This window comes from Levilactobacillus andaensis (assembly GCF_016861695.1).
GTDB classification, from domain to species: domain Bacteria; phylum Bacillota; class Bacilli; order Lactobacillales; family Lactobacillaceae; genus Levilactobacillus; species Levilactobacillus andaensis.
In genome coordinates this window covers 344,872-402,542 of sequence record NZ_BOLP01000004.1, presented here as the reverse complement: position 1 = coordinate 402,542, position 57,671 = coordinate 344,872, and the positions used below count along the sequence as shown (strand labels likewise).

51 protein-coding genes, 1 tRNA gene and 2 riboswitches (2 of these 54 only partly in view) are annotated in these 57,671 nt (G+C 50.4%); of the genes, 26 read left to right on the top strand and 26 right to left on the bottom strand.

Going from position 1 to position 57,671, the window contains the following annotated elements; translation table 11 throughout:
- Positions 1-642 carry the 3' portion of a LysR family transcriptional regulator gene (locus JUF10_RS04400; protein ID WP_203641023.1) on the top strand. The gene continues 249 nt to the left of window position 1, outside the view, so 642 of the gene's 891 nt are visible here — the last part of the coding sequence; its start codon lies off the left edge, out of view; it ends in the stop codon at positions 640-642.
- Between the two features lie 138 nt (positions 643-780).
- On the opposite strand, the gene JUF10_RS04395 is transcribed toward JUF10_RS04400, so the two are convergent.
- Complete coding sequence (locus tag JUF10_RS04395) at positions 781-6,693, bottom strand: LPXTG cell wall anchor domain-containing protein (protein ID WP_203641022.1); 5,913 nt, start codon at positions 6,691-6,693, stop codon at positions 781-783.
- Positions 6,694-7,159: 466 nt separating this feature from the next.
- Between JUF10_RS04395 and JUF10_RS04390 the strand changes: the two genes are divergently transcribed.
- The gene (locus JUF10_RS04390; protein ID WP_203641021.1) at positions 7,160-8,161 is read left to right on the top strand and encodes an NADP-dependent oxidoreductase; all 1,002 of its coding nucleotides are present in this window, start codon (positions 7,160-7,162) and stop codon (positions 8,159-8,161) included.
- Between the two features lie 240 nt (positions 8,162-8,401).
- On the opposite strand, the gene JUF10_RS04385 is transcribed toward JUF10_RS04390, so the two are convergent.
- From JUF10_RS04385 to JUF10_RS04365, 5 genes are all read right to left on the bottom strand, one after another.
- Positions 8,402-8,474 (bottom strand) — tRNA-Ala (locus JUF10_RS04385).
- 60 nt (positions 8,475-8,534) lie between these two features.
- Positions 8,535-9,755 carry an ABC transporter permease gene (locus tag JUF10_RS04380; protein WP_203641019.1) on the bottom strand — a complete coding sequence of 407 codons (1,221 nt, stop codon included), beginning with the start codon at positions 9,753-9,755 and terminating at the stop codon, positions 8,535-8,537.
- Positions 9,748-10,644 (bottom strand): ABC transporter ATP-binding protein, encoded by an 897-nt coding sequence (locus tag JUF10_RS04375; RefSeq protein ID WP_203641017.1) that lies wholly within the window; start codon positions 10,642-10,644, stop codon positions 9,748-9,750. The genes JUF10_RS04380 and JUF10_RS04375 overlap by 8 nt, the downstream gene beginning before the upstream one ends.
- A 177-nt stretch (positions 10,645-10,821) precedes the next feature.
- Entirely contained in the window at positions 10,822-12,138 is a 1,317-nt protein-coding gene (locus tag JUF10_RS04370) for a nucleobase:cation symporter-2 family protein (protein WP_203641092.1), read from the bottom strand.
- A gap of 187 nt (positions 12,139-12,325) precedes the next feature.
- A riboswitch (purine riboswitch) is annotated at positions 12,326-12,424 on the bottom strand.
- A 52-nt stretch (positions 12,425-12,476) separates the two neighbouring features.
- A complete protein-coding gene (locus tag JUF10_RS04365; RefSeq protein ID WP_156166934.1) occupies positions 12,477-12,632 on the bottom strand; it encodes a hypothetical protein in 156 nt (51 codons plus the stop codon).
- A gap of 538 nt (positions 12,633-13,170) precedes the next feature.
- On the opposite strand from JUF10_RS04365, the gene JUF10_RS04360 reads away from it, so the two are divergent.
- From JUF10_RS04360 to JUF10_RS04340, 5 genes are all read left to right on the top strand, one after another.
- Positions 13,171-14,148, top strand: coding sequence for an asparaginase (locus JUF10_RS04360; RefSeq protein ID WP_308440210.1), 978 nt, complete (start codon positions 13,171-13,173; stop codon positions 14,146-14,148).
- A gap of 78 nt (positions 14,149-14,226) precedes the next feature.
- Positions 14,227-15,390 (top strand): hypothetical protein, encoded by a 1,164-nt coding sequence (locus JUF10_RS04355; protein WP_203641013.1) that lies wholly within the window; start codon positions 14,227-14,229, stop codon positions 15,388-15,390.
- A 55-nt stretch (positions 15,391-15,445) separates the two neighbouring features.
- Positions 15,446-15,787, top strand: a complete 342-nt coding sequence (locus JUF10_RS04350; RefSeq protein ID WP_203641007.1) for a hypothetical protein — start codon at positions 15,446-15,448, stop codon at positions 15,785-15,787.
- Between the two features lie 11 nt (positions 15,788-15,798).
- On the top strand, positions 15,799-16,050 hold the full coding sequence (locus JUF10_RS04345) for a zinc ribbon domain-containing protein (RefSeq protein ID WP_203641005.1): 252 nt from the start codon (positions 15,799-15,801) through the stop codon (positions 16,048-16,050).
- Positions 16,051-16,054: 4 nt separating this feature from the next.
- On the top strand, positions 16,055-16,570 hold the full coding sequence (locus JUF10_RS04340) for an O-acetyl-ADP-ribose deacetylase (protein ID WP_203641003.1): 516 nt from the start codon (positions 16,055-16,057) through the stop codon (positions 16,568-16,570).
- Positions 16,571-16,706: 136 nt separating this feature from the next.
- Here JUF10_RS04340 and JUF10_RS04335 read toward each other — a convergent pair whose 3' ends face one another.
- Positions 16,707-16,898, bottom strand: a complete 192-nt coding sequence (locus JUF10_RS04335; protein WP_203641001.1) for an LBP_cg2779 family protein — start codon at positions 16,896-16,898, stop codon at positions 16,707-16,709.
- Between the two features lie 290 nt (positions 16,899-17,188).
- Between JUF10_RS04335 and JUF10_RS04330 the strand changes: the two genes are divergently transcribed.
- On the top strand, positions 17,189-17,362 hold the full coding sequence (locus JUF10_RS04330) for a hypothetical protein (protein ID WP_203640999.1): 174 nt from the start codon (positions 17,189-17,191) through the stop codon (positions 17,360-17,362).
- 469 nt (positions 17,363-17,831) lie between these two features.
- Here JUF10_RS04330 and JUF10_RS04325 read toward each other — a convergent pair whose 3' ends face one another.
- From JUF10_RS04325 to JUF10_RS04305, 5 genes are read right to left on the bottom strand one after another with little or no spacing between them, the layout of a single operon-like run.
- A complete protein-coding gene (locus JUF10_RS04325) occupies positions 17,832-18,194 on the bottom strand; it encodes a hypothetical protein (RefSeq protein ID WP_203640998.1) in 363 nt (120 codons plus the stop codon).
- Between the two features lie 44 nt (positions 18,195-18,238).
- Positions 18,239-18,928, bottom strand: a complete 690-nt coding sequence (gene tenA, locus JUF10_RS04320; protein ID WP_203640996.1) for a thiaminase II — start codon at positions 18,926-18,928, stop codon at positions 18,239-18,241.
- A gap of 41 nt (positions 18,929-18,969) precedes the next feature.
- Complete coding sequence (locus tag JUF10_RS04315; protein WP_203640990.1) at positions 18,970-19,623, bottom strand: energy-coupling factor transporter transmembrane component T family protein; 654 nt, start codon at positions 19,621-19,623, stop codon at positions 18,970-18,972.
- Positions 19,620-21,032, bottom strand: coding sequence for an ABC transporter ATP-binding protein (locus tag JUF10_RS04310; RefSeq protein ID WP_203640988.1), 1,413 nt, complete (start codon positions 21,030-21,032; stop codon positions 19,620-19,622). The genes JUF10_RS04315 and JUF10_RS04310 overlap by 4 nt, the downstream gene beginning before the upstream one ends.
- A 14-nt stretch (positions 21,033-21,046) precedes the next feature.
- Positions 21,047-21,610, bottom strand: coding sequence for an ECF transporter S component (locus JUF10_RS04305; protein ID WP_203640987.1), 564 nt, complete (start codon positions 21,608-21,610; stop codon positions 21,047-21,049).
- 81 nt (positions 21,611-21,691) lie between these two features.
- Positions 21,692-21,783: riboswitch (TPP riboswitch) on the bottom strand.
- 664 nt (positions 21,784-22,447) lie between these two features.
- On the opposite strand from JUF10_RS04305, the gene JUF10_RS04300 reads away from it, so the two are divergent.
- Entirely contained in the window at positions 22,448-23,617 is a 1,170-nt protein-coding gene (locus JUF10_RS04300; protein ID WP_203640985.1) for a serine hydrolase, read from the top strand.
- A 244-nt stretch (positions 23,618-23,861) separates the two neighbouring features.
- Here the strand turns inward: JUF10_RS04300 and JUF10_RS04295 are convergent, their stop codons facing one another.
- Genes JUF10_RS04295 through JUF10_RS04285 form a run of 3 tightly spaced genes read right to left on the bottom strand, consistent with a single transcriptional unit; the run spans position 23,862 to position 25,618 of the window.
- Positions 23,862-24,527 carry a chloramphenicol acetyltransferase gene (locus tag JUF10_RS04295; RefSeq protein WP_203640983.1) on the bottom strand — a complete coding sequence of 222 codons (666 nt, stop codon included), beginning with the start codon at positions 24,525-24,527 and terminating at the stop codon, positions 23,862-23,864.
- Between the two features lie 9 nt (positions 24,528-24,536).
- A complete protein-coding gene (locus JUF10_RS04290; RefSeq protein ID WP_203640982.1) occupies positions 24,537-24,860 on the bottom strand; it encodes a GIY-YIG nuclease family protein in 324 nt (107 codons plus the stop codon).
- A gap of 2 nt (positions 24,861-24,862) precedes the next feature.
- The gene (locus JUF10_RS04285; protein ID WP_203640980.1) at positions 24,863-25,618 is read right to left on the bottom strand and encodes a DUF2087 domain-containing protein; all 756 of its coding nucleotides are present in this window, start codon (positions 25,616-25,618) and stop codon (positions 24,863-24,865) included.
- A 286-nt stretch (positions 25,619-25,904) separates the two neighbouring features.
- On the opposite strand from JUF10_RS04285, the gene JUF10_RS04280 reads away from it, so the two are divergent.
- From JUF10_RS04280 to JUF10_RS04260, 5 genes are all read left to right on the top strand, one after another.
- Positions 25,905-26,720: an HAD-IIB family hydrolase gene (locus JUF10_RS04280; RefSeq protein WP_203640979.1), complete on the top strand. Its 816-nt coding sequence runs from the start codon at positions 25,905-25,907 to the stop codon at positions 26,718-26,720.
- Positions 26,721-26,800: 80 nt separating this feature from the next.
- Entirely contained in the window at positions 26,801-28,069 is a 1,269-nt protein-coding gene (locus JUF10_RS04275; protein ID WP_203640977.1) for a PTS transporter subunit EIIC, read from the top strand.
- A 2-nt stretch (positions 28,070-28,071) separates the two neighbouring features.
- Positions 28,072-28,884, top strand: a complete 813-nt coding sequence (locus JUF10_RS04270; RefSeq protein ID WP_203640976.1) for an alpha/beta hydrolase — start codon at positions 28,072-28,074, stop codon at positions 28,882-28,884.
- Positions 28,885-29,005: 121 nt separating this feature from the next.
- Complete coding sequence (locus JUF10_RS04265) at positions 29,006-29,821, top strand: Cof-type HAD-IIB family hydrolase (protein ID WP_203640974.1); 816 nt, start codon at positions 29,006-29,008, stop codon at positions 29,819-29,821.
- Between the two features lie 97 nt (positions 29,822-29,918).
- The gene (locus JUF10_RS04260; RefSeq protein WP_203640973.1) at positions 29,919-30,578 is read left to right on the top strand and encodes a hypothetical protein; all 660 of its coding nucleotides are present in this window, start codon (positions 29,919-29,921) and stop codon (positions 30,576-30,578) included.
- Positions 30,579-30,836: 258 nt separating this feature from the next.
- On the opposite strand, the gene JUF10_RS04255 is transcribed toward JUF10_RS04260, so the two are convergent.
- A complete protein-coding gene (locus tag JUF10_RS04255; RefSeq protein ID WP_203640971.1) occupies positions 30,837-31,184 on the bottom strand; it encodes a hypothetical protein in 348 nt (115 codons plus the stop codon).
- Positions 31,185-31,398: 214 nt separating this feature from the next.
- A complete protein-coding gene (locus JUF10_RS04250) occupies positions 31,399-32,358 on the bottom strand; it encodes a nucleoside hydrolase (RefSeq protein WP_203640970.1) in 960 nt (319 codons plus the stop codon).
- A gap of 745 nt (positions 32,359-33,103) precedes the next feature.
- Between JUF10_RS04250 and JUF10_RS04245 the strand changes: the two genes are divergently transcribed.
- Entirely contained in the window at positions 33,104-34,147 is a 1,044-nt protein-coding gene (locus JUF10_RS04245; protein WP_203640968.1) for a PrsW family intramembrane metalloprotease, read from the top strand.
- Here the strand turns inward: JUF10_RS04245 and JUF10_RS04240 are convergent.
- The gene (locus JUF10_RS04240) at positions 34,132-34,887 is read right to left on the bottom strand and encodes an alpha/beta hydrolase (RefSeq protein ID WP_203640966.1); all 756 of its coding nucleotides are present in this window, start codon (positions 34,885-34,887) and stop codon (positions 34,132-34,134) included. The genes JUF10_RS04245 and JUF10_RS04240 overlap by 16 nt on opposite strands.
- Before the next feature lie 40 nt (positions 34,888-34,927).
- Here JUF10_RS04240 and JUF10_RS04235 point away from each other — a divergent pair, with 40 nt between their 5' ends.
- On the top strand, positions 34,928-35,917 hold the full coding sequence (locus tag JUF10_RS04235) for an NAD(P)/FAD-dependent oxidoreductase (protein ID WP_203640964.1): 990 nt from the start codon (positions 34,928-34,930) through the stop codon (positions 35,915-35,917).
- 665 nt (positions 35,918-36,582) lie between these two features.
- On the opposite strand, the gene JUF10_RS04230 is transcribed toward JUF10_RS04235, so the two are convergent.
- Positions 36,583-38,733 (bottom strand): LTA synthase family protein, encoded by a 2,151-nt coding sequence (locus JUF10_RS04230; protein ID WP_203640962.1) that lies wholly within the window; start codon positions 38,731-38,733, stop codon positions 36,583-36,585.
- 523 nt (positions 38,734-39,256) lie between these two features.
- Between JUF10_RS04230 and JUF10_RS04225 the strand changes: the two genes are divergently transcribed.
- Together JUF10_RS04225 and JUF10_RS04220 are read left to right on the top strand one after the other, a co-directional pair.
- Positions 39,257-39,922, top strand: coding sequence for a histidine phosphatase family protein (locus tag JUF10_RS04225; protein ID WP_203640961.1), 666 nt, complete (start codon positions 39,257-39,259; stop codon positions 39,920-39,922).
- A gap of 16 nt (positions 39,923-39,938) precedes the next feature.
- Entirely contained in the window at positions 39,939-40,373 is a 435-nt protein-coding gene (locus tag JUF10_RS04220) for a GNAT family N-acetyltransferase (protein ID WP_203640960.1), read from the top strand.
- Between the two features lie 509 nt (positions 40,374-40,882).
- Here the strand turns inward: JUF10_RS04220 and JUF10_RS04215 are convergent.
- Positions 40,883-41,374 carry a C40 family peptidase gene (locus JUF10_RS04215; RefSeq protein ID WP_203640959.1) on the bottom strand — a complete coding sequence of 164 codons (492 nt, stop codon included), beginning with the start codon at positions 41,372-41,374 and terminating at the stop codon, positions 40,883-40,885.
- A gap of 340 nt (positions 41,375-41,714) precedes the next feature.
- On the opposite strand from JUF10_RS04215, the gene JUF10_RS04210 reads away from it, so the two are divergent.
- On the top strand, positions 41,715-42,188 hold the full coding sequence (locus JUF10_RS04210; RefSeq protein WP_203640958.1) for a MerR family transcriptional regulator: 474 nt from the start codon (positions 41,715-41,717) through the stop codon (positions 42,186-42,188).
- 361 nt (positions 42,189-42,549) lie between these two features.
- Here the strand turns inward: JUF10_RS04210 and JUF10_RS04205 are convergent, their stop codons facing one another.
- Positions 42,550-43,191, bottom strand: a complete 642-nt coding sequence (locus JUF10_RS04205) for a DUF1295 domain-containing protein (RefSeq protein WP_203640957.1) — start codon at positions 43,189-43,191, stop codon at positions 42,550-42,552.
- A 157-nt stretch (positions 43,192-43,348) separates the two neighbouring features.
- Here JUF10_RS04205 and JUF10_RS04200 point away from each other — a divergent pair, with 157 nt between their 5' ends.
- Complete coding sequence (locus JUF10_RS04200; RefSeq protein ID WP_203640956.1) at positions 43,349-43,873, top strand: PadR family transcriptional regulator; 525 nt, start codon at positions 43,349-43,351, stop codon at positions 43,871-43,873.
- A 15-nt stretch (positions 43,874-43,888) separates the two neighbouring features.
- On the top strand, positions 43,889-45,322 hold the full coding sequence (locus JUF10_RS04195; protein WP_203640955.1) for an MFS transporter: 1,434 nt from the start codon (positions 43,889-43,891) through the stop codon (positions 45,320-45,322).
- A 667-nt stretch (positions 45,323-45,989) separates the two neighbouring features.
- Here JUF10_RS04195 and JUF10_RS04190 read toward each other — a convergent pair.
- Positions 45,990-48,863: an MMPL family transporter gene (locus tag JUF10_RS04190; protein WP_203640954.1), complete on the bottom strand. Its 2,874-nt coding sequence runs from the start codon at positions 48,861-48,863 to the stop codon at positions 45,990-45,992.
- Positions 48,864-49,064: 201 nt separating this feature from the next.
- On the opposite strand from JUF10_RS04190, the gene JUF10_RS04185 reads away from it, so the two are divergent.
- Together JUF10_RS04185 and JUF10_RS04180 are read left to right on the top strand one after the other, a co-directional pair.
- Positions 49,065-49,304 (top strand): hypothetical protein, encoded by a 240-nt coding sequence (locus JUF10_RS04185; RefSeq protein ID WP_203640953.1) that lies wholly within the window; start codon positions 49,065-49,067, stop codon positions 49,302-49,304.
- Positions 49,305-49,647: 343 nt separating this feature from the next.
- Positions 49,648-50,676 (top strand): linear amide C-N hydrolase, encoded by a 1,029-nt coding sequence (locus tag JUF10_RS04180; RefSeq protein ID WP_203640952.1) that lies wholly within the window; start codon positions 49,648-49,650, stop codon positions 50,674-50,676.
- Here JUF10_RS04180 and JUF10_RS04175 read toward each other — a convergent pair.
- Positions 50,617-51,603: a YdcF family protein gene (locus JUF10_RS04175; protein ID WP_203640951.1), complete on the bottom strand. Its 987-nt coding sequence runs from the start codon at positions 51,601-51,603 to the stop codon at positions 50,617-50,619. The genes JUF10_RS04180 and JUF10_RS04175 overlap by 60 nt on opposite strands.
- A 202-nt stretch (positions 51,604-51,805) precedes the next feature.
- Between JUF10_RS04175 and JUF10_RS04170 the strand changes: the two genes are divergently transcribed.
- Positions 51,806-52,426 (top strand): glycoside hydrolase family 73 protein, encoded by a 621-nt coding sequence (locus tag JUF10_RS04170; RefSeq protein WP_203640950.1) that lies wholly within the window; start codon positions 51,806-51,808, stop codon positions 52,424-52,426.
- 322 nt (positions 52,427-52,748) lie between these two features.
- Here the strand turns inward: JUF10_RS04170 and JUF10_RS04165 are convergent, their stop codons facing one another.
- The gene (locus tag JUF10_RS04165) at positions 52,749-54,071 is read right to left on the bottom strand and encodes a serine hydrolase domain-containing protein (RefSeq protein WP_236008154.1); all 1,323 of its coding nucleotides are present in this window, start codon (positions 54,069-54,071) and stop codon (positions 52,749-52,751) included.
- 232 nt (positions 54,072-54,303) lie between these two features.
- On the opposite strand from JUF10_RS04165, the gene JUF10_RS04160 reads away from it, so the two are divergent.
- Positions 54,304-55,095 (top strand): TerC family protein, encoded by a 792-nt coding sequence (locus tag JUF10_RS04160; RefSeq protein ID WP_203640949.1) that lies wholly within the window; start codon positions 54,304-54,306, stop codon positions 55,093-55,095.
- A 135-nt stretch (positions 55,096-55,230) separates the two neighbouring features.
- Entirely contained in the window at positions 55,231-56,097 is an 867-nt protein-coding gene (locus JUF10_RS04155; protein WP_203640948.1) for an NAD(P)-dependent oxidoreductase, read from the top strand.
- An 832-nt stretch (positions 56,098-56,929) separates the two neighbouring features.
- On the opposite strand, the gene JUF10_RS04150 is transcribed toward JUF10_RS04155, so the two are convergent.
- Positions 56,930-57,361, bottom strand: coding sequence for a GNAT family N-acetyltransferase (locus JUF10_RS04150; RefSeq protein ID WP_203640947.1), 432 nt, complete (start codon positions 57,359-57,361; stop codon positions 56,930-56,932).
- A gap of 9 nt (positions 57,362-57,370) precedes the next feature.
- A protein-coding gene (locus JUF10_RS04145) for an ABC transporter ATP-binding protein (protein WP_048735165.1) crosses the window boundary here: on the bottom strand, positions 57,371-57,671 show its 3' portion. 470 nt of this gene lie beyond the right edge of the window; 301 of the gene's 771 nt are visible here — the last part of the coding sequence; its start codon lies beyond the right edge, outside the window; its stop codon occupies positions 57,371-57,373.

Here is a 57,671-nt window from a genome sequence, read left to right as displayed (position 1 = left end):
TCTGACGCCGAATTGACGGGTAATCTGCGAATCGCGATTCCCGATACGCTGCTGACCTACCGCATGCAACCCCTTTTAAGGGCGTTCCATGACGCACTACCGGCTGTGCAGTTGTCGCTGCAGATGGCAAATTGTTTTACGATTCCCCAACGAGTGGCTGCGGGGACGGTTGACTTAGGGATTCATTACGATGTCACGGGCTATGCGAGTAGCCTGGCCGTGACACGGTTGGGGACGGTGCCATTGGTTCTGGTTGCCAGCTCACAGTTAGATCCGCGGACGTTAGATCTACAACGAAAACACCAGCAGATGACCTGCGCATTGATTACGGATGACCGCGAAAGTATTTATCATAAGCAATTTATGACGGCAATCGGTGAACGTGACATCGGGTTCAGCAACTTACTGGAAATTGGCAGTGTAGAAGCCGTTAAACAAAGCGTCATGAGTAATCTGGGCGTTGCCTACCTACCGCAGTTCGTTGTTCAGCCCGAACTGGATGCCGGCCAGCTACAGGTATTGCCGACTAACTTTGCTGACCAAACACTCACGGCGGTTTACGTGCAACGGAAGAGTCAGCGGCAGTCACAGGTGTTAAGCAAGTTCATTAGCGTTTTGGCAAGGTCGTTTGAGGTGGAATAGGATTATTGGTAAATGGCTCAAATCACACGTGAAATTTCTCAGTAGTCAAAATAAGGAGTGAGCTCGAATTTCAAGCTCACTCCTTATTATATGATTTTTTTGAAATTTTCAGCTCGAATGAACGAACAGTCCTTAATCCTAGTTACGCTTACGTCTGAAGCCGAGAGCGCCAGCCAGACTGAGTAAGAGAACCCCAAGTTGGGCAGTCCAACTAGTCGACTGCTCATTGGTTTGTGGCAACTTGGTGGCTGAAGTCGTACTATCCTTCAGTTGGTTTGCGTTGTGGCCAGTGATTGACTGATCGTTTTGTACTTGAGCTGGTCCGTTGGTCAGGTTGTTGCGATTATTCTGACGGTTCGAAACGTTAGCTGCTTCACCACCTAAGAGGGTTGAAGTAGTAGGCGTGATGCCGGTCTGAACGGATGGTGTCTTTGACGCGTGAACGCCATGAGTAGAGATGACCGGATTGTTAGTGGCAGCCTTTTTTGGAGGTCGAACCGTTGAGACTGGTTTGGTCGTTTTGGCCGGAGCGACTGGTTTCGTCGGAATCGTTGGCGTGCCACCATTGTCTGGCGTGGTTGTACCGGTATTAGTCTCAGAACCAGTATTGGTACTGGAACCACCAGTCGTTGGTGCCGCGGTGATGGTTAAGATGGCAGTTTGTGTAATCGGGTCGCCACCCGCTGGGTCCTGATACGTGTAAGTAACGGTGTAGGTCCCTGGTTTAGTTGAAGAATCAACCGTGACGAGATTACCAACCGTATCTGTAACGGCCACCTTTAAGGATTTATCAGCTAAGGCGGTTGCCGGAACAATAGTTGTTCCATTAGCAGTCGTAATGTTAGTCAGGTTCCCGACTGGATTCCAGGTAGTCCCAGCAGTTACCGTGGTCGTTGGTTGAATGACGGTCATAGATGCTTGGCCGGCCACTTGAACGGTTACGGTATTGGTTAGTGTTTTGCCACTAGCCGTGTACGTATAAGTGAGCGGGTAAGAGCCAACCTTGTTATAGGACACTGAAGATGTGACTAGGTTACCATCGGCGTCTGTGATAGCTAATGATCCGTCAGCTAAAGCTGTGGTAACGTCAACGCTATTTCCTTGAGCATCTTTTAATCCTGAAATGACTGAGCTAGGATTCCAAGCGGTGCCAGGAGTTAACGGCGCGGTTGGTTGTGTGATGGTCATGTCGGTCTGATCAGTTACCTGTGGCGTAGTGACTTGAACGGTCACAGTCCGAGTCAACGTTTTCCCGTCAACCGTGTACGTATAAGTGAACGGGTAGGAGCCGGCTTTGTCATAGGCGACTGAAGATGTGACGAGATTGCCGTCACCGTCTGTGATAGTTAATACACCATCGGTCAGTGCCTTAGTAACGTCTACACTATTCCCCTGAGTATCCTTCAAGGTAACTGCTGAACTAGGATTCCAAGTAGTCCCAGGAGTTAACGGTGTCGTTGGTTGTTCGACGGTCATGTTAGACTGATCGGTTACCTGGGGCATAGCGACTTGAATGGTCACAGTCTTAGTCACCGTTTTACCATCAGCAGTATACGTATAAGTGAGTGGGTAGGAGCCAGCTTGGTCATAGATGATTGAAGATGAGACGAGATTACCGTTGCCGTCTTCAATGGTTAACGTACCATCGGCCAGTGCCTTAGTAACATCGACATCGTTTCCTTGAGCATCCTTCAGCTCTGAAACAATTGAGCTAGGATTCCAAGTCGTTCCGGGAGTTAACGGCGTCGTTGGTTGCGTGACGGTCATGTCAGTCTGATCAGTTACCTGTGGCGTAGTGACTTGAACGGTTACAGTCTTAGTCACCGTTTTGCCATCAGCAGTATACGTATAAGTGAGTGGGTAGGAGCCCGCTTGGTCATAGATGATTGAAGATGAGACGAGATTACCGTTGCTGTCTTCAATGGTTAACGTGCCATCAGCTAAGGCTTTGGCAACATCGACATCGTTTCCTTGAGCATCCTTCAACTCTGAAATAGCTGAGCTAGGATTCCAGGTGGTGCCAGGCGCTAGTGGCGTCGCTGGTTGCGTAACACTCATATCAGCCTTACTGATGACTTGAACGGTCACGGCCTTGGTCAACGTCTTACCGTCGGCGGTATACGTATAAATAAGTGGGTAGGTTCCCGCTTTACTATAGGATACCGAGGATGCTACAGGATTACCATCGCCATCCTCGATTGTCAACGTGCCATCAGCTAATGCTTTCGCAACGTCAATGTCGTTTCCTTGTGCGTCTTTTAACTCTGAAACGACCGAACTAGGCTTCCAAGTGGCACCGGGAATTAGTGGGTCTACTGGCTGTGTGACGGTTAGAGCGGCTTGGTTTGCAGTTACTTGAACCGTCATATTTTTAGTCAGCGTTGGCCCACCAGACTTATCTTTGTAGGTATAGGTGATAGGGTATGACCCAACTGTGTCATAGCGTGTGGCGGACGTCATCAAGTTGTTATTGCTGTCTGTAATGGTCAATGTACCATCGGCTAGTGCCGTAGCAACATCAATATCATTTCCGTCAGCGTCTTTCAGTGTTGTAATGGCTGAGCTGGGATTCCAAGTAGTACCAGCGGTTAATGAGGTCGTTGGTTGAACAGTCATGACAGCATTACTAGTGACGTCGACCGTCACGATACTAGTCGTCTGCTTACCATTAGCAGTATACGTATAAGTAAGGGGGTATGAGCCAACCGTGTTATAGGACGTTGGGGCAGACTGACCGTTGCTATCGGTAATCGTTAGGGACCCATCGGCCAATGCTTTGACCACATCAACGCTATTCCCCTGCGCATCTGTCAAGCCAGTAACGACTGAACTGGGATTCCAAACGGTGCCAGGAGTTAATGAAACTGTTGACTGTGTGAGTGCCATGGTGGCCTGACTATCTACGTTAACGGTCACTTTTTCAGTTAGATCTGGTCCGCCAGACTTGTCCTTGTAAGTGTAGGTGAGCGTGTATGAACCAAGCGTATCATAGGAGGTTGGTGCGGGGTTGCCGTTGCTATCTAAAATGGTTAATGAACCATCAGCCAGTGCTTGGGTAATGTCAACGTCTTGACCCTGCGCATCCGTTAGGGTTGAAATAGCTGAGCTGGGTGTCCAAGTGGTGTCAGCAGTTAACGAAGTCGTTGGCTGAACGGTCATGGCAGCTTCACTAGCTATTTGAACAGTCACAGTGTCAGTCAGCGTTTTACCGTTGGCAGTATACGTATAAGAGAGCGGATACGAACCAACCCGATCATAGGACGTTGAGGCGGGGTTGCCATCGATATCGGTAATGGTTAATGTGCCATCGGTTAATGCCTTAGCAACGTCAACGTTATTGCCCTGAGCATCTGTCAGCGTTGTGACGAGGGTGCTAGGTGTGAACCCAGGTGCCAGTGGCGTCATTGGCTGTGCAACGGTTATAGCGGCTTGAGTCGTGACGTCAACTACCACGGTTTCGGTCAGGGTCGGTCCACCAGACTTATCAGTATAGGTGTAGGTGAGGAGGTACGAACCAACCGTGTCATAGGACGTTGGGGCTGGATTACCCTCGCTGTCGGTAATGGTTAACGTGCCATCAGCTAGGGCCGTGGCAACGTCAACGTCCTTGCCCTGCGCATCCTTTAGGGCTGAAATAGCTGAACTGGGTGTCCAAGTGGTGTCAGCAGTTAACGAAGGCGTTGGTTGAACGGCCATGGCTGCTTGACTGGTGACTTGGACGGTCGCGGTATCGGTCAACGTCTTGCCACCGGAGGTATACGTATAAATGAACGGGTAGGACCCAACTTTGTCATAAGCCACTGGGGATGTGACGGAATTACCGTTGCTATCGGTGATTGTTAGCGATCCATCGGCTAATGCTGTCGCAACGTCGACGCTTTGTCCTTGGGCGTCTGTCAGGCTGCCAGTAATGGCTGAGCTAGGGTCCCAAGTGGTACCAGGAACTAGTGAATCTGCTGGTGACGTGACGGTCATGGCTGCTAAATTAGCCTTGACGTGAATCGTTGCAGTTGCGGGCGTTGTGTTTCCTTGAATGTCCGAATAAGAATAGTTAATAGCGTAGGTTCCAGCCGTTTGTAGCGCTTTTTCATCAACCACCGCATTGTTGCTGGTATCCGTAATCGTGTAGGACAATGAACCGAGAGTTTTGGCTGTGTTGCCGTTAATAGCGTCGTCAACGGCTAAAGCACTCCCATCCGGCGACGTCCCAGTTAGGGTATCTGCTGGATCCCATTTCTTCCCGGCAGTTATGGTTAAACCTTGGGGAATTAAGGCGGTCTTGATTGGATCTAATGTAACGGTATACGTGTTGCCGGGAGCACTGCTGGTGTCACTTGAAACCTCAAGTGTGGTTGGCGTGAACGTCATCTCTTGAGTCGGAGTGCCGGGCGTATTAGTTGTGGTAGAAGTAATTGAAATTGAGCCTCCCCAATAGTTCTGATTGGTCAGGGGGGCAGCAGTGCCAGAATTAGTCGCAGTGGTTGCGGCCAAACTAGAAATGGTGTCCGTTAATCCGGTGCGTTCATAGGTGGTGCCGTCTTGGGCCGTCACCGTGAAGCGCTTGATTAGGGCCCCAGTGGCATCTACCACGTTATAGGTGTCAGTTACGGGGACATGTATATAGGTAAGGGTATGTGCCCAAGTAGTCGTTACACCATCCAAGTTTGGAATTTCGCCTACCATATACTCATCGGGTGCATTAGTGATGAGGTCACTCGTTGCAATCGATGCATAGCCGCCAAGTTTGGGATTTAACGCGCCATAATGGTTAGCCCCGGCAAATAAAATATCATAGCTTTTGGCAGACGCAATGTATTCGGCCATGGTTGTGGCAGTACCTTTTGGAGCGTTGATTTGGACGGGGGGCAAGGCACCATTTGCATCGGTTCCGGTGGAAATGGGTAAGTGTAAGGTGGGTTGATGAAGTTGAGAAGGGGTGGTACTAGGAACCGTGACAATGTTTGCCCCGTCATTTGGTCTGAAGTAATAAACTTGGCGGTTGGTACCATCGTTGGTGAGACCTAAGCTAGCAACGGTAATCTTATTGATATCGTATACGTGTTGCTGGACGCCCTCTGCGTCTGGTAACGTATATTTCTGCATGTCGGCGACGTAAGTATCGGCGGCCGTCTGAAATTCCTGGACATCACCAGAAATATGTTGAGGCAAAATGACGTAGAACCCAAACAGTTGAATACCTAATTCGTAGGGCTGAATAGTCGTGATACCGTTACGTGTGTAGTTTGTGACAACGTAGGGGTAAACGTTGGCCGAAGCTTTGGCATTGTAGAGAACATACTTACCCTTGGCGATGATGTAAAAGTTATTGATAAAAGGGGCATCTGGAAGTTTGGGGGCAGTTATTGCTGTATCCGTAGTGGTATCTGTATCTGTAGCTGTATCGGTCATCGATTCGGCGACGGGGGAGACCGCAGTGTGCTTTAGAGATGTAGGGGCAAGGCGAGCTTGCATCAACTGATTGACTGACTTCTTGGCAGCCAATCCGCTAGTCGCTAACACTGCGGTTTGATTGGTCGTTGATGCAGTCTTTTCCGCGGTGACTGTTTTTGGAGAAATGTTGGTTGGATTGTCAGTAGCGGTGGCAGTGACATCATTGTTTACAGAACTAGTATTGGCGCTGGGTACACTTGACGTTGATTCTTGTGAGGAACCACTCTTGATAGAGGATGAATTTTCTTCACTAGTTGTGTTGTTGTCAGTGCTATTCGTTTCGTTGGCGCTGCTGGACTGTGTGACATTACGATCCGTCTCGGTCGTATCGTTACTAGATGTAGTAGTCGTTGAGTCGCTGGTTGATGAGGCAGAACTGGAAGAAAGTGTCGCGGTGTGAGCTGGCGTGCTGCTAATGTCAGCGGTTGCAGAACTTTCTGAGGAACTACCTTCATCGTTAGTATTCGCGCTAGCTGGTTGGGTAACCGCCAAACCAGCTACCAAGGTTACCGTAGCTAAAGTGCCAACTAGCCAAAATTTACCGGCCTTGTAGAGCTTGTAATGGACTTTGGTCGTGGTTGGTGTGTGTGTTTGATTCATAAAGGGGGCTCCTATCCATACACATTGGCCGTGGCAGGGGGATGTGGAAATAAACCCGAAGAAGCGGACGCGGTCGCGTGTTTCATTAATAAATCAATAATAACATAAAACAGTTATATGGAATGGTAGTTAATTGGAGAAAACAATTACCCCGGTTGCTGGTTTAGACGTTGTCTCGGTTATGAAGGAATAAAACATCTAGAAGCGGGCGCTAACACAAAAGTCTTGGCTGATTATACCACTGGTGTGAAGATAATCACTTTAGTAAAAATATCGATAATAGGGTTGAAACGTCAATAGTCTGTGATTTCTCGGATTATAAAATTAGTAACAAAATGGGCGCTATTTTTAGAGCGAACAAAGTTTAAAAGTAACTTTATTTGACTTTTGTAACTTGGAATTATAAGATGGTTTCAAATTAAAACATGACTAAAATAATCTGATTACACTTCAAAGGAGAATCTACGTGCAAGCTGCTCAATTACTGAAATATGACAAGAATTTTAAATTGGTTGTTAAGGATATCCCAATACCAACCCCTACTGAGAATGAAGTATTGGTCAAGGTAAAGGCAGCTGCTGTCAATCCATTGGAAAGGTTAATTGGGATAGGCTATCTGAAGTTGATGGAAAAATATTCGTTGCCATTGACGACCGGAAATGAGTTGTCAGGTGTCGTCGAATCAGTTGGTAAAAGTGTCAAAGAATTTAAAGCTGGCGATGAAGTATATTCACGTTTGCCATTAGAAAAAATTGGTGCTTTTGCGGAATATGTGGTCATCGACTATCACGCAGTGGCCAAGAAGCCAACAGGTCTAGATTTTGTTCATAGCGCTGCGGTTCCATTAACGGGATTAACGGCGTATCAGGGATTGACCGAAGAGTTAGCAGCACAGCCTGGAGAAAGCGTGATGATTCCTGGTGGTTCGGGTTCGTTTGGACAAATGGCTATTCCGATTGCAAAAGAGATGGGATTGAGAGTCATGGTTAGCGGGAATGCGCGCTCGAAGCAGTCGGCCATTGATATGGGAGCAGAGCAATATTTTGATTATCGGCAGCAAAACTATTGGGAGCATCTTGAGCCAGTTGATTATGTTATTGATACCGTTGGCAAAAAGGAACTGGACCACGAATTACAGGTTTTGAAGCCGGGCGGTAGATTATTGTCATTGATCATGCCGCCTAATCGACAGTTTGCCAAGGACCACAATATGCCATTTTGGAAAACGGTATTATTCGGGATTGCAGGTAGTGGCATCGATAGGAAGGCTAAACAAGTAGGCACTGATTATCGGTTTATTTTCGTTAGAGGCGATGGCGAGCAACTGAAGAAGATTACTAAAATTGTCGAAGAAAACAATATCCAACCAGCGGTCGACCCAACCGAATTCAAACTAGCAGATATTAATCAGGCAATCGACTATGTCTCTAATGGACATCCCAAGGGAAAAGTAGTCATTAGATTTTAGAAACGGGTTTTGTTGGTTAGGTGACTAGTACTGCCATGCTAGTTGGTGGAAGTAGCCAGGTCATCAAAAATAGAGAGTGAGCTGAATTTTCAGCTCACTCTCTATTTTTAGTGCCTCAACGGTTATAAATAAAATGCCAATTCAAATGCCACTCAGCAACTACTCACAGAATACCTTTAAACAAGAATCGTTTAATAGCCGTGTATTGACACCTATTATTTTTCTCTGAAATCTATCCAATGGACCCTACCGGATTTGAACCGACGACCTCCTGCATGCGAAGCAGGCGCTCTCCCAACTGAGCTAAGGGCCCAAAACTTACCCATTAATTATAGCACGTTCGCGCAGAATGTTAATGGGTAAGTTGGTTAGCTTACGAACGACGGCGACTGTGAAACAAGTGTTGCCAAATGTTTTTGCTGTCGGTCTGAAGCATGAGTCGTTGGTACTGGCGACCAATGTAGAGAGCGAACAGACCAATCGCGACTAACAGAATTGCTAGTGAGCCAATCTGTTCGCCAAGACCCGCTGTGCCATTGATGATGCGCATCGGCATGAAGTATGACGAGAAGAAAGGCACGTAGGACAGAATCTTCACAAGTACCGCGTCCAGATTATTCTGGAAGGGCAGGGCAATGAAGAAACCGGCCATGCTGAGCATGATGACTGGTTGGGCGGCTTTGGAAGCGTCCTCGGCCTTTGCAACTAGCGCGCCACTGTAGGCGGCAAGAATGGTGTAAATGACCACGCCCAGTAGGACATAGAGCAGATTCAGATTAAATAAATTATGGAAAATACCCTTGACCAAGGATTGATTGGCCAACACGAGTTTCTTGATCCCCGCATTTTGCATGGCAATCGTGTATCCTAGCCAGCCCCCGCAAATGTAGATGACAATTTGCGTCACAATAACCAACAGGATTCCTGTGATTTTGCCAATGAAGTAGCTGGTAGCCGTGGTACTTGAGAAAATGATTTCCATAATTTTGGTCCCTTTATCGGACGCAATTTCCTGTGCTGCGATGGTGGAGTAAGTGATTAAGATAATGTAGATCATGGTGATTAACACCCAAAAAGAGAGTGTCTTGACTAAATTACTTGTTCCAGTTTTAGCCGCAATGTGTTGTTTCAGGACCGGTGTTTGAGCGAGGGCCTGTTGTTGCTTGGGCGTGAGTTTGGCCGTTTGATAGTTCTTGAGCTGTTGATATTGCAGCAAAAAGTTTTGGACCTTCGCCTTGAGACCGCTGTCCATAGCTGTGCTCCCATGGTAGTCGCCGCGGAGTTGCGTACCGCTGGCGTCCAGGGTGAGGTAGCCAGCAAGGTGGTTGGCTTTCACAGCCTTTTTGGCCTTAGCCGTCGTGGTGATCTTGGTATTGATGCCCGACTGATGTTGTTGCAGATAGCTCTTACGGAGGACCGCCGAGTCACTGATAACGGCCACCTGATGGCTACTGCTACTGCTGTTGGCACTGACGTAGCTGATGCCGACAGTCACGGCAATCATCAGAAATGGGCCCAACACCATAAACAGAAAGCTCCAAGACTTAATCTGCCGCAAGTAGGTTTCAAATGTGACAATCCAGGTTTTAGACATGTTCTTCACCCACTTTCAAACGGAAAATCTCATCCAGAGTCGGCGGCTGTTGACTAAATTCTTCGATGTAGTGGCCCTGCGTGAGGGCGTCAAAAATCGCTGGACCCGCGCTGGCATCGGTCAGATGAAGGACGTAACGGTGGTTGTGGCGGTCAGTCACGCTGCCAACGCCGGCAAGGGCCTGGAGGTGTTCAGCGGTCCAATCGGTCGTGACGAAGAGCTCCGTCTTGCCGAATTGGTCGCGCACATCGTCGAGGTTGCCATGTAAGACCACGTCGCCCTTACGCAGCATGACGAGTTGGTCGCACAACGCCGTGACGTGTTCCATGTCGTGGCTAGAGAAGATGATGGCGGCGCCGCGGTCCTTAGCCGCAAGCACGGCCTGTTTTAAGAGGTCGGCGTTGACTGGATCGAGGCCACTAAACGGTTCGTCCAGAATCAACAGGTCGGGTTGATGGATCAAAGTACAGATGAGTTGGACCTTTTGCTGATTCCCTTTAGAAAGGTCATTGATTTTACTTTTCCGGGTCCCCTTAACGGCGAAACGTTCCAGCCAATCGTCGATCTGTGGCCGAATGACCTTAGCCGATTGGCCCTTCAGGCGCGCTAAGTAAACGATTTGTTGTTCAATGGTCAATTTCGTCATCAGACTACGTTCTTCAGGCAGGTAGCCGATGTGGTCAAAGTCAGTGGCGGACAGCGGGTGGCCTTGCCATTGAATACTGCCGCCGTAGTCAATAAAGTTTAAAATACTGTGGAAGGTCGTGGACTTACCGGCCCCATTTTGGCCGATCAAGCCCATAATCTGGCCATTAGGCACGTCAAAACTAACATCGTTTAACGCCTTAACGGAACCAAATTCCTTACTGATATGTTGAATGCTTAGCATGGCAATTCTCCTATCACGTTGATAGTCCTCATTATACGCGAACATGGTAGTGAAACTAAAGACAGCTCGGGACTTTGTAAGGTTAATGTCATGTTGCACATTAGGTTCACTCAGACCGCGAGAGACAAAAACTGCCGGTCAAGGCAAAGGGGCCTGATCGGTAGTTTGATTTATTTTTTAATTTTTAGATTGTGGCTGAGCGTCGCTATTGACCTGTGCTTGCGCACGGGCTGTAACGCGACCGGGCCGCATGTTGAAGATGATGTTGAGCAGTACGGCGGAAAAACTCCCAATGACGACCCCGTTGTTCATGATGATCTGAACGGATTGGGGGAGGGCTTGGAAAATCTGCGGGTAGACCGTGACGCCTAAGCCGAGGCCAATGGAAATGGCAGAAACTAATAGGTTATTGTTGTCCTTGAAATCGACCTGTTGAAGCATCCGAATGCCTTGCACGCCAACCATCCCAAACATGACGATCATGGCGCCGCCCAATACGGCGTTGGGGATGACCGTGGCCAACGCTCCGATTTTGGGCAAGAGGCCCAGCAGCATTAGGAATAGTGCTGAGAAATAGAGCGGCTTACGGGTCTTCACACCAGAAAGTTGAACGACCCCAACGTTTTCGGAGAAGGTGGAATAGGGGAACGTGTTGAAGAGGCCACCGAGGATAACGGCGATGCCTTCCGCTCGGTAGCCGCGTTTCAGGTCTTTGGCCTCAATCTTGTGACCCGTGATTTCTCCCAGGGCGAAGAAGACGCCGGTCGATTCCACCATGGTCGTCAGTGAGACCAGAATCATGGTCAGGATGGACGACCATTCGAACTTGGGCGTACCGAAGTAGAAGAATTGGGGCAAATGGAACCAACTGGCCTGGCCCACGGCCTTTAGTGACACCATGCCGAGTGCACTGGCAATTAAGGTGCCAATCAAGATACCGGCCAGGATAGCCAATGACTTCAAGAAGCCCTTGGCAAAGGCATTGAGACCGAGGATGATGCCCATGGTCAAGAAACCGACCAGTAACATCTTGGGATCACCGAAATTCTTGGCCGTTGCATCGCCACCCCCGAGGTCCTGAAAACCAACGGGAATCAGCGTGAAACCGATGATCGTAATCAGCGACCCGGTCACCACTGGCGGGAAGAAGTTCTTGATTTTCGAGAACCAGCCAGAGATGAGCAAGATGAAGATTCCGGCACTAATAATCGCGCCATACATCACACCAACACCGTATTGATTTCCGATGGCGCTCAACGGCGTCACGGCTTGAACCGCACAGCCGAGTACCACGGGAAGACCGATCCCGGTCAACGGTGTTCGTTTTAACTGTAGAAGGGTTGCAACCCCACACATAAAGATATCCGCACTGATCAAGTAGGCCATCTGCATGGCGTTAAAATGAAGCGCACCCCCAATCAGTAAGGGGACAATGACATCACCAGAATACATGGCTAATAAATGCTGAAACCCGAGAATGGCCGCGCGCCACATGGGAAGCGACGGCGTGTTATCTGATGATGAAGCTGATGTTGCGGACTTTGTGGACTGCAAGAAAAGGTCCTCCTTCTCGTGATGTCCATACGCCGCCAAGGTAATTTTTTGAAAACAAAAAGCTCCCTTTGCAAAAAGAGAGCTACTGAAACCTTTACCGACGAACTCTTTTCATCGGCAAAAAGAGTTTCGTCCTCAATTTGCTTATAGTCCAGAGTTTACGGCTCTGGGTAGAAACTCGCCAACCTTATCTTGGCATTATATAGGCAATCACTTATTTTTTTAATTGGAATGTCACTTACTTTACCACTGTGAAATGAAAATGACAACACGGTCGGTCATTTTTTGATTTTGTGCCAGAGCGATTTGAAAAGACCGTTGAACCAGGTCAACAGTGGGCCCCAGTCGGCCAAACCACCCGATGAACTATATTTCTTGGGATGGATGTGCGGCCCGGGGATATAGACTTTGTCGGAATCTTCTTTTTTTGACATCTCGTTTCATCCTCTCCGAATTCTAACTAAATTGTACCGCAACTTAGGGTACAATGTGGGTACCCAATTATTTTTTAGTAGTTGTGTCAGGCAACATGGTGTTTGCCAGCGCCTTACCGGCCGGCAGATATGGGCTGGAACGGTGCGAACACAACTTGAAGCCTCGCAAGTGCCGAGTCTTCAAGATTGGTTTTCTGCTAAGCCGGCCAGAAACGCCGACCAAGCAGAACGACGCGCCTGAGCCCATATCTGCCGACCTCTCGGCTGACGTCGGTGCTTGATGGCACCGGTCGTTTGGGTAGCACATTGACTATTAGATTGACCGGGGGAGTGGTCAGTATAATGATGTGTCACGGAAGCGTACAATCTTAGCAGGAGGAGGCCAGGGATGTAGCCAGCCGCGTTGTCAAACCTTTCGCCTCAGTCCGGAGCGTCCCCACGGCAGGCGGAATCCCTGGCAGCCGCAGTGCGACCAGGTTTAGTCAATCCAATTACTATTGCCAAAAAATAAAATTAAACCATGAAAGAAGCTGGATAGATCGTGAAGAAAATTTTAGCCATTCATACTGGCGGTACCATTTCCATGTCGCAAAACGACCAGGGGGAAGTTGTCCCTAACGCCAAGAACCCGATTGCTCAAGAAGAAACCATTTTGGCTGGGCGGGTGCAGTTGATCACTGATGAAATGTTCAACTTGCCCTCACCGCACATGACGCCGGTGGAGATGTTGAAGATCAAGCAGCGCATCGACCAGGCCGAGAAAGACGGCATCGATGGCGTGGTCATCACCCACGGGACGGATACGCTGGAAGAAACGGCCTATTTTCTGGACCTGACCCTACCGAACACCATTCCCGTTGTCGTGACGGGGGCTATGCGCTCATCTAACGAGGTTGGGACCGATGGCTTATACAACTTCCGTTCCGCTATCGAAGTGGCCGCAGACGACGCTTCTCGCGGTAATGGCGCCATGGTCGTCATGAACGATGAGATTCACACGGCCCGTTACGTGACCAAGACGCATACGACCAACGTGGCCACGTTCCGCACGCCGACTTTTGGCCCTATCGGAATCGTGGCGAAGGACCACGCCGTTTATTTCCAGAAACTGATCAACCAGGACACCTGTGATATTGATCACGTCATCGACCACGTTTACCTGATCAAGGCGTATGCTGGGATGGACGGGAGTTTGTTCGATTTCCTCGATAACGACCAGACGGCAGGGGTCGTCATCGAAGGCTTGGGCGCCGGGAATTTACCACCCCAAACGTTACCCGCAATTCAACGCCTGTTAGACCGGCAGATTCCTTTAGTTCTGGTGTCGCGGTGTTATAATGGCGTCGCCGAGGATATTTATGACTATCAGGGTGGTGGTATCGAACTGCGGAAGATGGGACTGATGCTGTGCCAAGGCTTGAACGGGCAAAAAGCGCGGATCAAGCTTCTGGTCGGCCTCAGCGCCGGTCTGCAGGACGATGACTTGAAACAGTTTTTAAGCACCGCTGTTTCTTAATGGGATGACAACTGCCTTGACGGGCTATTTCGGTCAATATATGGTAAGATTTTCAGATAAGATAAAGGGGGTCGTCATGTGAATTCAATTGTGAATGATTTAAACCGGGCATTGGCCCAGCAGTTACTGGTCAACGTTTACCAAACGAACCAAGAGGTCGTGTACACCGGCTACGTGACGACGGTCAGCGATACTGGCATTATCCTTGCCACGTATGATGACTACGGATTGCCAGACGGTGCGGTTTTCCTGGCACTGGACGTGATCGATGAAGTCGAGTTCTCCAGCGATGACCTCGACAACATGGCTTTTCGGATTCAGACCGCTAAGGATGAGGCCTTTATCAAGGCAGGCGGCTTAACGCTCCACTTTGACGAACGGCGGGACTTACGGCGGCAGGTGCTGAGCCACGCTTGGGTCGATCATCTGGTCGTCATGTTAGTCATGGCCAACGATGACCATTTTTACGAAGGCTTAGTCACGGCGGTCGCTGCTGATCAGATCACCGTGCAGTTGTTAAATAAGTTTGATTATAGTGACCAACCAGAGCTTAAATTGAAGCCGGACGATATCCAGGTCTTAGAATTCCAAGGCCAGGAGTTAACCCTTCAAGGGATCGCGGCGACCCGGCTACAGCGGCTCAAGCACGTTGAACCCGTCAACGTCGAAGACCCAGAACAGATTCCGGATACCTTGCAGCAATTAGCGGGCAAGGACCCACTCGTTGCCTTGGTACCGGAACAAGATCAGGACCTGTTCTTTGTTGGTCGGATCAACGTGGTGACGGACGATGCGGTCATCATGAATCTGGTCGACATGACTGGTCAATTCGGTGGCTACACGGTCATGCGGTTGGCAGAGATTCACGCGGTGGTGATCGAATCGGATTACCTGCAAACGATGCGTTTGTTCTCACTGCTCAACCGGTCGCGTCAGCATCAGATTCAGCCCGTGTTGAATGATGAGCGGCTGTTCGATCCGACGGTGGATCAATTTACCGCCCGGTTGACGCAGGCCGCAACGTTCCGGACGATTGTGCGCCTGAAGCTGCATGACGGCAGTAATCAACTGGGGTATCCCAGTCAGGTCGGCGGTGAACGGTTCATTTTCCATGAGGTCGAAGACAATCAATTGGACCAAGTTGGCCAAGTATACCGAATTACCGACGTCGATGAAATTGCGTTTGGCTATTTGGACGCCTACCTCGTTGAACGCCAATTACGAGTTGAAGGCGACCTATAGTCGTTGAATCGGAATCCGGGTGTTTGCCGGGTTCCCTACATAAGGAGTTGACAAGATGCAGTGGCACAAGCTTCCGCGCTGGATACGCGACACTCTTTCTGTCGTGGGCGCGATGTCCGTTTTGTTGATCGTCTATGATGGCTTCTTTACCAAGCACCCGAACTGGGCCTTAGTGCCACTCCAAATCGTGCTGGCGCTGGTCGCTGTGGGGGCATGGAGTTACTTTAGCTACCGCAGTCAGGCCAAACGTAAATTAGCCGAACAAGAAAAGGCGGCCGCTGTCAAACAGCGCGCCGTCGAACAGGAAAAGCAACGCATCGCTGCTGAGAAACAAGCGGCGGCAACGCGCGAAAAAAACTTAGAACGGAATCAAACGCACCAACAACGGCGCAGATAGGAGGGAAACGGATGGCGACGAGTGAATTGAAATTTTGTCCCCACTGTGGTGCGGCGGTCACGCCAAGCGATACCGTTTGCCCCCAGTGCCAGACGGACTTAGCGCCGTACAGACAATCGAGTGCGCCGGCTAAGTCTGCGCAGAAATTGAACTTATCTTCGTTGTACGCCAATCCGTACCGCGAGGGGATGAAGCGGCTACACGACCGTGACGGGGACTCAGCGCCCAAGAAACGGTGGCATTGGCCGTGGTCAAAGGAGTAATCACATGGCAGAGTTTACGGTTTTGCGGGGTGACATCACCCTGAGTCAGGTCGACGCCATCGTTAATGCGGCCAACACGACGCTCTTAGGTGGCGGCGGTGTCGACGGCGCGATTCATCGAGCGGCGGGCCCCGAGTTGTTTGAGGCGTGTGTGCCGTTTAACGGTTGTCCAACTGGTGAAGCACGCATCACGCCGGGCTTTAAGTTGCCCGCCAAATGGGTGATCCACACGCCGGGTCCCGTTTGGCATGGCGGTCAGGAACACGAGGCCGAACTGCTGGCAAACTGTTACCGGAATAGCCTCAAGGTTGCAATGGAACACGATTGTCGGACGGTCGATTTTCCGTCGATCAGTACCGGCGTGTATGGCTATCCGTTGGACGAAGCGGCGGCCGTTGCGACGCAGACGATTGCGACCGTCTTGGGCCACACCACCACGCTAGAACGAGTGCGGTTAGTGGCGTTCGATGACGCGACAGCTACAGCCTACAGAACGGCCTGGGCGAACTTGGTGGATTAGAAAAGCGTGCGACAAATGGTGGTTAGCAGGGTTAAGTCGAGCCAGCTATAAGCACTTGAAGATACAAAAGAGGCCATGACGTTGGTCATGACCTCCCACAAGGACCTGAGAAATTGTTCTCAGGTCCCGTTGTTCGTTAAGGCTTGGTGGAGATGAAACTCTTCAGGGAACTTTGTTCATCACTGGTGGGATCTAACTCACCGGTCTTGATCGCGTGGAACCGTTCAACGGAAACCCGCGACCCAAACGCCATTTCACCGTCAGTTTTGTCGTACTTCTTTTGGTAGGCGATGATTGCTTCAGCCAAATCACTTAATTCTTGACTCATTTAATATCCCTCCAAATGGTAAATCCTAATGACTGCTTAAGTTCATTATACTAAACTTTTTAAAAAGCGGCGAAATTAGTCCCGATATCTGGAACTTTTTTCCGATTTTACTTGATGAACGGCGGAAAATTGCGTAAACTAATATCCAATATGATAATTGGCGCGCTGACTGTTAAATTTCTTTAGCGTAATTGTTAACACAATTTTTTATTTCTGTTACCGTTTTGTGATAGTAAACGATTAAGCTAGTTGTTAGGTTTAGTCGTTAAGCTAATTAGTGAGGTGACAGGATGAATTTAAAGCGCGTCATTGGGACTCTGGCAACGGCCGTGATATTATTAGCAGTGATTAGTGGCCTGTCATGGTTTACAATGGGGAAGAGAACAATCACCCAATCAAATACTCAGCCACGAATCGTGAAGTCAGCGACTCATGTGCATCCGCACCCAGCATCAGCGGAATAACTTGCGGAATCTATTTCCGCCCCGAAGTCGGGCAACCGGCTGTTTCACTTAATCGATGGTAATCATAATGATTACATGACTACAGTCACTTGTAGTTTATCAAGCAGGAAGTCAGGTCAGCCCTCGGGCTGGCCTGATTTTCTTTGTGTAGAGAGTGTGGAACGGGGCGGTTAACTCCTGAGCATTAACGTCAATAAGTGCCCGACCGAGGGACTCGGTCCGGTGCTTATTGGGGTTAAGCGGAGGGAGTTGCCCCGTGGAACACGTTTTGGAAGCTGCCAGGATTGGGATGTCGTGGGCAAAGAACGAGTTTAACGATCTAGGCTAGAGCCAATTGTGCTCATCGCAAATGATCAAAAGCCACTGTCAGCAACCAAGCGAATCAAGCTTGCGTAACGACAGTGGTTTTGATTTACATAAAAAGACGCTAACCGACCAAACAGCCGTTTAGCGCCCCACATAAACTGATTTAGAAATGAAACCACTCACTCTGATTCTTACGAATGTCACTACGAATGCCGAAGAAGTAGACGAGAAACGCCGCCACGGCAATTCCAATGACAATCGTCCATAACCAAGCGTGGGTGTGGATGAACGTGAAGTAAGCAAAGCCCAACGTACTCAAACCAATCATACCAAGCGTGAAGGGCAGGTGCTCACTGTGAATGAATGCCACGGCCAGTCCTAAGACGACCGCACCACCAAACATGTCATCGCCACTCCCACGGGTTCCCAACCCGTTAAACAACGCGTACAGCTCGATCAGTACACCTAAAACCAAGGCCAAGTAGCCGAAAAATTGAACGAACGTTAACTGTCGTAAAGCTTTCATCAACGACACCACCTTCTCTCTTGCGGTGCCTCAATTATAGCGCATTACCGCGGTGTTGAAAAATCTGACGCTGGGGCTGTTTCGGGTAATGACCAATCCTCGTGATCCAAGGCCATTTGCCAGAAATTAAGTTCGTACCAGCTACTTTTTTCAAAGGCGGCCAGCAAATCTGGTGTGTTTTCTGGCGTTGCCACGTGGTTCGCCAGCGCCAGCTGATCCGTCATACTACCGGTGTAGTCGTCGGCATTATAGGTGTCGATCCAAGCCTGATAAATGGAAACGGGTGACCCTTGATTGGCTAACGATTGGCCAATTTCGGCATACAACCAGTAACAAGGGAGGAGCCCCGCCACCGCGCCAGCTGGACCGTGTGTCAGAAGTTCCCGATAGAGGTGACTCGTGTAGGCGTAGCCGGTTGGAGCCACTGGCGTTGCGGCGACTTCCGCCGGTGTAATTTTCAAACGGTCGAAGAACTCCTGGCGAATGGCAACTTCCCCTTGGCGTAAATGTTCCGCACCGGCGTGGAGCTGCTGGGCGACTAAAGGATCATCACTTTGGTCGGCGGCGAGATCGTGAATGGCGCCGAATTCCTTTAGGTAGTAGTGGTCCTGAATCAGATAATAGCGAAAGGTGGCTAAGGGCAGCGTGCCGGCTTGCAATTGTTGAATGAAAGGATGGCGCTTAGAAGCGTCCCAACAGGCTTTGGTCGCGGCATGGGCTTGGTCAGTAAACATCGAAAGATCTCCTTTACAAAAGTACATCGTGTTAATTAAGTCTAGGGTAAGCCACAGAAGAGCCCAATCTGAACCAGTAATAGGGCTCCGCCAAAGAACCACCAGTCACGGGCCACTAAGGAAATCGTCATGGCGTGCGTTCGCGGTGCGCCCTCGATAAAACCGTGCGAGGTCATGGCAGCGGCGAGTTGGTCGGACCAGTTCATGGCCGCCAAGATGACCTTAAAGTACAACTGCGGTGACCAGAAATGTAAGACCTGACCACGCATCATGGCCGCCGCTTTAATGGTCGCCACTTCCGCTTTGATCTTGGGCATCAGGTTGAAGGCCGCTAAAAAGCCATAGGCAAATTTAGACGGTAACTTGGCGTTTTGTTCGAGTGAGCGGGTCAACATCAGGGGGTCCGTCGTCTGGGTGAAGAGCCCGCCCATGTAGACGTAGACGAATAGCCGCGTGAAGATGACTAGCAAGAAATGGGGTGAGGCGCTTCCCCGTAAGGACAGCGACCAGACCAGCGTGCTAGAGAAGAAGAGGGGAACTAGTGTCAGGTAGAGCAGGCGCTTGAACGAGACGTGGTTGGCCAGCATAAGAATCAGACTGACGATGATCAACACCACGTTGACCGTCCACACCTGGGCGAAGGAAACCTCGAGTGCAATGAAGACGATCAGTGCTAATTTCAGACTCGGATTCATTCTGCCGCCCCCTCATACGTTAAGTGTTGTTGGTCCAAATGTAGGTGCAGCGTAATCAGGTCATCCAGGCCGCTCAATTGATGACTGACCATGATCAGTGTCAAGTTGAGGTCGCGTTGAACCGTGGTCAGGATGTGCATGACGACTTTAATGGACGCAAAGTCGAGGCCCTTCAAGGGTTCGTCCAACAGAAGCACGTCCGGCGCCATGATCAACATGCAGAGCAACTGGAGCTTCTTTTGCTGGCCGCTGCTCAACGAGTAAATGACCTGCTCGGCGTGGTCGGCTAGATTTAGTTGCGTCAATAGATCCTGTACGCGCGCGGCCGTAAAGTAGTCGGCATTGCCGAAACGGCGCGATAGGTCCAGTTCTTCGGTCACGGTGACGTTTAGAAATTGGGCCGTCGCCGATTGAAACATCAGGCCGACCTCACGGGCATACCGTTTGCGGGAGAGTTTTTGAATGTTGGTGCCAGCATAGGTCAGGTTTCCCTGATACTTGCCCAAGCGAACCAGCGCCCGAAAAAGCGTGGACTTGCCGCTCCCGTTTGGACCAGTGATGAGCGTTGCCTGATGGGCAAAGAAGCTGAGGTCTTGGGGCTGAATCAGTTGACGTTTGCCTTGCGCAATGCCCAATTGGTCGCCCTGCAAGCAGACGGTCAATTCAGAACTTGGTTGCGTGACGTGGGTCAAGCGCAACTGTTCCGGTGTGAAGGCGGCGAACCGCTGTTTTGTTTGGTCGGCCGACAACAGGGTCACCTTGCCAGAATCTAGCACGGCTAAATGGTCGACCCATTGGTCATAGCCACTCAAATCGTGATCGGCTAAAATGATTGTTTTTCCTCGTTGGGTGCACAGCGCCACCAACTTTTGCAGCAATGTCAGTCGGGTCGGCGGATCGATGCTGGCAAAGGGTTCGTCGAGCAAAATGACGTCGCTGTCCATAGCAACGATGATGGCCAGCGCGACCTTCTGTTGTTCACCACCGGATAGGGCCATGAGTGATCGGTCCTTGAGGTTAGTGATACCAATGAAATCCAGTGCCGTGTCAATTTTGGCCGGCATGGCGGCTGGGTCGACCCGTTGATTTTCCAGTGCAAATCGCAGTTCATTGACCACGGTATCCATGGTGAACTGCGTACTAGGTTCCTGAAAGAGCATGGCGACGGTCGCGGCCCGTTTGCCGGGCGCAATCTCGCTGAGTGTTTCCCCGTCAAACCTAATCGTGTTTGGTGCTGGTAGGGGCGTCAGACCGGCAATTAGGCGCAGTAAAGTCGACTTACCGCCACCGGAAACACCGGTCAATAGGGAAAACTTACCCCCGGGGAAGGTCACGGATAAGTCGTCAAGGACGGGCCGTTGCCGCTGGGGGTAAGTGAATGTGAGTGAATTTACAGTTACGGTGGCCAAATAGGTTCCTCCAATTAATGAGTTGCGTTAGGTAAAACGTGGGCGCGGACCAGTAAGTTGTTGATCAACTTGGTCAAGACGCCACCGAAGACGAAGACGGAAGCGAACCGAACGGCGAACAGCAGGAGTAAAAATGGAACGTGGTAGGCTGCGTAGCCACTCCGGAACAGGTCCCAAGTGAAGGTGACAATCGTGGTGGTCAAGGCAGTGAGCACCAAGGTTGGCCAGTTGTAGCGTTTGTAGCCGGTGAAGATGAAGCCCAATTCGGACCCAAAGCCTTGGACGACCCCGGAAATCAGCGTGCTGGCACCCCAGATACCGCCGAGAAACATTTCAACGACGGCCCCCAGTAATTCGCCTAACGTTGCGGCACCGGGAATCCGAATGATAAAGCCGGCTAGGGGGCCAGCCATGACCCAGATACCCAGTAAGAGTTCATTTGCCAGTGGCGACAGACCAAATGGGGCTAGTGCTGCGGCTAAAACCGTGTAGAGGGGCCCGATGACCCAGAAAATGACGCCCATAAAGATTGCTAGAATAGTGACCAGAATGATATCGCGGATATGCCAACGTTTCATGAATGATGCCTCCTAATTTTTGGCGACTGGGGTCACCAAAACGAAAAAAATCCCCACTAAAAAAATAGTGGGGTTCATTGATAGCTTAAAAGTACGCGTTCCCTTCGCTGGTATTAACCAGAGCAGGTTCAATGGGTTTGATCTCAGCCGCGATGGCACCCCAGTCGTATTTGATTACCCCTAGCGTAACCAATTTACAGGTGAAATGCAACCGCTAACGGCGATAATCGAATCGAGTCTCTAATAGATTTAGCCGCAAAAAGATGGTTTCCCAAAACATTATCAGCGCGGATTAGTCGTCTCAACGTGAGAGTATGAAAAGGGGTGAGTAGCCAGTTATAAGCTTAGTATTGAAAGGCGATTTGTACGATTTATTTCTGGTTTTAGTCAGCTCCGTCACAATGAACAAGTGGGTGATCATACGCAAAAAACGGATTGTATGCCGTCACGATAATTGTTGGAATCTTTACAGTTATTCTGTTTAGTCAGTAAACAATTGCCATGTAAGCCGAGAGGTCGCCAGATATGAGCTCAGGCGCGTCGTTCTACTTAGTCAGTGGGTGAACTTCCCGCTGGCTTAGTAGAAGACCAAGCTTGGAGACTCGTGGTCTGCGAGGCTTCAAGTTGTGTCCGCACCGTTCCAGCTCATATCTGGCGGCCGGTAAGGCGAAAGGACAACTAGTTTGCGCTGCCTAGCGATGGATTACGGCTAGGTTACGAGCCCAACAAGCAGGTTACAAAGTGGGGATTGGCCTTGTTTGTCGCCTGACTGGCGTGGTAGTGTAGTTCATGGACATTTAAAACGAGGGTTTAAAGAAGAGAGGACACCTATTCATTATGGGATTATCAAGAGTTAAAGGCGCATTGGTCGCGCTGTTATTGGCCATGACGCTCGGCACAGCAGTGGGCACACAGGTAACGGCACAGGCCGCGACCTACACCACGGTTTCTAGCAAGTCGGTGACCAAGACGGCTTATCACAAGAAGAGTACGAGTGGGGCCATTTACAATCAGTCACACAGCAAGAAAATTGCTAACCTGAAGACGTATCCTTATACGACTTGGTACGTGACTAAGCACGCCACGTTGCGGCATGGTAACTCCAAGGGTGTTTACTATTATGTGAAAAATTCGGCTGGCAGCGTGAAGGGTTGGGTTTGGCATGGCTACCTGAAGAAGGGCAAGTCGCCGTTTGGTCTGAAATATGCCAAGAATGCGATTGCCATGAACTATACGACGGGAAAAGCGGTCTGGTCTAAGAATGCCAATACGGCTCGGCCAATCGCGTCCGTTTCCAAGATTATGACCCTCTACCTGGTCCTGAAGAAGGTCGATGGCAGTACGGCCAAATGGAATCAAGTCGTGGATACCAGTGGTCGGGGCCTTATTTCAATGAGTCAAAATTCATCGGTTGGGGGCTTCGTTTTCCATACCGGCCACAAGTACACGGTCAAGGAACTGTATGATGCCGCGCTACTGGATTCATCGAACAATGCCGCCATCGCTCTGGGCAAGTGGGTTGCCGGTAGCAATGCCAAGTTTATTCAGCAGATGAATGCACAAGCCAAGAGCTGGAACTTGGGCAAGGCTCACTTTGTCTCCGCTTCCGGGCTGGAAAATAGTGACCTCCGTCCTTACGGCTATGCCTACGGGAGCGCCAACGCCAACATGGTTTCGGCCAAGGATGTCGCGTTGATTGCCCGCCACCTGATCAAGGACTATCCACGTGTCCTGACCGATGGTGCCGTTGGCTCGAAGACCGTTGATGGCCAATTGTGCTACAACTACAACAACTTATTATCTGGTCGGAAATACGCTCAGTCATCACTGAACGTTGACGGCTTGAAGACCGGCTACACGCCATTAGCTGGGTACTGCTTCGTTGGAACTGGTAAAATGGCAGGCAAGCAACGGATTATCACGGTCGTTCTGCACGATGAGAATGAGTTCACCGAAACGCGTTCGCTGATGAACCATGCTTATAAGAGTAGCAGTATGGCTGAGTAATTCTAGACTGGTGTGAACTGGTCGCACTGCGGTTGATTTCTACCATGATACTAGTTATGCGTAGGATTTATTCTGAAGCTGCAACAGGTGTATCAACAGGTTTCATTCGATGTAGAATATATCAAATGGATTTAGCACTTACTAAAAAAGTAGTTATCGTCTGAAATTATCAGATGGTAACTACTTTTTTTGCGTTTATGAGCTGAAAAATTCAGGCACCACTGTACGGCCAAATTACGCTAATCTATTCTCCTAGCCACGCTCCAGGTTCGCTAAACGCCGTTTGGATCATCGCCAGCAACTGACTGACATGGTAGCCGTCCGCAACCGCGTGGTGGGTGGTCACGGAGAGGGGCATGGTCCATTTGCCATCGTGCTCAGTGAACTTGCCGGCCTGAATCACCGGGAAGAAGGTCTGTAGCGGTGTGAATGGCAGCGGCACGTAGCTGGTGAAGTTGGTCCACGGAATGCTGCCAATCATGTACAGATTGGCGCTCTGTGGCTGTTTGGGGGCGGGGGTGTGTTGGTCGCCGTAGGTTTTAACATCGTCGAGATAGTTCTGGTAGAACGTTATAAAACTCGGGTCGTAGGCGGTCCACAGGTTGGAAATAGTGTGGTCGTCCTCATGAAAAATGGAGTAGGACGGGTGGAGAACGTCATACCGGACAAGCTGCTCGTTTTCTCGGCCAATCCGAAATTCGGGAAACTTGGTCAACACTTTCGAGACAAGGTAGAGGTAGGCCGGATTGAACTTGCAATCGTGTTCCCGTAACCAGGTCTTAGTCGCCGTGATATCGAGGTCGACGTTGACCGTAAAGCCGGTCGGCATCATTTTTGTAAAGTAGTAAAAGTAGTCGCGCCGAGACCAAGTTGCCAGGTCAATCGGTGTTGCGGTTGTATTTAGTGGCATGATAACTCCTTAATTGTAGTCGGGCTGGCACTTGTCCAGCCACTCTTGCTTGAGTTCCTTTAACTTCTGGCGCAGGTGGTCGACCCCGGCCGTGTCCTTCTTCCAGAGAACGCTGTAGCTGAAGGCGGCGGCACCCATCCGATTCCAATCTTCCTGCAGGTCGGTATCGTGGTAAAAGTTACCGTTCAGATTGGTCTGGTAGTAGCCCCAGCGGTTGTGGATGTTCGGGGTGACGTCGATGAAGGTCTTGCCAGATTGGTTATTCTTGATTTGAATGACCCCGTAAAATGTGGGGGTTGCTTTGTATTGTTGAATAAGTTCTTTATGATTCATGATTAACTCCTTGTGCTGACACGCCAATAGTCGGTGCCATCGGTGGTCCGGTCGAGATAGCCGTATTCGATCAATGACCGGCGCAAAATGGCGTGGTCGGCAAAAATTGGTTTGAGGATGGCCGTGATCTCGGCTTCTGTGAAGTGTTGGTCGTGCGGGATTTCCTGAATGATTCGTGACAAAATGGCAACGACGGCCTTTTGCTTCTTCGGCCACCGTTTGAGCTGAATGCCAACACCAGAGGTCGTCAGGTAGCGTTTTAGGTTTTGCTGATACTCGGCCTGGGTGATGATGAAGCGGTCGTCTAGGCTACCCGGTTGTTCGGGAACGGTGAGTAGCTGGTCTTCTGGAGCATTGGGGTGGTCAAAAACGTTGTCGTAAATTGCCAGATAGAGGCGAGCCTGCTTGGCTTTTTCGCGGAACGTGAATTTTTGATGGCGGACCGTGGCGGCGGCCACCTGATTTTGTTTGGCAATGTCGGCGTCCTTGAGGCCACTGTGGAAGGCTTCGAGGAGATCCCGTTGCTTAGCAGTTAGGGTGTTGTACTTACTGTCGTCGTTGATCAGGTCGGTCACCCGGTGGGGATGTTCTGCGCGCACGTGGCGCCGGATCATTTGGTCAGCGGGATAAAATTTATCGTTGGCAGCAAATACCTCGTCCGTCGCAAAGGTTGCCTGACAGGTATTGCAGATAAAGGCGGTCGGCGTTTGGTGCCAGCCCTGTTTCAATTCGGTTAGTGTGAGGTCAGATTGGGTCATGGTTAGGTTGCTCCTTTTAGTTAGCCCGCAGTCATATTTGGATTGCGGCTATCAATAGACCTCAGTGTACAAATGTTTACTAAATATGTCAACACTACTTTTAAAGTTTATTTATATTGCAAACACTTGATTTGGATACTTTTTCATCGCCATCTTTCAATTTTGACCGTGGATAAAACGCGACCAATCGTGGTTAAGCGCGGTATAACAATATTTGTAAGCGGATTTCGTTGCTTCTCAATGAGTCGACGGGTACTATGGACATACTTTAAAAGGAGGGACGAGCATGCCGACACCACGGGTAATCGCAACGGATCTAGACGGGACGTTTTTAAATGCTGCGGGGCACTATGACCAGCGCCGCTTTGATCGAATCTTAGCGGCGATGAAGCGGCGGGGGATGCGGTTTGTCATCGCAACCGGAGACCCGCTAGATCATGCTGTCGAGTTGTTTTCGGGATTAGCGAATGCCAGCGACCTAACTTACGCGGTAGAAGACGGCGCGCTGATTGTATTAGGTGATGGGACGATATTAACGGCGCACCCCATGCCGATGGCAGATTGGCAAGCGGCGGTGCAGTGGCTTCAAACGGAACCCGTTATGGCCGACAACTTTCTGATTGCATGTGGAACGGCGGCCGCGTACACCGAACTGGCCAGTAACAGCAGTCGGTTTCAAGCGTCGCAGGCGTTTTATCCCAGTCTCACCAGTGTTGCCGACCTCAGTGCCGTGCAAGACGAGATCCTTAAGCTAGACGTGACTTGGTTACGAGATGATGTTTCCCAGCAGGAAGCGGCCTTCAACCGGGAGTTTTCCGGGAGACTGACAGCGACGAGCAGTGGCCTAGGCGGACTTAACGTGAGTCTGCCAACCGTTAGTAAAGCGGCAGCACTCAGTCAGTTGGGCGACCTATGGCAGATCGACCCGTCTGAAATGGCAGCGTTTGGCGATTCGGGAAACGATTTGGCTATGCTACGACTGGTTGGTCAGGGACTGGCTGTGGCCAACGCCGCGCCGGACCTTTTGGCTGGTGTGGTGGCGCTGCCGTTGACGAATAATCAAGGGGTGGTCATGGAACAGATAGAGGCGTGGCTAGTTTGAGGGACTTCCGAACCGATTATTTTTTGACCCCCAACACCGTCGTTATCACGTAAAATCACTGGTAATGGGGGTGAGGGGTTATGACACAAATTAGTCCATTGGGGAAGTATCTAATCGACTTAGAGATTAGATGGCATCGCAGTCGGCAAATGAACGCGATTTACCGATCGCTAAAATTGGTCTTTCCGGTCATTCTCCTCGGGAGTTTAGCGGACTTTTTCGACACCGCCTGGCTACAAAAGACGGGCTATTACTATCAGACCCTGGGCGTGGGCCAGTGGGGTTGGCCGCTCAAGGTCTTGCGCGCCTACTTTCGTTTGATCAGTGCCGGAACACTTGGCTTTGCGGCGATCCTCCTTACGTTTGCCGTGAGCTTCTATTTAGTTGCGGCCGTCACGCCGCACACGACCGACCGCCTGATTGCCGGCATGACCGCCGTGATCAGTTTGAAATTTTTTAACGTGAATCGGGCCTCAGTCCTGACATTAAAACCAGTTCAGTGGCTCTCAACTAACCTAGGCATTCAGGGGGTCTGCATCGGGATTCTCATGGGACTCCTAGTTGGCAATGGGTATCGGTGGTGGCTCCAACGCCAATCAACTGTGGAGGAAAATCTGCCCCGCACGCTCACGATTACCAGTGGGTGGTTGCTAGTCATGGCGGCCTTGGGTTTGCTGTGGATCAGCACGCAGACGGTGGGGCTCAACGTGGCCTTTGCTAGCATCGTGCGCTGGCCGTTTAAATTACCCCATTTTATTCTGGGCCTACTGGGATTCAGCACGTTAAGCAGCCTATTTCAATGGTTGGGGGCACTAGGTCCTTTGACGGCTGGGAGCGGGCAAACGATTGAGACGGCTCAGAACCTGGCGGCCGTTTTGAACCACAGTGGGTGGCAAGTACCACATCCGGTGACGTTGCACACGATTGTGACCGTCTATACGACTATGGGCGGAACGGGAATGGTGTTGGCGTTACTCCTCGCCATTTTCTTGAGCAAACCAGACCCCTTGCAGTGGCGCGTTGGCTGGCTGAGTGCATTGCCGACCCTGGGAAATTTGAACACGCCATTGTTAGTGGGACTACCGGTGATGTTTAGTCCAATTCTAGCGGTACCATTTTTGCTCGCACCGCTGGCCTGCACCCTCATCAGTTGGGCCTGTGTCCGGTTACAATTGGTACCAGCGGTCGCCTATCCCTTGGCAAATGGAACGCCGGGCCCCTTGATCGCCTACTTAGGGACCGGTGGCAGTTGGTCAGCCCTGATATTGGCAGTCGTCAATCTTGTGATCAGTACCGCCATTTATTATCCATTTGTGAAGTGGTTTCAGTTAGCGCGAAGGGGTGAGTGAACATGAGAAGAAAACAAACGTTTCACAGTTTTTGGCTGATTCTAGGGGCCATCTTTCTGCTCTGTTTGCCTGGATTTATTTGGCGACCGCATCAAGAAGCCCACGTCCGCGCGACCTATCGCAGTATGATTGCACCGGTGTTCCTGGTGCCGGGGTCCAGTGCGACCCAGAATCGGTTCAACGCGCTGGTCAAAGAACTTAATAAGGAGTCCGGGACGAAGCACAGTTTGTTGCGCGTTGAGGTGATGACGGATGGAACATTGAAGTACTCAGGAACCGTCCGCCAAGATGATATGCGACCGTACATCGTGGTGGGGTTTGAGAACCGGCACGATGGGGCGACTAACATTGAGAATCAAGCTAAGTGGTTTGGTACCGCCTTTCGTGCGTTGCAGAAAACGTATGGCTTCAATCACTTTTCGGCAATGGGTCATTCCAATGGTGGACTGGTCCTGACGCTGTTCATGGAAGATGAGCTGGCCGCAACGCACGTGCATGCCGATCAGTTGATGACGATTGCCGCACCATTTAATTTGGAAGAACAGGACCCCAAGGTAGATACGCCGCTATTTGACCGGCTATGTGCCAACCGGGGCCGGTTGCCCAAGCAGTTAGTCGTGTACTCGATTGCCGGCAGTAAGACCTACACGGGAGATGGAATCGTGCCGTTTGACAGTGTGAACCGGGGCAAGTACATTTTTCAAAATCAGGTCAAGAGCTTTACCCAGATGACGGTCACCGGTGCGAATGCCAATCACGCCAACCTGCCGGAAAATCAACAGATCGTCAGTCTGATTCAGCAGTATTTACTTTGAAACAAGTGAGTTGTGTCCACCGCATTTAACCCCGTAAATTTGCCGTAACTATCCTGGAAACGCTGTTTATTTCGGTAGCGGTTACGTGTAAACTAGACAGTGAAACGGAGGTCAATGACGAATGATTAAGATGATTGCGCTCGACCTAGATGAAACTTTGCTCAACACGGATAAGACTATCAGTGAGGCCAACGCAGCTGCACTACGACAGTTACACACAGCGGGGATTAAAGTGGTGCTGTGTACTGGACGGCCAATCAACGCCATCTGGGGGTATCTAGAGCAACTGGGACTAACGACCACAGAAGATTACACGATTACGTTTAACGGGGCGTTAGTGATTCAAAATACAACGAAGGAAGCTTTAGCACAGAGTGGCTTGAGTCGTAACGACTTCAAACCGCTCCACGAATTTGCGGCGGCGCACGGCTACCCATTAGACGTGTTAGACTTCGACCAGGTTTATCCGGTCGCAGATCTGGCCAAGTCGGAGTATCAACAGATGTTGAAGGCACCGATGACGTTTACGCCAACGGCCTTTAACGATTTGCCGGACCACTTGTTCAGTAAAGCGGTGATGGCAACGGCGCCCGCGGTCTTAGACGACGTGGTCGCAAACTTAACGCCGGCCATGCACGAACAATATCACGTGGTGCGTTCACAGCCTAAGATTTTGGAATTCTTGGCGGCTGATATGGATAAGGCAGTTGGCTTGGGTCAATTGTTGACGCATTTCGGCTGGGATTTCAGTAATTTGATGGCATTTGGTGATGCGGAAAATGATCTGGGGATGATCAAGGCCGCTGGTGATGGGGTCGCCATGTTAAATGGTCAACCTGAAGTCAAGCAGGCAGCCAACCACATTACCCCTAAGAGTAACAATGAAGCCGGTATCGCCGCTTATCTGGAACAGGTCTTTACGGAACTTAAAAATTAACTCATGCATGTTGCTTGTGTTTAGATAGCCACTATGGCAGTATGTAAACAGATGAGTGGATGAATTAAAGAGAAAGATTTGAAGGAGGATTTTTGGTATGAAGCGTTTTTGGATTAAGTTAGGATTAGTCGTTATGGCAGTTGGCACATTAGGTGGCGTAGTTTCACCAAGTGTTGCTAGTGCCAAGACGAAGGCAAAGCCTACTTTCACGAACACCGATTTAAAGCGTTATTACAAGAGTGACAAATCAAAGACGGCCTTTTACTTTAAGACTTACAAGAGCGGTAAGAAGACCGGTCAGATGTTGATCTTCGGTGACTTTGGCGCAACGCCTAATGTAAAATACGGGGTGCCAACGTCCATTAAGCTCAGCAAGGACAAGCGGACATTGACCACCAAGTATAAGTTGATCAAGTTCACGACGACCGATGGCCAGACGACAACGTCATTGACTAAGACCGTTTACACGTTCAAATTGACCAAGAAGACCAGCACGACCTTCACGACTAAGCTTAAGGGTACCAAGGCCAGTCGGCGTTTAGGCACGACGGGGACGACTTACACGTACACTAAGGTCAAGAAGAGCCCAGCTCCAGCCTACGCCAAGAAATACGTGAAGCCAACGTTGTACAAGCAATACTTGAAGGCTTTCGCAGATTCTGGTGCTTTAACTGAAGAACAACAAGAAGAATACGCCACGAAGTACGCCGACCAAGGGGTAACTACCATGGTCAATAACTTCAACTACAGATCATAATTAGTACAAAAAGCGCCGTCACGGTTGTCGTGGCGACGTTTTTTGATGCGTAGAAATTGAATAACTCTGATGGTATTGCGGCGGTCAGAGATTGCGAGTCTGGGACAAAATTTGGGTATCTCCAAATTTATATTGCTGAAACGGGCAACCCAAGGCAATGGATTCCGCTTAAAACTGATAACCAAACAATCTGAGCCGGGATTATTCGGTTATCAGCCTTAATGCTCGTCAGCTAATCGCCTTTTGTTTCACTCTTTTCTAGCTAGCAAAGATGCGAATGGCACGGTAAATGTTATACAGATAGAGTCCCACGCCAATCAGGACAAGCAGGGCAGTAACCAGAAAGCCACCGCCGACCAGTAGGCGACTGCTGACGCCAGTGAAGATGGACATGCCACCTAGTCCTAACATTAAGATGATAAAGCTGATAAAGGGCAGTAGCTGGAGAACCAGCGCGTGACGGGCCGACCGGCGAACATCCGGGGCCAGCGGCGTGAAGGCACTAATGATCAGAACCAGCAGGGGAAAGCCAACCGGCATGAAGATGACGCTGAGGTAATTCAGGCCGTTAATAACACGATGTTCAGGTTGAATGGTGGGTTGCAAGGCAGGCGCCTCCGTTTCGTTTGAGATTTTCTTTACAGTTTAGAGGATTTTACAATCAGAGTAAAGCCGTTCGACCGAAGGATATCAAAAAGACGTTCGCTAGGCGAGCGTCTTTTTGATAAGGCATAAACCGTTTTACCACCACGGATTAACCGCTGTCCCATCATCAAGGTGGGGCTAGCGGTCAACCAGGGGATATCATGTCGATTTAAGTCTACTTGTTAGCTTTGAACAATGCAGTTAAGTAGTTCATGAAGACCTTGAGGTAACGGTCCTTGTCAACCATAACGGCAACCTTAACGTTTGTAGGTTCGTTCAGGCGGTTATCGTCACCGATAGTCCGGCCGTAGGTTTCCTTGTTGTAGTTAACAACCATGTTCAAGTCGATCGTAGTCACGAAGCTAGGGTCCAAAGCAACCCCAACAGCTAGTGGGTCATGCAAAGCACAGCCACCCAAGTTGTCGTTGAATTGCTTGTAGGCTTCGATGTAGTAGTCAACGATGTCGGCAAATTTTTCACCGGCAACCGTGCCTAATTCACGCCATTGCTTGGTTTCCTTCTTAGTTAAGAGGGTCCGCAGCGTCACGTCCAACCCAACCATCGTTGAATGAAGTGGGCTAGTCAAAACGGCGTTAGCAGCTTCAGCATCTTGGTTGATGTTGGCTTCAGCGTAAGCCGTCACGTTACCAGGCATGGTCAAAGCACCACCCATGAAGGTCATGTTGCCGATTTCGTTGGCGATTTCTGGTGCTTTCTTCAAAGCAGCAGCCAAGTTGGTCATTGGACCAGTTGGGACCAAAGTCAGGTCCTTGCCGTACTTATGTGCGGCGTCGATGATGAAATCAACACCGGATTCTTTTTCGATAGCACGGGTTGGTTCTGGCAATTCAACTTCACCAATACCATTTTGGCCGTGAATGTTTGCACTAACTTCCATGCGGTCGAAGTGATCTGAAGTTGATGAATGGCTTTCGCCTAAGTATACTGGAATGTCGGTGTGGCCCAATAATTCCAAAATCTTCAATGCGTTTTGGCCACCGGCTTCAACGACAACGTTGCCGTAAGAGCCAACGATCCCGATCAAGTCAACATCAGGAGCACCTAATGCGTATGCGATTGCAAGAGAATCGTCAATACCAGTATCCAAGTCCAAAATCATTTTGCGTTTTGCCATGATATATTGTCTCCCCTTTGATTCTTATTTAAGCTATAAAGCCTACTCTAACTATAATGTAACTGGTTACATTTAGCAAGCTCACTCGCACACCAAGTTGAAGCTGACCCGACTTCAAGGTAAGATAGGGAACAGGTTTCCCCTGTTTTAAAGGGCATTACGGGTTAGACACGAACAATAAAAAAATAATTAGTGGCACTGGCGATAGGTAAAACTAAGCGGGGAAACGGGCTTCATTGGGAACGGTGGGTCAAAAACCGGACCATAGTTAACCGGGAATTTCAGGTAACTGACTTGCTCATTACCATACTTACTATCGATATTATGCAGTCAAATTAGGGATGAGAAAAGTTTAGTCGGTAAAGCGGCTAAGTGTTCTTGAATTGACGCCAAGCATGGTGGAATAGTACATTTAGAGTTGAACTATTTTGCAGCGGTCTGCAGGACATTTGGCGAGTTAGCTAAAGTTCATCTTATCAGTAGTGGTAGAACGTATGCCAAGCCGGAGGAGGCCAGGGATGGAGCCGGCCGTGATAATTGTGTTGGCTGGCGTTCTTTGCAAGCCTACACAATGGGCGATTTGTAGACGCGGAATTTTCGTGGCTTCAAATCGAGCGAGAAGACTGGCGATTTTCCAGGCTGAAGTGTCCCCACAGCAGGTGGAATCCCTGGCAGCCGCAGTGCGACAAAGTCTAGCAAGTTTTTAATCAATTTAAAAAAGAAGAGATGAAGGGGGATTAAGGTAATGGCCGATAAAGAGACCGTGAAGCCGCTCAAACGACGGTTTCAATACCATAATCATTTATTAGATGATGCAACAAAGGAAATGAACGAGTGGACCGGTGAGAACAAGGTCGTCGAGATTCACTTATTCTCCATGTTCACGGAAGTTTTTAAGCCGCATGACCTCGATGACGCCGAGGCCTTATTCATTGTCGGCACGAAAGAAACCACGCCCTCGCTGGAAGCCGTCTCGGCGGCACCGGTGAAGCCCTGGTTGTTTTCACGGGTCTTTGCGGTCCTTGGCGCCAGCTTTGTCTTACTGGCCATGCTGTTCCTGGTCTTCCGCAGCAACAATGCGGTACCGGGCATGATTTTCATTGGGTCACTGACCGTGCCGTTTTCCTTACTGATCATGTTTTTTGAAATCAATGTCTTCCGCAATATTTCGGTCTATCAGTTGATGACGGTCTTCTTGGTCGGGGGGATTCTTTCCCTGGTCGCAACGATGATTCTGTATTCGCTGATTCCATCGGGTAATGGTACATCGTGGGAGTCGGCATTGATCGTCGGTTTTATCGAAGAGACCGCCAAGATGCTAGTGATTGCGGCCTTTATCAACCGGTTCCATCTCAATTACATCTTTAATGGTTTATTGGTGGGCGCCGCCATCGGGGCCGGATTCGCGGTCTTTGAAACGGCTGGCTACACCGGACAATATGGCTTGGTCACGCTGCTGATGCGGAGCTGGCAAGCCATCGGGACCCATACCATTTGGTCAGCCATCATGGGGGCCGCCATTATTCTGGCCAAAGAGGGGCACCAACCCGTGACCAGAAGTAGCATGGTCAAGCCAAAGTTTCTTCGTTTCTATTTACTCGCAATCGCGTTGCACGCTATCTGGGACTGGAACGCCCCGTTTGCCTTGCTCGACATTCTCTATCTGCAACAGTGGCTGTTGATTGCCACCGGGTGGGTCGCCATCTTCGTGCTGATCAATGCCGGCTTGCGTGAAGCCCGGACATTGCAAGGTCAACGAATTCTGAAACGCACTCAGCTGGGCGGATAGAGGAAGCGAATCACTTTGACGTCAAGCTGCGGATTTTCGTGTAACAGCGAGTGTTGCGTTTGCCAAACGGGTCCCCGGACCTCTTCGTAGCGGTAACTGCCAACGCGACCGGCGACCAAATGACGGAGCGGCGTGACCGTGTTCGCTGGAACTTCGCTGTCATTGCCCACGGCCTCAATTTCCCCGGCTAAATTTAGAATGTGCAACTGAGGATAGTGGTACTTTAGCGGTTGCCGTTCGGGAAAATCGGCGCCAATGCAGACTAGGCGGCTGACCGTCACGGGCGCTTGGGGCCGGTGGTTCAGGTAGTCATAGGCAATCGTGCCGCCCGAGGAGTGGCCGACAAAATTGACGTGGGTGATGCCATAACGGTCGTGGAGTTGGTCGAGCACCATGATCAGCTGACGCGACTGGCGCAGGGCATGCGTGTTATCCTTAAAGATAACCGGAATCAGCGAGTTCGTGGTGATGGCGTGGTGTTGCTGCCAGGTGACACGACCATTTTGGCTGACGCGCGCGGTGAGCGGAAATGAGGCAAGGTGGGGCCGGTCTAAACTCAGAACCATACTGCGCATGGAGAGCCAGGCCCCACTATTTCCCGGTAAAAAGAGGGTCACGGTGTGCGTTTGGGGCACGTGAACTTGGTTAAGGACTTGCCAACGACTGTGCCACCGCCAACCGAGCCCACTTAATACGATTAAAATTGTCATCAAAACGGTGAGACCGCGACGATGTTTCACGGTGACCACCTCCTAAAAATTTAGAATGGAGTCTTTGCTCATGACGGAAAATTATGATATTACCATTGTTGGTGGCGGCCCTGCTGGCATGTTTGCCGCTTTTTACGCCGGCATGCACAATGCCAAGACACAGGTGGTTGAAAGTCTGGCAGAACTTGGCGGTCAAGTTAACGCGCTGTACCCGGAGAAGACAATTTTAGACGTTGCCGGTTTGCCAGCAGTTAAAGGCCGCGATTTAGTCGCCGCCCAGCAGGAGCAGCTTAAGCAGTTTCCGTTGACGATTAAGACGGGTCAGGCTGTCACTAATATTACACCGAATGACGCGGGCTTTACAGTTACGACGGCTAAGGAAACGACCCAGACACGTGCCGTCATCGTTGCGGTGGGGAACGGTGCCTTTACCCCGCGGAAATTAAATGTGGACGGGGCGGATGCCTTTGCTGGCAAGCAACTCTTTTATAGTGCACGGGACCTGGAGACATTTCGCGACCAAGACGTGATGGTTGCCGGTGGCGGTGACGCGGCCATTGACCAGGCGCTAATGCTGGAGCCCGTGGCGAAATCGGTAACGTTGCTGCATCGGCGGGCCCAATTCCGCGGACTGGCCCACATGGTCGACCTTTTAAATGCGTCGACGGTCAACGTGAAGACGCCGTACTTGATTCGGGACTTGCAGGCCGCTGGTGCACAACTCGATGTGACGTTGAAGCCAGTCGGGTCCGATGCGGAGATGGTCCATCAGGTGGTGGATAAGTTGGTTGTGAGCTACGGCTTCACTGCCGATCACCACGCGTTGGATGCGTGGGATGTGGATATGGCGGAAGATCACCGGTTGATTGCGGTGGATAGCACCATGGCTACCAGCGTTGACGGTATCTATGCCATCGGCGACGGGGTCATGTATCCCGGCAAACAACCGCTGATTGCGACCGGGTATGGCGAGGCGCCAATTGCGGTGCAAGCCATCATGAGCAAATTCTTCCCCGACCGCCGTGGCCCGGTCCACAGCACCTCTATGACTAAACAATAAAACAGTTTCGCCTAAACACCAAAGAAGCTGACTGTTCGATTTAAAGATCGAACGGCCAGCTTCTTTATCTTTGTTGACGCACTGCGGCTGCCAGGTGTGGGGACCAGGAATCAGACCTCTTAACAGTTGGGGAAAACGGACTACACGGAATTTTTGGTAGCTCTCAGACTAATCCACAGCCAGAGTCAATTAATAAGTTATAAACAGGGTAGAACGGGGTTTTCCACACGATTTCACTGGGAATTTGAAAAATAAGTGCATAAGGTCGTACAAACTGTGATTATTATCACCTAATCAGTGGATAAACAGGAACTTATGCACAATTGCTTGTTGAAAACGCAATTGACTGTCGGCGTAAATCCTGTGCATAACCAATCTTTGTGGATAACTCAACCTCAGCCGGAGGAAGCCAGGGACGTAGCCAGCTGTGTCGACGGTGTTAGGCGGGGTTCTTTCCCGGCTTACAGCGTGGGACGACCTTGGAGACACGCGGTCTTCGTGGCTTCAAGTCGAGGTGGAAGCCTTGAACTTTAGGCTGGAACCGGCCCCATAGCAGGCGCAGTCCCTGGAAGCCGCAGGCGGCCATTTTCCAACAACCTCGTCAGCAATGTAAAATTCAGTAATCAAAAAGCCGTCCAGCAAATGCTAGGCGGCTTTTCGAATGGTTATTTACCACTGGTATCGTCTTGGTTGGTGATCTTGATCCGGTTGGAATCGGTCGTCTTGTGGCCGAGTTCTGGCGCGTCCGTCTGGTAGAACGGTTGCGTGGACTTGTCACCGTTTCTGGAGAAGAGGCTGGTAGACTTCAAGCCTAGCTTCTTCTCGAGCTTCTCTTCCTTCTCAAGCCCGTCGGAGTAGTTATAGTCCGATGGGTCGACGGCGGTGAAGCCTTTAGGATGGAAGAAGCGCAGGAGGTTCTTTTGGTTCAGCGAGTCGGAGAAGTTCAGGCCTTGATTGACATGCTTTTGCATCTTATCAATCTTTTCCTTCAACGCGCCGGTCGGGTGAATTTCCTGTTGGGTCTTGTTACTGTAAATGTTGCCGTCGACCGAGGTGTAGTCTGGGCTGACCCAGTCACGGTTACGGAAGGCGACGACCTGATTGTGTTCCTTCGAGAAGAGGTCGGTCCCAAATTGAATATACTTCTTGGAATTCATCCCCATCAGGTGCATCAGCGTTGGCAACACGTCGATTTCGCCACCGTACGTGTGCTCAACCTTACCCTTCTTGTAGCCAGGCATGTTGAACATCAGTGGGACCCGTTGGAGCTGGGCATTGTCGTAATCGTCCCAGTCGTCTGGATTGACGCCGAGCAACTTGGCCAAGCTCTTATTTGACGAGTTGGAGATTCCGTAGTGATCCCCGTAGATCATCACCAGCGAATTCTTAGCCAGACCGGATTTCTTCAGGTAGGCGTAGAATTCCTTGATGGATTGGTCGAGGTAGTGGGCCGTCTTGAAGTAGTTATCGACAGTCTTGTCGCCGGTGTTGGGCGTCTTAAAGGTCGAGTCTTCCTTGTCCAAGGTGAACGGGAAGTGGTTCGTGACGGTCAGGTATTTCACGTAAAATGGTTGTTGTAAATGTTGCAGGTACTTCACGGAATCGTTGAACAATAGCTTATCCTTTAAGCCATAGCCCAGTGATTTGTCGCCAGAAGTATCGTAATAACTGGCATCGAAGAAGTATTGGTAACCGAGGTTCTTGTACGTGTTGCTGCGGTTCCAGAAGCTGGCCACGTTTCCGTGGAACACCGCGGTCGAATAACCGGCTTGATCAAAGATGGCGGGCGCGGCCTGGAAGGTGTTGTCGTTCCCCAACTGAGTGAAGAGTGACCCTTGTGGCAGGCCAAACGTCCCGGTTTCCAGCATCGTTTCGGCATCGGAAGTCTTGCCTTGGCCGACTTCATGGAAGAAGTTGTCGAAGCTGTAGGTGGACTTACTCTTATAGAGCTTGTTCAGGAATGGCGTGACTTCTTGACCGTTGACCTTCTTGTTGATCAAGAATTGTTGGAAACTTTCCAAGTGGATAATGATGACGTTTTTCTTCTTGGCAACGCCGTAGAGTTTTTTGTCTGGTGCGGCGTAATTTTTGTGCACGTATTTCAGAATTCCAGTCAGTTCGGACTTCTTGGCGTGTGATCGTAATTCGCTGGTGTGACCAGACTTGATGCCGTCATACACGGTAAAGGCGTCGAGTCCCAGGTATTTCACCACGTAGGTGCGGTCAAACGTCCGCGTCAGGAGCTGTGGCCGGTCCATTTCCCCCAGTGTCAGGTTAACGGAGAAGGCTAACAGCGCAGCGGAGGTGACGGCCAGGCCCACCCGTTTGTTAACTGGTCGGGGGTCGATGTAGATGCGCCGTGTCGCGATGAGCACGAGCACGACGACCAGGTCGAGCCAAAACAAAATGTCGTGCGGCGAGGTCAGCGCCAGTGAACTGCCGGACAGCCCCTGGTCGACCTTTGAATACCCGAGCATGGTGCTGACGGTCATGAAGTCGGTGAATTCCCGGAAATAAATGACGTTTATGTACAGCAACAGGGTATTGAGGATGTCAATTAAAAATAAAAAGGGGTAAAAGAAACGTGCCCGCTTGAAGTAAAGGGATAACCCGAAGAGCAGGATAGTCGTTGCGATGGGGTTCAGTAACAGAATCAGAAACTGAAACGGATCGCTTAAATTAAGCTTGAAGTCGACGAAATAGGCGACTAGAGTTTTCAGCCAAAACAGGACGACCATTAAGGTCACAAAGCCCATCCGGGTTCCTGTCCTGGCCCAGATTCTTTTGAAACGTTCCACGATATTTCGCTCCTTCATTAACACCAGTAATCGTCTCATTTTACCATAGATAGGTTAACTATACTAAAGGTTGAAAGTTTGTCTAACTAGGTTGCACTGCGGCTACCAGGGATTTCGCCTGCTGGAGGGACGTTGCAGATTGGGAAAATACCAGTCTTTTGGTTTGCATCCTTGGCCGCCTCCGGCTTAGACTCCCTTTTTTTGCGGTGTTGGTTAGGTTATATTTTAGTAATTCGACATTTGCCAGAGAACTACTACGTAAGCCGAGAGGCCGGCAGATATGGGCTCAGGCGCGTTCGCACCGTTCCAGCCCATAGCTGCTGGCCGGTAAGGCGATGAGACCGTCAATTACTAACTATAGTAAAAAGAGACATTTTGTCTATCCTAGCAAAGAACCGCCTGTGCTGGCAACTTTTGGCCGAAGTTTAGGAAAACTTTAAGTCGAATCGTTAAATTGTAACCGCTACCTTGGCATTCTTTGGTACACTAGAGCTAAAGGTTGAACGGACCTGATGACGATTTAGGAAAGGTGTGGCGTTAAATGGATAAGCAAGTAACCTTATACGTGGTACGGCATGGTCAAACGTACTTTAACATCTATAATAAGTTGCAGGGGTGGAGTAATTCTCCATTGACCGAAGCAGGCATTGCGGATGCCAAGGGTGCCGGTGAACGGCTCAGAGACGTCCAGTTCGCGGCGGCCTACTGCAGTGACACGACCAGAGCGGAACAGACCGCACGCACCATTTTAGCGGCCAATCAGTCCCAACCAGCAGCGCAACTGACCACAGCACCGTTCTTTAGAGAAGAATTCTATGGTTATTATGAAGGCACGGACATGGCGCAGGCCTGGTACGTGGCCGGGGCGCCGCATGGGGTCCCCACCTTTAAGGCCATCGAGGAGAAATATTCGATTGGCACGGCCAAGGACTTCTTGAAGGAGGCCGACCCGTTCCATCAGGCGGAAAATAACACCGAGTACTGGGCACGGGTGGACCAAGGGTTTGACCTGATTCGAAACAATGAGGCAATCCATGACGGTGATAACGTCTTGATGATCAGCCACGGCAATACGCTGTTGAGCCTGATGGAGCGTTATGGGCAAGACCAGTTTGACTTGAGTGAACGGCCAGCCAATGGGAGCTTGACCAAGCTGCTGTTGACACCAGATGACATTCAGGTCCTGAGTTACAATCAAAAAGATTAGAAATGAGGTTGGTTTGATGGAATGTAGAATGGCATGGGGGAAACTGAATCCCTGTTACGATGACGCCTTGGCAATTCGCAAGGAGGTCTTCATCGGTGAACAGGGCATCGACCCGAAAATTGAGTTAGACGGGACCGATGAGGATAAGATGCACTACGTCGGTTACGTGGACGACAAGCCCGTCACGACCGCACGCATCGACATGCTTGGCGGTAACCGGGTCAAGATCCAGCGGGTCGCTACGGTAGCCAGTGCCCGTAAACACGGGTACGCTGGGGAATTGATCAAACAAATCATTAAGGACGCCAAGAACTCTGACGTCGCCCATATCGAATTGGACGCTCAGCTAACAGCATTAGCGTTCTATGAAGAACTGGGTTTCAAGCCAGTGGGAGATCCCTTCGAAGAGGCCGGGATTCAACACCGGACGGCCGAGTATCAGGAAAACTAAATTATCATATCAGCATATGGTCGGTCGAGAGGTTATCTTGGCCGGCCTTTTTATATTGATAGATTGACTAAGAATTGTCGCACTGCGGCTGCCAGGGATTCCGCCTGCTGTGGGGACGCTTCAGACTGGGAAAAACCCAGTCTTCTCGCTCGCTTTGAAGCCACGAAAATCACGTGTCTTCAAAGTCGCCCGTGCTGTAAGCTGGCTGGTGAATCGCCAGCTAACACCACCTCCACGGCTGGCTGCATCCCTGTCCTCTTCCGGCTCTGATTGTGGTTTACCGCGACAACGGTTGGAAACTGTAGAAACTTAACGCTTTTAGTTCAATTGATAACGGCCGTTACAGTCATTATCCTTGTCGTCTAAGAACACTATGTAAGCCGAGAGGAGCACCAGATTTCCTAATTCTAGTCCTAAGTACAAAAAAACGTTGTGGCAAGTCAATTACTTGCGCACAACGTGGTAAAATTCAATCGTTCAATTTAATTCATCAGAGGCTGATAAAATGATTAGTTAGCATCGGTTGATGCTGAGTTGCTCGTTGAGACGCGGGCGTAACCAACAGCGTGCCACCATGGGGCGTGAACGGCTTCGCGAACAACGCCACGGTTTTGAGCATCGATCATCTTGCCGTTACCAACGTAAAGGCCAACGTGAGAGATAGAGTACTTGCTACCACCGAAGAAGACCAAATCACCCTTCTTGATGTTCTTGTAGCTCACGTGCTTCAAGGAGTTAAATTGTGCTTGGGCGGTCCGTGGTAACGTCACGCCAGCCCCCTTCTTGTAAACGTAGCCGGTAAAGCCAGAGCAATCAAAGGCAGTAGGACCAGTAGCGCCATAAACGTAACGTGCGCCCATATGAGCTTTGGCAACTTGGTAAATGTTACTGAAGTCATCTGAAGTAGCAGCTGAAGCAGTAGTCGTCGTAGTTTCGCTAACGGCGAAGAATCCGGTTAAAACTAATGCGAATGTTGCAATTGTCTTGATCACTTTTTTCATTTTATCTAGCACCCCTCATGAATTTTACAAGTACTAGAATACCAATTTAATGTGACAGGAATGTAACAAACCAGTTGCAGTGGCGTTAAATGTCTTAAACAAAACGTTACTTTTCGCAACAATACTGCTCAGTTGGTTAGAAACTTGCTATTATCTAACATGAATGGTAACTTATTTAACATAGATTAACGGTCATCACTGTCGGCAGAAAGTCCTAATGTTTAGGGGCGACAGCGCAAAATAATTTCGGAATCCAGAGTATTAAATTTAGAATGTTTGACGGTTAGTACGGAATTTATGATGACCCGTGACGGTTCTAAGGGAAGTGGAGGAGTACAAATTGGCACAATTTACAAATGAAATGCGACAATTCTTTGACGTGCAGCGTCTGGTTTTTCGTATCGGTGAGCTTTCGGCGATGACCGGGGTCTCAGCACGGCAACTGCGGTACTGGGAAAAGAAGAATTTGATCACATCTCAGGAACGCGAAGATGGCCAGCAAGCGCGAGTCTACACGTTTAAGACATTTATCGGCGTTTCCATGATCAAATATTTCTTGGACGAGGGCTACACGTTAACGGCCGCCGCTAAGCAAGCACAGAGTCGTAAGGACCGTATCGCTTACATCCATCACTTCATCAAGACCGGTTTAAAAGGGTTTGCGCAGATTGACGGAAAGATGGCCATCAACCTAGGGGCCTTCGATGACCATCAAACGCTGATGGCGCTGATGCCAGAGGACGATGGCCCGGTCACGTACCGGCTAGTCTCTAATGACGAGGCCCACCGCATGACCCAGGCAACACCTAACTAGAAAAAACGAGGCACCCACTTACCGATGACGTTCGGTGGTGGGTGCCTTTTATGTTACTAAGGGGTATCACATTACGGTTACTAGGAATTATTTTGACTTTCTCAGCAGCTTCCATTTGAAAAATAGTAACGCCATAGGTAGTGACTAGAGTTATCAAAAGTGGGACGTATAAGCCGAGAGGTCGGCAGATATGAGCTCAGGCGCGTCGTTCTGCTTGGTCAGCGTTCTTAGCTGGCCTAGCAGAAAACCAAGCTTGGAGACTCGGGTCTTTCGAGGCTTCAAGTTGTGTTCGCACCGTTCCAGCTCATATCTGCCGGCCAGTAAGGCGAAAGTCCCACTACCGTTGTCAAGGATAGGAAAGTCACCAAACAAACGGAATGAGTTCCTTCGTTTCTCGTTGATAGGCCGCGAAGTCAGCACCGTACTTGGCCGCAAGGTAACGGTCCGCCGTGGGAATGTAGGAGAAAACGAACAGTGCCAGCAACAGAACTGGCACCAATAGCGCATACGGGTTACCTGTCAGTAGCGCCAATCCCAGTACCCAAAGCACATCCCCGAAATAATTGATGTGAATCGCGTAACGAAAGAGTCCATCGCGGTACAATTTTCCCTGATTGGCCGGGTCGTCCTTAAACGGTTTTCGCAACAGTTCTGCAGTCGTGTTGAGGCCGCTACCAATTAGAAACAAGAGGATGCCCAGTACCATTGTAACCAGGTGTCGGCCACCGCCGAAAATTAAAAGGAGCGGGAAGCCGAGATAGTACAAGCCAAAGGCCAGACTATTTCCCAGTGCTTCAGCCCAACCAATGCCGCGTGGTAGCCACATGAACATCATGGCGTTGAGCCGCAGAAAGGTAATATCCAGGCAACTCACTAAGAGAACGGCCAGCAGATGGTCGGGTTCCCACTGAATGAGCCAATAACCGCTAATAAACAGGTAAACGCACTGGGCGAGCAGAATCAGAACTTTCGCTCCCGGTGCGGATTTTTGTCGACCGTACATGTTGATCACTCCAATTTTGATAGATTTAGCGTACCCCAATCGACGGAGGATGGCAAAGGGAAATCATGCTAGAACGCCGCAAATTAGGTCGGCTAATTTCCCCTTGAATGTATCTTCCCGATACACTATACTAAATCAACGAAAAGGGGTTAGGTGGATGTACGACTTATTCGTTTTAGGGCAATTAATGGACCAAGACATGACGGGGTACCAGTTGCGTAAGGCACTGACGACCGTGGTGGGAGCGGAACAAACGGTGAGTTACGGCGTGCTCTATCCATTGCTTGATCGACTGAACCAAGCCGGTGATGTGACGTTAACGACCATGGCTGGTCCGCGAGCCAAAAAGCAGGCAGGCATCACGTCACAGGGTCGCCGACACTTCCATGACTTAGTGTTAGAACCGGTCGCGGTCAACAAGCAAACGCAACTTGTGTTTCAGATTAAATGCAATTTTCTTCACTTGTTGGCGGTCCCTGAACAGCGGCGCGTGCTTCAGGACTTTCAGCGGTTCAGCCACTTTCAACTGGAAAATTTAGGAACGGCGCGTGGCTATTTGACGGCTAATCCGCGGATGGTCCCGACCGACGTGGCCGATGCCTTACAACTAAATCAATTATTACAACTGCGTGCGCAAGCCCAGGCAGACTGGATTGCCGCGCGACTAACAAACTTGCGTTAAGGGAGAATAGGAAATATGAAAGCAAAGACATTTGCGGCCGACCCGCAGATTCAGAAGCATCGCTGGTGGATTCTAGTGGCGGTGTGTCTCTTTACATTTATGTCGACGTTGGACGCCAGCATCGTTAACATTGCGCTGCCGGTCATGAGTCGCGATTTGAAAATTCCGATGAACCAGGCGGAGTGGGTGGTATCAATCTACCTGATTGCCATCTGTGCGCTCTTGTTGTTTTTTGGGAAGCTCGGAGACGTCCACGGTAAAATTCGCATCTTCAAAATTGGCTCGTTTCTGTTCGTCATCGGGTCTTTTCTGAGCGGGTTTAGCGTGAGCCTTTCCTTCCTGTTGGGGGCGCGGGTCGTCCAGTCCGTTGGGGCAGCTATGACCATGGCGACCAACAATGGTATCATCACGGAAGTCTTTCCGTTTAAGGAACGGGGTCGTGCACTGGGAATGATCGGGTCGTTTGTTGCGTTGGGCAGTATTGCCGGGCCCGGAATCGGCGGTCTGATTTTAGCCCACCTCAGTTGGGGGTACATTTTCTGGATCAACGTGCCGGTCGGTATCATCGCCATCTTGATTGGCCAGCGCATTCTGCCACGGGATATTACGGTGAGCGCTGAGCGGATCGACAAGCCCGGCGCCAGTCTCTTTGCGCTCATCATGATCAGCCTGTTTGCGGGCGTTTTCGTGGGGCAGGAGATTGGCTTCACACGACCGGTGATTCTCGGTCTATTTGCGTTGGCGGTCATTGCCATTTTCTTCTTTGTACGGCTGGAGCTACGCGTGGACAATCCCATTTTGGCGTTAAAATTGTTTCAAAATAAGCGGTTCACCATCAGCATTCTCTGTGCTTTCCTGATTTTTGTGGCCAATTTCTTCTTCAATGTGATTGCGCCATTTTACTTGGAAAATGCCCGGGGACTGGCTGCCAACTATGCTGGTTACGCGCTGATGACTTTTCCCATTGTGCAGGTGGTCGTCGCACCGATTGCGGGGGCAGTCTCCGACAAGATCGGACCGGAACTGTTGACGTTTGTCGGTTTGATTTTGATTTCCATTAGTCAGGTGGGCTACATGCTGGCTAATCTGGCGACGCCGCTCTGGGTCTTCATGTTCTTCATTGGTCTTGTGGGTCTGGGAAATGGAATCTTCATGGCGCCTAATAATTCAATCGTCATGAGTTCCGTGCCGGTTCAAGACTTGGGCGTTGCCGGTGGTATCAATGCTCTGGCACGGGAACTGGGGATGGTGATCGGGATTTCGATTGCCACGACCGTCTTGTTCTCCGCAATGGGGCATTATGCCGGTCATCATGTGACGGCCTATCTGCCAGCCCACCCGGAAATCTTCATTGATGGGATGCGGGTGGCCTTCATGGTCTCACTGGCTATCTGCCTCGTCGCCACCGTCATCACGGGTTGGCGGTTGTTGAAACGACAGGCTGCCTAGGGTGTTCGACTGCAGCTGGCAGGAATTCCGCCTGCCATGGGGAACGCCTCCAGCCAAAGGGCGGGCTTCCAGCTCGCCTCAAAGCCATGAAGTGCGCATGTCTTCGAGGTCGTCCCACGATGTAAGCCGGGACAGAACCCCGTCTAACATCGTCGACACGGCTGGCTCCACCCCTGTCAGCGGCCGTCTAATATTGTGTGTGTTCAACTGAAACTGAGTGACCGTGGCAATTGGCAGACGAATTTACGGTCTATTATTTCGACTGATGTATCAACAAGCAGCCAATTAAATTAGATTGAAGATGGAATGTTGGCGAACCTTTGGTAAAGGCTATCGTATTAAGGATAGTAGCGTGAAATGGGTACTCACCGGATGGAAATTATGCCTAAGCTCATAACTATCAATTTGACGAATAATTCTGGAAAGAATGCCATAACAGCTATGTCATCTGAACCGAAAATAGTACGGGCATTCAACGTATGTTGTGGCAGAAAAACCATCAGAGTCGAAGGAGGCCAGGGATGGAGCCAGCCGAGCGAGAAGCCTGGCGTTCTTCCAGGCTGAAGCGTTCCCACAGCAGGCGGAATCCCTGGCAGCCGCAGTGCGGTACACTAACTCTAACTAAAAAACAGCGTCACGAGTTCATTCTCGTGACGCTGCTTTAGGTTTAATCTTTAGTTTCAGTTGATGTATCACTGCTACTTGGTGTTTCCGGCGTACTTGGCGTGGTCACATCGGTTGCTGGTTTCTTGCTCCGACGCTTCCGTGAACGGGTCCGACGGGAACGGGTCTTGCGGCGCTTTCTTCTGTGCGGATTACGCTTCTTCGGTTTGCCACTGAAGAATTCATAAGGCTTCTTGGCGGGCAGGGTCACGGAAAGTTTCCCAAACGAAGCCGCCATGATTGGCAGTGCCAAGTTGAAGATGATGGCCGTTAAGATGGTGATCAAAGCGACCGCCGTTAAGACTTGTGATTCGGCCGCGAGCAGTCCCAGGACACCCGTAATGATAATGAAGAGCGAGTGCCGGGTGGTTTGGCCGATTTCCTTGATGCCTGGTAATAGCCATTCCAATAGTGGGGCATCGTTTAACCGGTAGCTCAGTGCCAGTTGGGTCAATTCGACCACGGCCAGAACGGTCAGTGGAACGAATGACAACAGGGGCACCTGCCAGTTGAAGACGCCATTGCCAGTCAGCCACGTCATTAAGAGGTGGGTCAACTGGTAACCGGCTAAGGCGGACAGAATGAACGTCAAGAACCAGTACGTGGATTGCAACAGGGAACGACTGAAGATGATCAGGAGCACTAAGATGATCCCGAGTACTAACAGTAAGACGCGTGGTAAGTCATGTTGATACTGCGACTGGATGGTTGCGGCAACGACCGGTTGGCCCGCGAAAGTCAGCTTGGCATCCTTAAGCGAGGTGCCTCGGAGTTGTGAGGTTGCAACGGTCTTTAAATGCCGTAACGTCTTCGCTGTATTCTGCGCGTTAGGTTCCTGCTTCAACGTGATCGTCAGGTAGGTTGCCTTGACCTTTTCGTCAGTGAAGTTGACCAGGGATTGTTGGAAATCACCGCTAGCAATTTGCGTTGGTGAGAGGTACAACGCCTTGGCTGCTTCGGACGTTTGGAGGCCGCCCAGGTACAGGTAGATGTTGTTTAAGGACTTTTGCATGCTGATCACTTGCTTACGAGAACTGTTCAGACTGTCATTGACGGCCTTTAAGGTTTCCGCGTAGTTGCTCAAGTTGGAGTGAATGGCACTGGTTCCGGTGTTGACGGTGCTGGCATCGCTAGATAATGCCGTCAGGGTCGTCAATGCGGAGTTCAATTCGGTGTTGACCTTGTTCAACTGGTTGATGTAGCTGGTGACTTTCTTAGAGGTGCTGGAGCTACCAGTTGCGCTAGAGCGAGTCAGCGCCGTTTGCAGTGAACTTTCCAGTGTGCTACTGTCACTGACCAAGTTGTTGGTTTGTGACGTCAGCTTCTTTAACCGTTTGATCTCATTTTTCAATGCCTTTTGCCGGAGGTTGACGCTGTCCGACTTCAAGTCGTTACGCACCGTTCCCAGTTGGCCAACGACGCCGGTCAAGTTTTCGTTGAGCGAGCTCAGCTGGTTAGAAACGTAGTACTGCGTGATCGGTTGACCGCCTGGTTGAGTCACGGACGTTACCGAGCTGACCCCAGGCTGAGCCTTTAATTTCTTGGTCAAATTGTCCAGTTGGAACAGTTGATCTTGATTGTCTAAGCGTTGATCTGCTTGAACGTAAAGCGTCACTGGCGTTGATTTACCTTGGCCAAAGTGCGCACTGAGAACCCGAGCACCCTGCACGGCTTGGTTATTGGGAATATCTTGGGTGTTGTTGTAGTTCAGTTGATTACGGTAAGTGAGAGCAAATGGACCGACAACGAAAAGGACGACCACGATGGCGAGCAAAGGCTGCCAAAACCCGAAACGAGCCAGGTTGTGCCAGAACTTGTGATCCTTGAGCTGGGGCCGCGTCTTCTTAGGCCAGAAGAGACTGGCGCCGAGCATCCCGGAGAAGACGGGAACCAGACTGACACTGGCAATCCCAGTAATGGCGAACCCCACGCTGAGCAGACCAAAGGCCCGAATGGTGGAGAAGTCAAAGAACATGAGACTACCAAAGGCAATTGTCAAACTCAGGGTACTGATGAGAATCCGGTAACCCAAGTCGTGAATCACTTTAGACGTGGCTTCTTGACTCTCCATCCCATCGTCGACCAAGTCCCGCAGTTCTCTAAAGAACCAGAAACTGGTCAGCAGGGTGAACAGGCTAATGCCGAGTAACAGAAAAATCGGTGTGTATTCGGAGTAAGCGAAGTTCCAGTGGTAGGCCAGGTTAGTTGCCAGACTAAGTGTTGAAATATAGCTAATTAAAATGGCAAGGAACGTAATGATTGGGGCGATGAGTGATGCGAATAAAATCCCCATGGCAACTAAGGCAATCAGTAACGTCATTAAAATTACGATCAGCGTAAACGACGAGATGTGTTCGTTAGCGGCGTCGCTAATAATCTCGGGGCTGGTCACGTAGGTGTTGAGGCCAACGGTTGAAATCTGGTTCTTCAACTGTTCGGTAATTTGCCGAACGGTCCCTTGGTTATGACTCACGGCCAGTTGAACCACTTCAGTCGACTTATCCTTTGAGAATAGTTGCGGCTTACTGGTTGGTGTGTTGGTCATTGTTGTGATCTTTTGTATGCCATAATAGTTCGACCGTTTTTGCAATTCGGAGACCGATTTGTTCACGGCTGCGAGTTGTTTATTGGTTAAGGCACCATCCGGATTGTTAAAGACCGCGTTAACGGTGTAGGTCCCGTTTAAATTACGGCCCCAATTATTTCGAATCTGGGTCGCCTTAACGGGTTGACTCGTATTCGCCAATTGTGGTTGACCATCATATTGGATGATGGTACTGACGTTTGGCAAGGTGACGATGGCCGCGAAGACCACGACAAGCCAGAATACGAGTGCAAAGATGCGGTTGTGGTGGAGCTTTCTTATCCGTTCTTGCATATGTAATCTGAGTCCTCTCTCTGTAATCAATTTCCCGCCGTGCAAGCAGGGTGTAATCCATGCTTAATTTTACCATAACAGCTAGGTTTGGTGCGGATTTCCGACCGATTTAAGAAAGTTTAAGAATCTCTTTAGTTGCCTTAGCAAACGAAACTGGTAAAGTAGAAATACTTGTATTAGACAACTGAGAGGAGTGATTTTATGGCCAAGCATCATCAACCCTACCAAAGTCCATTCGCAGCCATGCTGACGGACCAACGTTATCCGTTTGCGACGAAGCTAGCAACGGCGGCCGGACTAGACCCCAGCCAAGTTATGTTTGCTTACTTACAGATCACGGCGAACGTCCCAGAAACACTGGCGGCAGTGCCGAAGCAAAAAGAGATTGATCGGCGCTTCCAAGCATTCTTGACGGATGCTGCGGGGAAGAATCAGCGGTAGAATTGTGTAACTAAAGAAGAGGCAGGCCGAGTATTTGAACTTGGCTTGCCTCTTTTGGTGTGAAATGGTCGTGGGGATCAATGGTAATGAGGTTAGGCGGGTCAAGGTAGGCCATTGTTTTTTGCTGGAGGATGCAAGATGATAGTGCCTAGCAAAATTAAAATAATTATAGTACGGTGCATGTCAGCCGGACGGCCATGATGAGTCTTCAGCCCCGTCATTGCAGGAGAAACGGGCCAATCTCGCCATTGACCACCAACTCGTTATCGTTGCCGTTAGCGCCATTTTCGCGTAAACTAAATTAACTTATTAATAATCAAAGGTGACAAGGAGGATGCATCTCATGTGTACGAGTATTTTACAGATTGCCAAGGATGGCACGCACATCTTGGCGCGAACCATGGACTGGCACGCGCTGTACGTCCAGCCGTTGTTCGTTCCCCGCGGCTACGAGTGGGAGAGCGTCTACGATAACGGTCGCCACGTGAACCGTTACGCCATGATTGGCGGCGGGGGGCCACACGACCACGAGATCGATGTCTCGGATGGCGTGAACGAGATGGGCCTCAGCGTCCAGAAGCTGACCTTTGCCAACGGCTCCCACCTGGTCGACCAGCCAACGCCGGGACAGGTCCACTTGGCGCCCTACGAATTTTCCTTTTATCTGCTGGGGCATTACGCCTCGGTGGCCGACATTGAAGCCCACATCGACGAGATTCAGCTGATGAGTGGTAAATTGGCTGTGAATAACATTGGCGATTCCGAACTTCACTTTGCCGTGGTCGACCGGACCGGCCGCACGGTGGTGATCGAACCCACCCATTTTCCAATGAAGGTGCGCGAAAATCCGCTGGGCGTGGTCACCAACAGTAAGGACTTTGAACTTCAGCTTCAACGGTTAGGCCAGTACGTGAATTACACCGACGACTTTAAGGCTGGAACGCTACCCGTGAATGCCACCCGCGTATCTACCGGGCGCTTCTCGGGCAAGCCAGTGCCGAGTGGGTCGTTTACCCCGGGTGGTCGCTTCGTCCGCGCCGCCTATTACAAGGAACGTGCGGACCTGCCAGCCGACGAAGAAGCGGGCATCATCAGCGCTTGGCATCTCCTGAACACGGTCACCGTGCCACGGAGTAGCCAGTACCGGCCAACGTATTCCGTTTACCGGGCGGCGACCGCTTGTGAGTCGTTGACCTATTATTTCCAGCCGTATGACCGGTTGGATGTGGTGCAGTTAAAATTAACGCCGGACATGTTGGCCTGGACGGAACCGAAATTTTATCCGGTCGCCAATCACCTGACCGTCACGTCTTTAAATCAACAGGCCGAGCAAGTTGGCGGTGATCAGGCCAATCAGTACACCCCGGTGTAGATTCGGGTGCATGACGATGATGGCTAGAAACTCACGCGCCCACGCAACAGGAAAGTAGGACCATCGCGTGGGGGCGGGGATGCCGCCGACGCGGATGTGCAATGCCGCAGCGAGATTCCGGGCCCGGAACAGGTGGTAGCTGTTGGTAATGAGGGCGACGCGACCGCCCTGTTGCGGCAGTTGTCCCCAGAGGCGTTGACTGTTGATGAGGTTGGCCCGCGTGTTTTGCGACTGGTCTTCTTGGATGATCCGTTCGGCAGGGAAATCGTGAGCCACTAGGTAAGCGGCCATGGCGGTGGCTTCACTCATGGTCTCATCGGGGCCCTGACCACCGGAAACGATGATGGTGACGGGGGATTTTTGCCGGCGAGCGACCTGCAAGGCAGTATCGAGGCGCGCGGCGAGAATCCGGCCGACTTGATCACCATTTAGCAGGCCAGCGCCGAGGACGACTAGGGTGTCGGCGTGCCGGGCGTGAAACAGGGTGGTCCGCAACAGGCCAATCAGGCTGGCCCCATAGAGAATGGCCAGGTAAGCGCTGAAGAGGGGGATGAACGTTAGCCACGGCCAGAGGGTTTCACTGAACTGACCATGGGTGACGGCGAAAAACCAGCCCCCACAAAGCGCCAGCCACACCCAGATACCGGCGACTAGCCAACCGCCCAAGCGCTCCTGTTTACGCACGACCAACTTGGGCGCACCGATAGTTAAAAATAGGGTGAAGAAGCCACTGAAGGCTATGAGCAGAATGATGACGCCCAGGCCATCGGCTAAAAAGTGCGCCCACGGCTGTGTTGACCAGTGGGCGAGTAGCCACAAACTACCAGTTGCTACACAGGTTGCACTGGCGCTGAAGAGTCCCTGAGGTTGCCAAAACGTTAGTAAGGCAATTAAACAAATTATGAACAAACTGGCAGTGAGTAACATTTTGACACCCCCTTCCTAAAGGTTAAGTTTTCTTGAGACTTTACAATTTAAGTTACTTCTTAGTTCATTCTGATTATAATTAATGAGAACCGCTAAGTTTGAAGTTTGGCGACGACATGGTTTGGTCCAAATGGGGCTGAACTAGCCGCCGTGACTACGAGCGGTCATTAAATTAATTATAACCGAAATAGGAGGGATCGGGTTGCCAAAGCGTCGGCGCTCACGCAAGCGAAACAGTCACCCCGCCACGGCCACCTGGATCTTTGTCTTGGTCCTGCTGGTCTTGGGCGGCGGTTTATTAATTCGTGGAAAAATTAAAACAGAAATTCAATCGGCCCGGATCAATCAGACGACGAGTGAATCTTCGTCGGGAGAGACCGCGGCCCAGCAGAAATTTATCACCAAGATGGCCAAGCCAGCCGTGCGGGTCTACCGCCAAAATGGTCAGGTCCTGCCCAGCATTGTGATTGCTCAGGCCATCCTGGAGTCGAGTTGGGGGACCTCGGCACTCTTTTTGCAGGCCAACAATCCTTTTGGTGTGAAAGGAAGCTATGAAGGCCAGTCCAAGACCTTCCCCACCAACGAGTACGTGAATGGCAAGAAGATTACCATCAACGCTAACTTCAGAGACTACCCTAACTTAACGGCGGCCATTTTGGACCACGATGCATTGTTAAAGCGGAGCTACTTCAAGCAAACGGTCACGGATTATACGGTGGCGGCCAAGTTGTTACAGAACAACGGCTACGCCACGGATCCGAAGTACGCGAAGAAGCTGACCAATCTCATCGCTACCTACAATCTGAACCAATATGATACTTAGGCTACATTAGTGGTATTCGCCTCCGGCTGCCCGGGATTCCGCCTGCGGCTAAGATGGTGGTCGTGTCATGACTGTTCTTGGTTCCAGTGTGATCAGTAAACTATGAAAAAAAGAGAACCCCCATCCAGTTGTATAGCGATTGGATGGGGGTTCTTTAGTGATCATCGAAATTGAGAGACGTTCTTAGCTGGTAGAATATTTAGCCCAACAGTAACCGATTAGTACACCAGCTACGTTAGTCAACTAGGCGGTTCTATCCCTCAGCACTTCCTCATGTAAAAACGAGTCAGAGCCGGAGCGCGGCAATTAAACACGTAACTCTTTAGTTCTCATTGTAGTTGATTGCCAATTGATACAGAGTCTTGGCCAACGTGTTCAGTGACTTGGTGGGACTTTGGTTGGCAAAGAGAATCACACCGGACTTGTTGCCCTCAGATCCGTACAGCACCGTTTGATAGCCGGCACCGGTTAAGCCGCCACGAACCCGCTTCATGTTGCCAGATTCATGGTAGAGGCCACCGGCGTAGTTTAACTTGTAGTCGTTGCTGAGGTCGTAGTACTGCGTCTTGGTTAAGATTTTGCCATTACGCAGGCCCTTTTGAATCGTGTAGTAGTCTTCTGGGGTGGAGTAGTAGTTGCCGGCTCCAAGCAGAGAAGACATCAGGTTTTGTGAAACACCATCGGCAGTGTAGTCCTGACCGTTGGTGTAACTATAGCCGTTAGCCACGGTCTGACCGGCGGGTAAATTGTTCCAACTGTAAGTGTTGTTCAGCTTGAGTGGTTGAATGATCCGCGACTGGACCAACTGGTCGTACGTTTGACCGGTAACCTTCGACGCGATACCGGCTAGTAACGTGTAGTTGGCGTTGGTGTAGTCAAAGGATTGATTGCCGCTAACGGATAATTGACTTAGCGTGTAATTTATTTCGGAGGCTTGCGTCGTCAACAGGGACGTTGGGGTGGTTTCCCCCATGTCGATCCCGGAGCGATGATTCAGGAGTTGGCGGATGGTGATGTTACTACTGTTCTTGACGCTTGGGTAATACTTGCTGAGCTTGTCGGTCAAGGACAGTTTGTTGTTGGCGGCGAGTTGTTCGATGATGGCCCCCGTCATGACCTTTTGCAGCGAGGCAATTGGAAAGAGAGTACTGGCGTCGTTGGCCGTTTTGTTACTAGCATTCGCGTAGCCAACGTTGACTAGGCTAGCACCGGTCGCATAGCTGTTGAAAATCATCGCGCGTCCTTGGAAATGGGCGTTTTGTAAGAGTACCGCGGCGTTTTGTGAACGGGTAAAGGTTTGCAGGGCATTTTGATTGACCCAGCCAATCGTTTTCCCATACCAGGAGAACTTCACGTAGGTCGAGCCATCGGACAACTTGGCCGTCTGACTGACCCGGACAAACCGGTGTTGCCAGTTCTTACCGCTGGCATCGCGCGTCTTGGCAGAGCGTTGTGTGTAGTACGGCGCGTAGTAGTAAATGCCATCGTTACGGGTGCTCTGGTTCACAAAACGAGCATTATAATCGGTCTTCTTGGTACTGGTAATGGTCGAGTAGCTGCGGGCATACGCGGGGTGTGCAGGGAAGAAACTGCCGACCAACAAAACTGTTCCTAGAAGTAACAAAAGTTTTTTCACAATAATCATCCATTTCCCCTTAAATTACCCCCAATCTTAACGCGCTTTGGTTGCATCGAGGTAACAGAGATGTAGCGATTCGGTAACATTTCTAATAACTTATATTATAAAATGACGAACTCAGCTAACTAACCTTTTGAATGGTTGTGCGCTATACTAAATAAATGGGTCGTAAGTTTGCCGTTGGTATGGTAAACTAACCGAAAATAAATTTTCTTATACTGAGGAGCTGAAGTAAGCGTTGTTACATTTTCTTGGCCAGCTATATGGGCCATTCTTTGACTTACACAACTGGGAAACGGTGATTTCTTCGGGTAATGACTGGTTGATTATTTTTTCACTGGTCATGATCGAATGTCTCTTGTCCGTCGATAACGCCGTCGTTTTGGCCGCTCAGACACAGTCGCTACCCTCCCAAAAGGAACGAGAAAAGTCGCTGTTCTATGGAATCTGGGGCGCGTACATTTTCCGCTTCATCATCATTGGACTCGGGACCTACCTGATTCATTTCTGGGAGATCAAGGTTATTGGGGCACTCTACCTGGCCTACCTGGTCCTGCAATTCTTCACGAAGACACGGGTCAAGCACACGCGGAAACTGGTGAGCGACAAGAAGAAACGACTCTTGCCACTCTTCTGGTCCGTGGTGATGCAGATTGAAATGATGGACATCATCTTCTCCGTCGACTCCGTTTTGGCATCGCTGGCAATTTCCAGCAATCCGGTCATCGTCCTGATTGGGGGATTGATTGGGATTCTCGCAATGCGGGGTGTGGCCGAGGTCATCATGAAACTGATGCAACGCATTCCGGAGCTGGAACCCATGGCGTATATCTTGATTGGGCTGATCGCGGTGAAATTGTTCATCTCGATTCCAGCCATCGACATCGAGATTCCGGCAACACTATTTGGTGTCGTCGTGGTGGGCGCGATTATTTTGACGCTGATCATCCACGTCATTCGCAAGCGTCGGCGGGGACAAGTGACGAGTAAGACGAGCGTTAAGAAGACTTCTAAATCAACTGAATCATAATATTTGGGGATGACCAATCAAGGGCCATCCCTTTTTGCCACGCACAAATAAAACGCACCACGCCAACCGCATAACGTGCGGTCCGCCAGGTGGTCGTGCTATGATAACCGTAATGAGTAATGGGAGGTTTTGCTGATGCAAATTGGATTTATTGGAACCGGCGTCATGGGAACTGGAATTGTCACCAACCTGTTGAAGGCTGGGCAAAAGGTGGTCGTTTATAACCGCACCAAGGCTCACGCACAGACCGTGTTGGCCGCCGGGGCGACTTGGGCGGACACACCGCAAGCCGTTGCGGAACAGGCGGACGTAGTCATGACCATGGTCGGCTATCCAAGCGACGTGGAGGAAGTGTACACGGGAGAGCATGGCATCTTTGCTGGGATTAAGCCGGGGAACATCGTGGTCGACATGACGACCAGCACCCCCTCGCTGGCGGTCAAATTAACCCAACTTGCGCACGACCACAACGTTCAGGCGTTGGACGCTCCGGTATCTGGTGGCGACGTGGGAGCCAAGAACGCCACGCTGACCGTGATGGTCGGTGGTGACAAGGCCGCTTACGACCAGTTGCTGTCAGTCTTCCAGCAGTTGGGCCAACGCGTGGCTTACTTTGGGGATGCCGGTAAGGGTCAGCATACCAAGATGGCTAACCAGATCATGATTGCCGGGACCATGACCGGTTTGACGGAAATGCTGGTCTACGCTAAGGCGGCCAAGCTGGACTTGCCACAGGTGTTGGCAACGTTAAGTAGTGGTGGTGCCGACAACTGGAGCATGGACAACTATGTCCCCCGGATTTTGAAGGGCGACTACACGCCCGGTTTCTTTGCCAAGCACTTCTTAAAGGACCTCCGGATCGCCTTACAGGAGGCCGACAAAATGGACCTCGACTTGCCAGCGACCAAGCAGGCCAAGCTGCTGTATGAAGCCATGGTCGATGACTTTGGCTTGGGCGACGACGGGACGCAAGGGCTGATCAAGACTTACGAACAAAAATAAGGATAGGCAGCGTGATGGTGAGTGAACTGTCACGCTTTTTTGATGGGGACCATTGTTGTTTAGCTGGGGTGGCTAAAATAACGACGAATGCTTTCTTTACATCGGACTAAAAATATTTTCGCCAGAACAAAAACTTACTTAAAACGGCGACAGAACAAACAACAATGTCAGAAGCGAATCACAATTGAAGTTGTTTAACCTCTGCGTATAATCATTGCAACAATGGGGGGGAGCGCAATGAAGATACGTAAGGTGCTATCCATAAAAATGCAGGTGGACGGGAAGTTTAGTAACCCAGTGAATTACCTTGTGTCATATATCCAGGGACTACTAATTTTCGTGCTGCTGATTATCGTAAATTGCCGGTTTATTTTCGGACACTTTATCTTTAACTGGGACTTGTTCTCGTGGTATTTCCTGATGTGCTATCTGTTGTTACCGGTTGAAAATATCCTGTTTGCGAAGCTTAGGGGCACTTTCAAGAACAACAGTCGACCGCAATCACTTACACACTCATCTAAAACTAAGCCACCTCATTTTACAGGTACCTTAATTTTGCCAATGTACGATAATCCAAATGAAAATATGACGATTCGGGCCTATCTGTTGGCGTTAGAGATGATTGGGGCACCGCTAGTACTATTCACAACGCTAGTTCTCATATGGATAAGGAGAAAGTCAATATGAAGAAACGGCTTTAACACTATGGTTGAGTTTTGATTTAAATGACAAAAAGGTTAAAAGTGGCCGGCTGATTTTTAGTGTACGTCTTGGCCATATAAGTTTGGAGAAAAGACAGGTCTGGGACAAAATCCCAAACCTGTCTTTTTAATTACAACTTCTTTTTCAACGTCACGACTGGGGCGCCATCCTCAGCGAACGGTTCGCCAACGACGTGGTAGCCACAGCGTTCGTAGAAGGTTTTGGCCGTGAGTTCACCGTCGATGATACCGATCGTGAAGCCATGCGCCTTGGCCCAGTCTTCGCCGGCTCGAAGCACCTGACTGCCAATTCCCTGACCGCGAACGGCTTGACTGGTGCAGACTCGACCGAACCGCATTTCTGTGTCGGATTGGGGCTCTAACCGCAGCGTGCCCACTGGTAATTCGGGCCGCTGGTAAGCCACCACGTACTGTCGTTCTGGTGTATCGCGGTCGTCAAATTCTACGTCGCGCGAAATGCCCCGTTCGGTGACGAAGGTGGCTTGACGGAGGGACAGGGCGGCTGCGCGGTTGTACGGTTCAGTTGAAATTACGATTTCCATGGCATGCTCCTATTCGATTTCGGCGAAGAAACTGTAGAGTTTTTCGGTAGTCAGCGCCGCCTTGTCAGCGCCGGCCACATCGAACGTGACCTTGCCGTGATGCAGGACAATCAGCCGGTTGCCGTACGTCAGCGCGTCTTCCATGTGGTGGGTGATCATCAAGCAGGTCAGCTTATCTTGTGAGACCCGTTCGTTGGTCAGGCGCATCAAGTCTTGACCGGTCCGTGGGTCTAGCGCCGCCGTGTGTTCATCTAACAGTAAAATTTCGGGCCGTTTCAACGTTGCCATCAGGAAACTCAGCGCTTGTCGT

Bases quoted from the DNA above. Each gene is read 5' to 3' on its own strand.
- JUF10_RS04370 (WP_203641092.1), bottom strand. From the start codon at position 12,138: ATGTGGCGCGCGGCCATTCTCGGGTTTCAGCATTTATTAGCCATGTAT.
- JUF10_RS04220 (WP_203640960.1), top strand. From the start codon at position 39,939: ATGGAATGTAGAATGGCATGGGGGAAACTGAATCCCTGTTACGATGAC.
- JUF10_RS04380 (WP_203641019.1), bottom strand. From the start codon at position 9,755: ATGTCTAAAACCTGGATTGTCACATTTGAAACCTACTTGCGGCAGATT.
- JUF10_RS04315 (WP_203640990.1), bottom strand. From the start codon at position 19,623: ATGAATCCGAGTCTGAAATTAGCACTGATCGTCTTCATTGCACTCGAG.
- JUF10_RS04335 (WP_203641001.1), bottom strand. From the start codon at position 16,898: ATGAGTCAAGAATTAAGTGATTTGGCTGAAGCAATCATCGCCTACCAA.
- JUF10_RS04150 (WP_203640947.1), bottom strand. From the start codon at position 57,361: ATGGAAATCGTAATTTCAACTGAACCGTACAACCGCGCAGCCGCCCTG.
- JUF10_RS04260 (WP_203640973.1), top strand. From the start codon at position 29,919: ATGAAGCGTTTTTGGATTAAGTTAGGATTAGTCGTTATGGCAGTTGGC.
- JUF10_RS04215 (WP_203640959.1), bottom strand. From the start codon at position 41,374: ATGAAAAAAGTGATCAAGACAATTGCAACATTCGCATTAGTTTTAACC.
- JUF10_RS04350 (WP_203641007.1), top strand. From the start codon at position 15,446: ATGCAGTGGCACAAGCTTCCGCGCTGGATACGCGACACTCTTTCTGTC.
- JUF10_RS04330 (WP_203640999.1), top strand. From the start codon at position 17,189: ATGAATTTAAAGCGCGTCATTGGGACTCTGGCAACGGCCGTGATATTA.
- JUF10_RS04375 (WP_203641017.1), bottom strand. From the start codon at position 10,644: ATGCTAAGCATTCAACATATCAGTAAGGAATTTGGTTCCGTTAAGGCG.
- JUF10_RS04275 (WP_203640977.1), top strand. From the start codon at position 26,801: ATGACACAAATTAGTCCATTGGGGAAGTATCTAATCGACTTAGAGATT.
- tenA (WP_203640996.1), bottom strand. From the start codon at position 18,928: ATGTTTACTGACCAAGCCCATGCCGCGACCAAAGCCTGTTGGGACGCT.
- JUF10_RS04195 (WP_203640955.1), top strand. From the start codon at position 43,889: ATGAAAGCAAAGACATTTGCGGCCGACCCGCAGATTCAGAAGCATCGC.
- JUF10_RS04190 (WP_203640954.1), bottom strand. From the start codon at position 48,863: ATGCAAGAACGGATAAGAAAGCTCCACCACAACCGCATCTTTGCACTC.
- JUF10_RS04265 (WP_203640974.1), top strand. From the start codon at position 29,006: ATGATTAAGATGATTGCGCTCGACCTAGATGAAACTTTGCTCAACACG.
- JUF10_RS04365 (WP_156166934.1), bottom strand. From the start codon at position 12,632: ATGTCAAAAAAAGAAGATTCCGACAAAGTCTATATCCCCGGGCCGCAC.
- JUF10_RS04245 (WP_203640968.1), top strand. From the start codon at position 33,104: ATGGCCGATAAAGAGACCGTGAAGCCGCTCAAACGACGGTTTCAATAC.
- JUF10_RS04395 (WP_203641022.1), bottom strand. From the start codon at position 6,693: ATGAATCAAACACACACACCAACCACGACCAAAGTCCATTACAAGCTC.
- JUF10_RS04270 (WP_203640976.1), top strand. From the start codon at position 28,072: ATGAGAAGAAAACAAACGTTTCACAGTTTTTGGCTGATTCTAGGGGCC.
- JUF10_RS04325 (WP_203640998.1), bottom strand. From the start codon at position 18,194: ATGAAAGCTTTACGACAGTTAACGTTCGTTCAATTTTTCGGCTACTTG.
- JUF10_RS04200 (WP_203640956.1), top strand. From the start codon at position 43,349: ATGTACGACTTATTCGTTTTAGGGCAATTAATGGACCAAGACATGACG.
- JUF10_RS04300 (WP_203640985.1), top strand. From the start codon at position 22,448: ATGGGATTATCAAGAGTTAAAGGCGCATTGGTCGCGCTGTTATTGGCC.
- JUF10_RS04305 (WP_203640987.1), bottom strand. From the start codon at position 21,610: ATGAAACGTTGGCATATCCGCGATATCATTCTGGTCACTATTCTAGCA.
- JUF10_RS04205 (WP_203640957.1), bottom strand. From the start codon at position 43,191: ATGTACGGTCGACAAAAATCCGCACCGGGAGCGAAAGTTCTGATTCTG.
- JUF10_RS04295 (WP_203640983.1), bottom strand. From the start codon at position 24,527: ATGCCACTAAATACAACCGCAACACCGATTGACCTGGCAACTTGGTCT.
- JUF10_RS04155 (WP_203640948.1), top strand. From the start codon at position 55,231: ATGCAAATTGGATTTATTGGAACCGGCGTCATGGGAACTGGAATTGTC.
- JUF10_RS04225 (WP_203640961.1), top strand. From the start codon at position 39,257: ATGGATAAGCAAGTAACCTTATACGTGGTACGGCATGGTCAAACGTAC.
- JUF10_RS04290 (WP_203640982.1), bottom strand. From the start codon at position 24,860: ATGAATCATAAAGAACTTATTCAACAATACAAAGCAACCCCCACATTT.
- JUF10_RS04230 (WP_203640962.1), bottom strand. From the start codon at position 38,733: ATGAAGGAGCGAAATATCGTGGAACGTTTCAAAAGAATCTGGGCCAGG.
- JUF10_RS04180 (WP_203640952.1), top strand. From the start codon at position 49,648: ATGTGTACGAGTATTTTACAGATTGCCAAGGATGGCACGCACATCTTG.
- JUF10_RS04285 (WP_203640980.1), bottom strand. From the start codon at position 25,618: ATGACCCAATCTGACCTCACACTAACCGAATTGAAACAGGGCTGGCAC.
- JUF10_RS04165 (WP_236008154.1), bottom strand. From the start codon at position 54,071: ATGATTATTGTGAAAAAACTTTTGTTACTTCTAGGAACAGTTTTGTTG.
- JUF10_RS04280 (WP_203640979.1), top strand. From the start codon at position 25,905: ATGCCGACACCACGGGTAATCGCAACGGATCTAGACGGGACGTTTTTA.
- JUF10_RS04175 (WP_203640951.1), bottom strand. From the start codon at position 51,603: ATGTTACTCACTGCCAGTTTGTTCATAATTTGTTTAATTGCCTTACTA.
- JUF10_RS04250 (WP_203640970.1), bottom strand. From the start codon at position 32,358: ATGGCAAAACGCAAAATGATTTTGGACTTGGATACTGGTATTGACGAT.
- JUF10_RS04340 (WP_203641003.1), top strand. From the start codon at position 16,055: ATGGCAGAGTTTACGGTTTTGCGGGGTGACATCACCCTGAGTCAGGTC.
- JUF10_RS04235 (WP_203640964.1), top strand. From the start codon at position 34,928: ATGACGGAAAATTATGATATTACCATTGTTGGTGGCGGCCCTGCTGGC.
- JUF10_RS04185 (WP_203640953.1), top strand. From the start codon at position 49,065: ATGGCCAAGCATCATCAACCCTACCAAAGTCCATTCGCAGCCATGCTG.
- JUF10_RS04345 (WP_203641005.1), top strand. From the start codon at position 15,799: ATGGCGACGAGTGAATTGAAATTTTGTCCCCACTGTGGTGCGGCGGTC.